Source organism: Gammaproteobacteria bacterium, assembly GCA_016200485.1.
In the GTDB taxonomy this organism is placed as follows: Bacteria; Pseudomonadota; Gammaproteobacteria; order Tenderiales; family Tenderiaceae; genus JACQEP01.
The window spans coordinates 115,344-173,014 of sequence record JACQEP010000010.1 but is presented as its reverse complement, the minus strand read 5'-3'; the positions used below and the strand labels follow the sequence as shown (position 1 = coordinate 173,014).

Annotated in this window: 45 protein-coding genes and 1 riboswitch (2 of these 46 cut by a window edge); of the genes, 22 read left to right on the top strand and 23 right to left on the bottom strand. The window is 52.4% G+C overall.

The window, feature by feature from the left end; genetic code table 11:
• The 4 genes from HY272_06095 to HY272_06080 form a co-directional block, all read left to right on the top strand.
• Positions 1-31, top strand: the 3' portion of a protein-coding gene (locus HY272_06095) for an AAA family ATPase (GenBank protein ID MBI3772252.1). The gene continues 2,240 nt to the left of window position 1, outside the view; the window shows 31 of its 2,271 coding nt (coding positions 2,241-2,271); the start codon falls outside the window, past its left edge; its stop codon occupies positions 29-31.
• A 138-nt stretch (positions 32-169) separates the two neighbouring features.
• Positions 170-781, top strand: coding sequence for a hypothetical protein (locus HY272_06090; GenBank protein ID MBI3772251.1), 612 nt, complete (start codon positions 170-172; stop codon positions 779-781).
• Positions 782-795: 14 nt separating this feature from the next.
• A complete protein-coding gene (locus HY272_06085) occupies positions 796-3,756 on the top strand; it encodes a hypothetical protein (GenBank protein ID MBI3772250.1) in 2,961 nt (986 codons plus the stop codon).
• A 342-nt stretch (positions 3,757-4,098) separates the two neighbouring features.
• Entirely contained in the window at positions 4,099-5,262 is a 1,164-nt protein-coding gene (locus HY272_06080) for a PilT/PilU family type 4a pilus ATPase (protein MBI3772249.1), read from the top strand.
• On the opposite strand, the gene HY272_06075 is transcribed toward HY272_06080, so the two are convergent.
• The 8 genes from HY272_06075 to HY272_06040 all read right to left on the bottom strand — a co-directional run bounded on the left by HY272_06075 (position 5,249) and on the right by HY272_06040 (position 11,757).
• Entirely contained in the window at positions 5,249-5,917 is a 669-nt protein-coding gene (locus tag HY272_06075; protein ID MBI3772248.1) for a hypothetical protein, read from the bottom strand. The genes HY272_06080 and HY272_06075 overlap by 14 nt on opposite strands.
• 96 nt (positions 5,918-6,013) lie before the next feature.
• Entirely contained in the window at positions 6,014-7,294 is a 1,281-nt protein-coding gene (locus HY272_06070) for a dihydroorotase (GenBank protein ID MBI3772247.1), read from the bottom strand.
• Positions 7,294-8,274, bottom strand: a complete 981-nt coding sequence (locus tag HY272_06065; protein MBI3772246.1) for an aspartate carbamoyltransferase catalytic subunit — start codon at positions 8,272-8,274, stop codon at positions 7,294-7,296. Before HY272_06065 ends, HY272_06070 begins: the two co-directional genes overlap by 1 nt.
• 27 nt (positions 8,275-8,301) lie before the next feature.
• Positions 8,302-8,811 carry a bifunctional pyr operon transcriptional regulator/uracil phosphoribosyltransferase PyrR gene (pyrR, locus tag HY272_06060; protein ID MBI3772245.1) on the bottom strand — a complete coding sequence of 170 codons (510 nt, stop codon included), beginning with the start codon at positions 8,809-8,811 and terminating at the stop codon, positions 8,302-8,304.
• An 80-nt stretch (positions 8,812-8,891) separates the two neighbouring features.
• Positions 8,892-9,317, bottom strand: coding sequence for a Holliday junction resolvase RuvX (gene ruvX, locus HY272_06055; protein ID MBI3772244.1), 426 nt, complete (start codon positions 9,315-9,317; stop codon positions 8,892-8,894).
• Positions 9,318-9,558: 241 nt separating this feature from the next.
• Positions 9,559-10,122: a YqgE/AlgH family protein gene (locus tag HY272_06050; protein MBI3772243.1), complete on the bottom strand. Its 564-nt coding sequence runs from the start codon at positions 10,120-10,122 to the stop codon at positions 9,559-9,561.
• A 217-nt stretch (positions 10,123-10,339) separates the two neighbouring features.
• Complete coding sequence (locus HY272_06045) at positions 10,340-11,230, bottom strand: energy transducer TonB (protein MBI3772242.1); 891 nt, start codon at positions 11,228-11,230, stop codon at positions 10,340-10,342.
• A complete protein-coding gene (locus tag HY272_06040; GenBank protein ID MBI3772241.1) occupies positions 11,227-11,757 on the bottom strand; it encodes a Gx transporter family protein in 531 nt (176 codons plus the stop codon). Before HY272_06040 ends, HY272_06045 begins: the two co-directional genes overlap by 4 nt.
• A 222-nt stretch (positions 11,758-11,979) precedes the next feature.
• Between HY272_06040 and HY272_06035 the strand changes: the two genes are divergently transcribed.
• Positions 11,980-12,936: a chemotaxis protein CheV gene (locus HY272_06035; GenBank protein ID MBI3772240.1), complete on the top strand. Its 957-nt coding sequence runs from the start codon at positions 11,980-11,982 to the stop codon at positions 12,934-12,936.
• 38 nt (positions 12,937-12,974) lie between these two features.
• Here HY272_06035 and HY272_06030 read toward each other — a convergent pair whose 3' ends face one another.
• The 9 genes from HY272_06030 to HY272_05990 form a co-directional block, all read right to left on the bottom strand.
• Entirely contained in the window at positions 12,975-13,334 is a 360-nt protein-coding gene (locus tag HY272_06030; GenBank protein ID MBI3772239.1) for a NusG domain II-containing protein, read from the bottom strand.
• Positions 13,331-14,386: an FAD:protein FMN transferase gene (locus HY272_06025; protein MBI3772238.1), complete on the bottom strand. Its 1,056-nt coding sequence runs from the start codon at positions 14,384-14,386 to the stop codon at positions 13,331-13,333. The genes HY272_06030 and HY272_06025 overlap by 4 nt, the downstream gene beginning before the upstream one ends.
• Positions 14,387-14,400: 14 nt before the next feature.
• Positions 14,401-15,360, bottom strand: coding sequence for a glutathione synthase (gshB, locus tag HY272_06020; protein ID MBI3772237.1), 960 nt, complete (start codon positions 15,358-15,360; stop codon positions 14,401-14,403).
• Positions 15,361-15,537: 177 nt separating this feature from the next.
• Positions 15,538-16,842 carry a glutamate--cysteine ligase gene (gene gshA / locus HY272_06015; GenBank protein MBI3772236.1) on the bottom strand — a complete coding sequence of 435 codons (1,305 nt, stop codon included), beginning with the start codon at positions 16,840-16,842 and terminating at the stop codon, positions 15,538-15,540.
• A gap of 75 nt (positions 16,843-16,917) precedes the next feature.
• On the bottom strand, positions 16,918-17,652 hold the full coding sequence (locus tag HY272_06010) for a 16S rRNA (uracil(1498)-N(3))-methyltransferase (protein ID MBI3772235.1): 735 nt from the start codon (positions 17,650-17,652) through the stop codon (positions 16,918-16,920).
• Positions 17,653-17,655: 3 nt separating this feature from the next.
• The gene (locus HY272_06005; protein ID MBI3772234.1) at positions 17,656-19,005 is read right to left on the bottom strand and encodes an adenosylmethionine--8-amino-7-oxononanoate transaminase; all 1,350 of its coding nucleotides are present in this window, start codon (positions 19,003-19,005) and stop codon (positions 17,656-17,658) included.
• A gap of 69 nt (positions 19,006-19,074) precedes the next feature.
• A complete protein-coding gene (metF, locus tag HY272_06000; GenBank protein MBI3772233.1) occupies positions 19,075-19,920 on the bottom strand; it encodes a methylenetetrahydrofolate reductase [NAD(P)H] in 846 nt (281 codons plus the stop codon).
• Between the two features lie 99 nt (positions 19,921-20,019).
• Positions 20,020-21,438 (bottom strand): adenosylhomocysteinase, encoded by a 1,419-nt coding sequence (locus tag HY272_05995; GenBank protein ID MBI3772232.1) that lies wholly within the window; start codon positions 21,436-21,438, stop codon positions 20,020-20,022.
• Positions 21,439-21,452: 14 nt separating this feature from the next.
• Positions 21,453-21,539, bottom strand: a riboswitch (S-adenosyl-L-homocysteine riboswitch).
• A gap of 212 nt (positions 21,540-21,751) precedes the next feature.
• Positions 21,752-22,912, bottom strand: a complete 1,161-nt coding sequence (locus HY272_05990) for a methionine adenosyltransferase (protein MBI3772231.1) — start codon at positions 22,910-22,912, stop codon at positions 21,752-21,754.
• 400 nt (positions 22,913-23,312) lie between these two features.
• On the opposite strand from HY272_05990, the gene tkt reads away from it, so the two are divergent.
• The 5 genes from tkt (at position 23,313) to HY272_05965 (ending at position 30,384) form a co-directional block, all read left to right on the top strand.
• A complete protein-coding gene (gene tkt, locus HY272_05985) occupies positions 23,313-25,310 on the top strand; it encodes a transketolase (protein ID MBI3772230.1) in 1,998 nt (665 codons plus the stop codon).
• Between the two features lie 86 nt (positions 25,311-25,396).
• A complete protein-coding gene (gene gap / locus HY272_05980; protein ID MBI3772229.1) occupies positions 25,397-26,398 on the top strand; it encodes a type I glyceraldehyde-3-phosphate dehydrogenase in 1,002 nt (333 codons plus the stop codon).
• A 118-nt stretch (positions 26,399-26,516) separates the two neighbouring features.
• Positions 26,517-27,692: a phosphoglycerate kinase gene (locus tag HY272_05975; GenBank protein MBI3772228.1), complete on the top strand. Its 1,176-nt coding sequence runs from the start codon at positions 26,517-26,519 to the stop codon at positions 27,690-27,692.
• Between the two features lie 83 nt (positions 27,693-27,775).
• On the top strand, positions 27,776-29,230 hold the full coding sequence (gene pyk / locus HY272_05970) for a pyruvate kinase (GenBank protein ID MBI3772227.1): 1,455 nt from the start codon (positions 27,776-27,778) through the stop codon (positions 29,228-29,230).
• Positions 29,231-29,319: 89 nt separating this feature from the next.
• Entirely contained in the window at positions 29,320-30,384 is a 1,065-nt protein-coding gene (locus HY272_05965) for a fructose-bisphosphate aldolase class II (protein MBI3772226.1), read from the top strand.
• 208 nt (positions 30,385-30,592) lie between these two features.
• Here HY272_05965 and HY272_05960 read toward each other — a convergent pair whose 3' ends face one another.
• The 3 genes from HY272_05960 to HY272_05950 form a co-directional block, all read right to left on the bottom strand.
• Positions 30,593-31,600 (bottom strand): NAD-dependent epimerase, encoded by a 1,008-nt coding sequence (locus HY272_05960; GenBank protein ID MBI3772225.1) that lies wholly within the window; start codon positions 31,598-31,600, stop codon positions 30,593-30,595.
• A gap of 173 nt (positions 31,601-31,773) precedes the next feature.
• On the bottom strand, positions 31,774-33,057 hold the full coding sequence (gene tviB / locus HY272_05955; protein MBI3772224.1) for a Vi polysaccharide biosynthesis UDP-N-acetylglucosamine C-6 dehydrogenase TviB: 1,284 nt from the start codon (positions 33,055-33,057) through the stop codon (positions 31,774-31,776).
• A gap of 35 nt (positions 33,058-33,092) precedes the next feature.
• Entirely contained in the window at positions 33,093-34,424 is a 1,332-nt protein-coding gene (locus HY272_05950; GenBank protein MBI3772223.1) for a UDP-glucose/GDP-mannose dehydrogenase family protein, read from the bottom strand.
• 142 nt (positions 34,425-34,566) lie between these two features.
• Between HY272_05950 and HY272_05945 the strand changes: the two genes are divergently transcribed.
• From HY272_05945 to HY272_05900, 10 genes are all read left to right on the top strand, one after another.
• Positions 34,567-35,061, top strand: a complete 495-nt coding sequence (locus HY272_05945) for a cyclic nucleotide-binding domain-containing protein (GenBank protein MBI3772222.1) — start codon at positions 34,567-34,569, stop codon at positions 35,059-35,061.
• 157 nt (positions 35,062-35,218) lie between these two features.
• Positions 35,219-36,613, top strand: a complete 1,395-nt coding sequence (locus HY272_05940) for a TIGR03013 family PEP-CTERM/XrtA system glycosyltransferase (protein MBI3772221.1) — start codon at positions 35,219-35,221, stop codon at positions 36,611-36,613.
• Positions 36,614-36,677: 64 nt separating this feature from the next.
• Positions 36,678-38,777 (top strand): PEP-CTERM system histidine kinase PrsK, encoded by a 2,100-nt coding sequence (prsK, locus tag HY272_05935; GenBank protein MBI3772220.1) that lies wholly within the window; start codon positions 36,678-36,680, stop codon positions 38,775-38,777.
• Positions 38,774-40,141, top strand: coding sequence for a PEP-CTERM-box response regulator transcription factor (gene prsR, locus HY272_05930; protein MBI3772219.1), 1,368 nt, complete (start codon positions 38,774-38,776; stop codon positions 40,139-40,141). Before prsK ends, prsR begins: the two co-directional genes overlap by 4 nt.
• A 55-nt stretch (positions 40,142-40,196) precedes the next feature.
• Positions 40,197-42,977 carry a PEP-CTERM system TPR-repeat protein PrsT gene (gene prsT, locus HY272_05925; GenBank protein MBI3772218.1) on the top strand — a complete coding sequence of 927 codons (2,781 nt, stop codon included), beginning with the start codon at positions 40,197-40,199 and terminating at the stop codon, positions 42,975-42,977.
• 15 nt (positions 42,978-42,992) lie between these two features.
• Positions 42,993-45,800 (top strand): PEP-CTERM system TPR-repeat protein PrsT, encoded by a 2,808-nt coding sequence (gene prsT / locus HY272_05920; GenBank protein ID MBI3772217.1) that lies wholly within the window; start codon positions 42,993-42,995, stop codon positions 45,798-45,800.
• Positions 45,801-46,142: 342 nt separating this feature from the next.
• A complete protein-coding gene (locus tag HY272_05915; GenBank protein MBI3772216.1) occupies positions 46,143-47,093 on the top strand; it encodes a PEP-CTERM sorting domain-containing protein in 951 nt (316 codons plus the stop codon).
• 299 nt (positions 47,094-47,392) lie between these two features.
• On the top strand, positions 47,393-48,541 hold the full coding sequence (locus HY272_05910; GenBank protein ID MBI3772215.1) for a hypothetical protein: 1,149 nt from the start codon (positions 47,393-47,395) through the stop codon (positions 48,539-48,541).
• A 7-nt stretch (positions 48,542-48,548) separates the two neighbouring features.
• On the top strand, positions 48,549-50,252 hold the full coding sequence (locus HY272_05905) for an AMP-binding protein (GenBank protein MBI3772214.1): 1,704 nt from the start codon (positions 48,549-48,551) through the stop codon (positions 50,250-50,252).
• Positions 50,249-51,373 (top strand): SDR family oxidoreductase, encoded by a 1,125-nt coding sequence (locus HY272_05900; GenBank protein ID MBI3772213.1) that lies wholly within the window; start codon positions 50,249-50,251, stop codon positions 51,371-51,373. The genes HY272_05905 and HY272_05900 overlap by 4 nt, the downstream gene beginning before the upstream one ends.
• A gap of 258 nt (positions 51,374-51,631) precedes the next feature.
• Here the strand turns inward: HY272_05900 and HY272_05895 are convergent, their stop codons facing one another.
• The 3 genes from HY272_05895 to HY272_05885 form a co-directional block, all read right to left on the bottom strand.
• Entirely contained in the window at positions 51,632-52,450 is an 819-nt protein-coding gene (locus tag HY272_05895) for a hypothetical protein (protein MBI3772212.1), read from the bottom strand.
• Positions 52,451-52,924: 474 nt separating this feature from the next.
• Positions 52,925-53,779, bottom strand: coding sequence for a hypothetical protein (locus tag HY272_05890; GenBank protein MBI3772211.1), 855 nt, complete (start codon positions 53,777-53,779; stop codon positions 52,925-52,927).
• Positions 53,780-54,247: 468 nt separating this feature from the next.
• Complete coding sequence (locus tag HY272_05885) at positions 54,248-56,560, bottom strand: MMPL family transporter (protein MBI3772210.1); 2,313 nt, start codon at positions 56,558-56,560, stop codon at positions 54,248-54,250.
• Between the two features lie 394 nt (positions 56,561-56,954).
• Here HY272_05885 and HY272_05880 point away from each other — a divergent pair, with 394 nt between their 5' ends.
• Positions 56,955-57,578 carry a polysaccharide biosynthesis/export family protein gene (locus tag HY272_05880; protein ID MBI3772209.1) on the top strand — a complete coding sequence of 208 codons (624 nt, stop codon included), beginning with the start codon at positions 56,955-56,957 and terminating at the stop codon, positions 57,576-57,578.
• Positions 57,579-57,606: 28 nt separating this feature from the next.
• A protein-coding gene (locus HY272_05875; GenBank protein MBI3772208.1) for a chain length-determining protein crosses the window boundary here: on the top strand, positions 57,607-57,671 show its 5' portion. It continues 1,480 nt past the right edge of the window; the window shows 65 of its 1,545 coding nt (coding positions 1-65); the start codon lies at positions 57,607-57,609; its stop codon lies beyond the right edge, outside the window.

The following is a 57,671-nucleotide window of genomic DNA, read 5'->3' as shown; positions in this document are numbered from 1 at the left end:
CATTAAGCGTTTAGTGCATCAAGTACATTAAAAAATACTATTACTAACTTGGCAGTTAAATACATCTGAACATTAGTTCCCTCCCCCTGCAAGAGGGAGGGAGTTTGAGCGCGATGTATTTAGTCGCCGGGTTAATAGTATAACTACAAAACAATAATGGGGTGGCGTTATGCGAACAGGGTGGTTCGTGGGGATGGTTATTGGAAGTTTTGTCGCGATGGTCGAACCTGTCCATGCCGTGGCGATCGGCATGCCGGTGCAAACGGGCCGTGTCGGGATGACCTTTGGCAGTGCCTATTTTTCGGTAATTGATCCTAATGGTTCTAGTTATGGCGATTGGGCGGCTCGGCCGTTCAACTTAGTGTATTCCCAGCGCATGGGGTCGGGGTGGCGCCATTGGGAAGAGTTGTTCTATCAAAAGGGGTCATTGCAGGCGACCACGGACTTGATCGGGCAAACGATCAAACAAACGGGTTTGCGCATGTCACTACAACACAGTATTAATCTGGGCCCCGTCTGGACACCATGGTTCGGAGGCGGGCTGCAATTCTCGCGTGATCAATTCCATGAACGTTACACCATTGATGCTCAAGGCTATCTCAATCAGGTGTTGCCAGATCGCAATGAAAGCGAGACTGCGGTCATTATCAATGCGTCGAGTGAATGGCGTCTGGATTGGGATTGGGATATCGGGGTAAAGCTCGAGCATGCCATGCCATTGGATAACAAGGAGGGAGTGAAAACTTCTTCCATTTCGCTATTGTTTCTGTATCGATTCTAACGTTGGTGAATGCCATGAAGATAAAAAATTATTTGGGGTGGGTTGCTGCTGCGGCAGTGTTAGCGGCGTGTAATGGCGTCACTGAGCCGGAATTGCCGGCCGAGCGTCCCTTTGGCAGTGTCAGCGGTTATGTGGTTGATGATCCCGTCAGTGGCGCCACGGTTAGCGTCTATGCGTTTGATGATGGTCGTCAGGGAGAATTGTTAGCGACTTCGAGTGTATCGGCTGCCGATGGCGCCTACGCGTTGCGATTGCAGAGCAAAGATCGCCCGGTCTTAATCGAAGCACGGGGCGGTGCATTCACCGATCTGGTCAGTGGCGCGCACATTGATGTCGACTCCGATCAGGTGTTGCGTGCGGTCACGTTGTACCGTTCCGGAGAGCCGCTGTCATTGATGGTGACGCCGTTGACGCATATCGCGGCTGGGTTGGCAGAGTATAAGGCCGCACACGGTGTGGCGGTCGGGGATGCAGTAACCAAATCCAATGCAGAGATTTCGAAGCTGTTTCAGGTGGACATTATCAACACCCATCCGTTTAGCATTAGCGATACATCGGCAGTCGATCGCGACGGACAGTATTACGGATTTTATCTGGCAGCGATGTCCAGTTGGGCGGATTGGGCAACGAAGCGTGGTAATGCCGCGCCAGGTGCAGTATTCAGCACCATGGAGCTGACGCAGATTATTTATAACGATATTCAGGCGGATGGTGTTCTTGATGGTGTTGGGCTAAATTCCGTTAATGGGCAACCAATGGCGCTGGAGTTCGCCGGGCAGCCGCTTAATCCCTCTGTGTACCGTCTCGATTTGGCGCAGCACATGGTCACTCTGGCGGCGGGTGATAAGAACGCCACGGGAATTGTCATGAATGACCTTCTGCCGCGAGCCAAGGCATTGTTAGAAAATAGTGATGGACTGGTGCCGAGTGGGGTACCTGCCATTGATGGCAAGGTAACGCTGACCAGTTTTGTGCGTGAAAATTGGTATTACAACGGGGAGCTACCTTTTAGCGTCATGCCGAGTGAAACGATTGTGCTTAAACAAGTTCGTTTCGACGTGGATGGAACAGTGATCGGGGATGCCGCTGATCCAAATCAACCGGCAATCAAGATTGTCACAACTAGTTTTGTCGATGGCGATCACAAAGTAAGAGCCGTGGCCACCGATATGCTTGGTAATAAAATTGAGAAGACGTTCCTGTTGAAATTTGATAACGAAGGGCCGAATCTAAACCCAGATCCGGTCGCGGTGACCAATTTGAGTTCGATTACGCTCACGGGAGGGTATATCGAGAATGGCGCAGCGTTGTCCAGTATCAAGATTGGCAATCAGTTCGTGACGCCCGATATCACAAAGAAGACTTGGCGAGTCGACAACATACCTCTCACTAAGGGAAAAAATTCGATCACTACGGTAGTGACCGATGTTATCGGTAATCAGGTTACCTCTAAAATCGATGTGCTTGTAGATCAGGCGGTGCCAGAGATTTTGGCAACAGTTCTTGGGCATGGTGAAGCGCGATTTTTGGATGGTAATGGTGTAGTAACATCGAAGTTGCTTACCGATGCCAGTGTTGAGTCGGTATATTTTGAAACCGATAAAGTCGGGCTTCGCGGAACGCTCATCGCGCGCGCTAATTTGAAGGCTAGTCTTATTCCTTATTTCGCCTTTAAGGTGAATGATCCGGCGTCCTTTGACGTTGCTGGTTCTGTGCCAGATAAAATCTCAGTTTCCCTGCAGATAGAAAAAGATGGGGTGGTAATGAGTCCATGGGTTCCATTGGCCATGGTCAATGGAGAATATTTGCTTCCTCTGGCAACGGAAAAACTTTACGCCAATTGGTTGAAGTTAACGCCCAATGACGTGATCAGTTTGCGAGTGCGGGCATTCGATGAGGCAGGCAATCCAAGCAAAGAGAAGCTGTTCACCTTTAAGCCAAATTTTGTGGTGCCAGCCTTTGCCCAAGGGGCGGTGATGTCAAGCGATAAGGGCTCTGCGTTATTTCTCGGGACAGCCTTTACTAATCGTGGCGGGTTGCATGGTGTGACTTTCAAGGATGCGGAGTACAGCTTCACGAATATGACAGGGCGACCTTATTACATTAGGGTTCAGGATGTCGGGCAGCACATGGCTGAGCGCTTCATAGAACAAAGAATTCGCGAGCATGAAGTGATCAGAACCACGAGCACTGAATGGCGTGGCACATTTGCGGATTTGGCTACGCTGACGGTAGATGGTTGTCCGCAAGTTGGAAACGCACAATCCATTGCCTCAGTGTACAACTATACGGTGACTGGCTGGCAGTTGGAACATCCACCGACGTTACCTGTGGTTAGCGGTTCGTATCGAGTGTATCAAGATGTGCCTTCGGCAGCGGGTAGTTGGACATCGTTGCCGGATTTTGATAGTAGTTTCTATCCCATGCCTAATGGCGCTTGGGTTGATTACTCGTTGAATGATCCGGTTCAAGCTGATCCTGCTCAGGTGGCGATGGTCAGTAATTGGGGTGGTGTCTGTGCCAATGTTTCGTCACTGGAGCAGCGCGAGACTTATAGTTATGTATCAACCTTAGGTCCGGTGAATACATTGACGCCTTCTTTCTTGAAAGAGAGTAAAGGGTTTTTTCCGGGAACATTTAAGGTTTTTAATAAAACCACCAACTCTGAGATTACTCCCGTGAATGACCGGTATCTTGTTCCTGCAGGAGCTCAAGTCACTGTTGAGCGATGGTTGGTCACTCCGTCATTAGGGATTGATGATGACACTGATGTCGCCGATCCTACCGCGTTTGCAAGTTATGCGATGCATAGTTTTGATCAGAAAATTGACTGGGCGGTGCAGAATAAGATTCTTATTGAGGCTGTTCATGATACAGGAGATACAGCGAATATTGATTTGATGACTGTGCGTAAAAACAATCTTTTGACAGCGGACAAGTTGTATCAGGTTTCTCGTCCAGCACAAGCAAATTAGTATGGCGCCGTACGTTTTGGGGCTATATGATTATCAAGACATTTGTGTTAGTAGGGGCGGGTTTAAAACCCGCCCCTACCTACCGGCTTATTTCCGGCCATTGTTATCGGCAAAGAAGTTTTCTGTGGGTTTTTTACGCCCCCTTATTTAGACGGTGTCTAAATTAATACCCCCTTAAATTGCTCTCTAATCCCTTGTTTAATAGCCACTTTCCGATTCATGCCGAAACGGCTAAATTATGGTGAGCAATCGGCCGATCTATATTAGTCTTCCATTATCGTGGCATATATATAAGGTGGGTCTGTGACTCCAAAAAAACTCTATTGTTTTGAGCCGGCCAATATCTGGTCCTTGCTCAAGATCGTTGCCGAAGAAGATGCTTCAGATTTGTTTATCACCGTGGGTGTGCCGCCGAGCATGAAGCTGGATGGCAAGATGCGGTCTTTATCCAAAACGCCATTGACGCAGGAACAGGTCGGGGCGCTGGTATATGGGGTGATGACACCGGCCCAGGCGAGTGATTTCGATGAGATGCTGGAACTGAATTTTGCCATTGGCCATCCAGAGATCGGTCGCTTCCGCGTCAACGTGTTTCAGCAGCAAAATGAAGTGGGGATGGTATTACGTCGGATCAAGACCGAGATCCCCACAATTGAATCTTTAGGACTGCCCTCATTTTTGAATGACCTGGTGATGGCCAAGCGTGGCATGATCATTATGGTCGGGGCGACGAGTTCGGGGAAATCGACTTCGCTGGCGGCAATGATCGGTTATCGCAACAAGCATAGTCATGGCCATATCGTCAGTATTGAAGATCCTGTTGAATATGTGCATGCGCACCAGAATTGCATTGTGACGCAACGCGAAGTCGGGATTGATACTCATTCTTTTGATAATGCGCTGAAGAACACTCTGCGCCAGTCGCCCGACGTGATTATGATCGGCGAGGTTCGCACTCGTGAGACCATGGAGCACGCGATTTCATTTGCCGAAACCGGACACTTGGTAATAACGACATTGCACGCGACGAATGCCCAGCAGGCCCTGGATCGCATCGTCCATTTCTTCCCGGAGGATCGGCGGCAACAGCTGATGATGGATTTATCGCTGAATTTGAAGGCGATCGTAGCTCAGCGTTTGGTGCCGATGGCGAGTGGCGTGGGGCGAAGAGTAGCGACGGAGATACTGGTGAATACGCCGCTGGTCTCGGACTTGATTTTGCGTGGTGAAGTGCATTTGTTGCATGATGTGATGAAGAAGTCGACGCAGCAAGGAATGCGCACCTTTGACTATGCGTTGTATGAGTTGTACAAAGCGGGCGAGATTAGTTATGACGATGCCGTGTTGTATGCCGATTCACCGAATGAAGTGCGTTTGATGATCAAGTTGGGTTCCGAATCAGGGGTGGATCAACTGAGTTCGGCAATGGATGGGATTACGCTGGAAGGGAGCGAAGAGAAAGAGAAGGGGACGCTTTATCCTTTGCGCACGCCTAAACGTCGTTAGCGCTCTGGATAACAAGGCGATACTCGGTCGCAAGTTGCGCGGCTGACTGACAGGTGATGGCGTCACCGCTGACGTAAATTGCCACCTGTTTTATTTCTGCGGTGTTCAAATTCGAGAGCCAATTTGCGGCGAGTTCGACTGCCGTGCCTTCATGGCATCCTGGCTGTTCTGTAGTTGTCGCCAAGCGGCTGGCAACTTTCCAATTTTCCAATAATGGTGCGGCAGCAACGGCTAATCCTGATACCAGGATCTGACTCGGTTGTGGGCGGAAAGGAAATCCTCGGTGACTGCCCAATAATACTAAGGGGCGGAGATCGGTTTGGCGTCTGATCGTGGCGCTGAAGAAGATCATGGATGCGATCCCCTGATTCTGTCCGATCAGTAATGGATATTTAAATCGCGGATCAAGCTGTAGTGGTTGACCACCAAGGCCGTTGATTTTAATGGGGCCGGTGGTGAGCTTTGGTTGATCGGGGGATAGCAGACAGTCGATGTTGCCGCGATTGTCGCTTTGCATAATTGCTAACTGCTGATCGGCAAATATCAAATGTTGTCCGGGTTGTGGCGACGTGGCCAGATTTGGAATCTGGATACGTATGCGTTGCCAGCCGTGATTGCAATCGGTCTGTTCGATTACTGTTGCGTTGATAGGCATATTGTAGATTCTATATCTCAAAACCCAACGCGGACGAGTGCATCCATGCACTCGTCCGCGTTGGGTTTTCGAGTTTTATTCCAATTTCGCCAGCGGTCAAGCATTCAGTTCGTGAACCAATCTGCCTTCGAACAAGGTATGTGTGACGCGGCCTTTGAGGTCCCAGCCGGTGAACGGTGTGTTCTGGCCACGACTCAGCCACGAGTCGCGGTTAATGGTCCAATAGTGGTTGGGATCGACTACAATCACATCGGCAATCGCGCCAATACCCAAGGTGCCGACATCCAGGCCGAGGATGCGTGCCGGTTCGATGGTCAGCCGCGAGAGGATGTCGAGCAGGCTGAGATTAGTTTCATCAGCGAGTCTTAAGCTCAATGGCAACAATGTTTCCAGGGCCGAGATGCCGCTGCCCGTCTCGCGGAATGGTGCCAGCTTGGCATCGTTTTCATGCGGCTGATGATCGGAACAGATGGCGCTGATGACACCGGAGATTAATCCTTCGCGTAGCCCGATCATGTCGCGTTGATTGCGTAGTGGCGGCCGGACATGGCACTGGCTGTTGAAATCGGCAACGTCCATCTCGGTGAGATAAAGGTGATGGGCGCTGACGTCGGCGCTGACGCGCAGGCCGTCATATTGGGCGCGGGCGATCATTTGTACTGCCTTGCTCGACGAGAGGCGGCAGAAGTGGGCACGGACACCGGTGTCGGCGATCAGGGCCAGATCGCGGGCGACAGCGACAGTCTCGGCGGCCTCAGGGATGCCGGGCAGGCCCAGGCGGGTGCTGACGGCGCCTTCATGCATGCAGCCACTGTTGCGCAGGCTGGGGTCTTCCGCAAACAGGAAGACGGTGATATCGAAGGTCGCGGCGTATTCCATGATCCGGCGCATCACCAGCGGATTGGCGATCGGAATGAGCGAATTGCTGATCCCGGCGCAACCGGCTTGTTTCAGGGCGGCCATTTCACTGATACGTTCACCCTTGAGTCCTTGCGTGGCAGCGCCCAGGCAAACCACGCGCGCCTTACCCGCTTCTTCGGCGCGGTGGCGGATCAATTTGATCACCGCAGGCGTGTCGATGACCGGTTGCGTGTCCGGCGGGCAGGCCAAGGTGGTGATGCCGGCGGCTGCAGCAGCGCGCGTTTCGGTGGCAATCGTGGCCTTGTGTTCATAGCCGGGTTCACGCAGCCGCGCGGAGAGGTCGACGAGCCCTGGGCAAACCAGACGTTCACGGGCGTCTATCGTTTGATCGGGCGTGAATCCGGCAGGCGCAGCGCCGATTGCAACAATGCGGCCACTGGCGATGTGCAGATCGCTGCGTTGATCAAATTTATTGGCGGGGTCGAGGATGCGGCCATTGGCAATTGTAATACGCATCAGGCGGTGCTCCCTTCCGCTTTGATGTGACTGCCCATGCACATCGACATCACGGCCATGCGCACTGCAGTGCCATGCGTCACTTGTTGCAGGATGACTGAGCGCGGGCCATCAGCCACCTGCGAGTCGATTTCCACGCCGCGATTAATGGGGCCAGGATGCATAACAATGGCATCGGGTTTGGCATAAGCAAGTGTGTCTTCGGTCAGACCGTAGAGCTGGAAGTATTCATGTTCGCTTGGTAGCAATTGGCCTTGCATGCGTTCATTTTGCAGCCGCAGCATGATGATGACATCGACATCGCGCAGGCCTTGTTTGAGATCGTGATAGACATGTACGCCGAGCGTTTCAACATCTTTTGGCAACAGTGTTTTCGGGGCGATGACGCGTACTTCATTGACGCCGAGGGTGGTCAAGGCATGAATTTGCGAGCGCGCGACGCGTGAGTGCAGGATGTCGCCAACAATCGCGACATTCAGCGGATAAAAATCACCCTTGCAGCGGCGGATAGTGAAGGCATCGAGCATCGCCTGCGTCGGATGCGCATGGCGGCCGTCACCGGCGTTGATAACGCTGATGTGAGGCGCGACATGGCGGGCAATAAAATGTGCAGCGCCGCTCTCGGCATGGCGCACGACAAACATGTCGCAGTGCATGGCTTGTAGATTGTGCAAGGTATCGAGCAAGGTCTCGCCCTTGGTGGTAGCGGAGACGGCGACATTGATGTTGAGTACGTCGGCCGACAACCGTTTGGCAGCTAACTCGAAGGTAGTGCGGGTGCGAGTACTGGATTCGAAAAACAGGTTGACGACGGTTTTGCCACGCAGCAGAGGGACTTTTTTAACCGCTTGATCGACGACGCCGGAAAAAGATTCGGCCGTGTCGAGGATATCGACCAGCATTTGACGTTTCAGGCCCTCAATGGTGAGGAAGTGGCGCAAGCGGCCCTGATCGTCGAGTTGAAAGTTTTTTACGCTCATCAGTTACCTTGGGTCGTTATTGTCTGCTTATTTGTCTTTTTCTGCAATATGAAGGCTGAGCGGTGTCGGACCCTTGAGTTTGATGTTCTGGTCGGATTGGAGTTCTATGCGCATGCCCACGACATTGGCTTCAATCGGCAGCTCGCGGCCGCCCCGGTCGATCAATGCTGCCAAGAGCACGGCCGCCGGTCGGCCATAATCGAAAATTTCATTGAGCGCAGCGCGTATGGTGCGGCCGGTGTGGAGCACATCATCGACCAGGATGATGTGTCGATCATCGACATTGAACGGCAAATGCGAAGGTTTGACCTGCGGGTTCATGCCGATGCGGGTAAAGTCGTCGCGGTAAAAAGAAATATCGAGATGGCCGAGCGGATCGCGCAGGCCAAGACGTTTGTGTAATTGTTCAGCCACCCATACGCCGCCGGAATGGATACCGATCATGACGGGTGTGCCGGTGGTGATGTGAGCGGTCTGGGCCTTGAGTTTGGCCGCCATGTCATCAAAGACTTGATCGAAATTGATTTGTTGCATCATGGTGCGATTCCTTTGCGCGGCAACAACGGGTTTGATTCGCCATTGTACCTGTTCCAATGGAATTTGGATCGTGGTCCCGGTTAACCCCCCATCCAGGTCTTCAGGATTAATTCCGCCGCTATCTGATCGACAGTGTGTTTGGCAACGCGGCGGCGAATGTGCCCCGTACGCCGTTGTTCGGCGAGGATGTCTTCGGCCTCCAGCGAGGTCAGTCGTTCATCCACCAATTCCACGGGTAATTGATAGCGGCCTGCCAGTTGCCGGGAGAAACGCCGCGCGCGTTCGCTGATTTCGTGCTCAGTCCCGTCCATGTTCATCGGCAGGCCGACGATCAGGATGTCCGGGTGCCAGTCGCCGATCAGGCGGCTGATGTGATCCCAGTCCGGCTGATCGTTGCTGACATTGACGGTGGCCAGTGGCTGGGTGGTGGCGGTCAGCTCCTGGCCGGTGGCGACCCCGATCCGTTTACGGCCGTAGTCGAATCCCAGGGCGGTGCGGGTGGACATTTAACCTAAAACCGGTGGTTGGATGGGGTGGAGTGCGCGGTTTTTAGGGTGCAGGGCAAGGCGCAACGACGAGGAATGGTGATTCCATTCCAAGGAGTTGCAACGCCGCCATGTGCCGTAAAAACCGTGTAATCCGCCCCATAGCGGACTTAGCTGAGGGGTGAATCTATAATTCACGACAACACAAATTGGAGTCATGACACTAAACCTCTTTTGCAGCGGTCAACTACCGGTTTTAGGTTCATGCGTGGCCAATGTGATCAGAGAGTTGTTTGAGATCAACGCCCAGGAGGGTCGCGGCGGCGGCCCAGCGTTTGTCATGGGGCAGATCGAAAATGATCTCGGCAGTGGCCGGGACGCTGAGCCAGCTATTCTGACGGATTTCTGCTTCCAGTTGGCCGGGGCCCCAGCCGGCGTAGCCGAGTGCGACCAAGGCTTTCTTCGGGCCTTGGGCGTGGGCCATGTCGGTCAGGATGTCGCTGGAGGCGGTGACGGCGACATCGTCGCTGACAAACAGGGTGCCGTTCCAGTTCTTGCTGGGGGTGTGGAGTACGAAGCCGCGATCCTGATGCACCGGGCCGCCAAAATAGACGGGTTGCTGGCCGGTGGTTGGGTCACTGCCATCGATTTCCAGATGGCTGAAAATATCGCCCAGCGTCATTTCCGTTGGCCGGTTGATGATCAAGCCCATCGTGCCATCGGCGTTGTGCTCGCAGATGTATGTCACACTTTGAAAAAAATTCGGATCGGCCAATTGTGGCATGGCGATCAGGAAGTGATTGGTCAGGTCCATGATGTCGTTCATGCGACAAGTATCGACGGTTTGACGGCTAACGACAAGTCTATAAGTCTATTCACCACAGAGGCACAGAGAAATTCCGTTATTCAAAATCCATAAAACTCAAATCGCGCCAGCGCTCATCGCCATAAAATCTCCGTGTTCTCGGCAACTGCTCCTGCGTTGCCCTACCTCGTGCATCCATGCACTCCTCTGTGCCTCTGTGGTAAATATTATCTACAAATTATTGCGTGCTCAGACGGTTGCCGGATTCAAACAGCCAGGTGCGGATGACATGCAAAACATCGGTATCTTTGCGCATTTCAGGGGGTAGTGGGGAGTAAGGCGCGGCCATGCGTACGATGCGCACGGCGGCATCATCCAGCACTTTTTGTCCGGAGGAGCGGCGGATAGCGATGGTATCGATGGCGCCATCGGCGCGTATGGCGACGTCCAGTACCAGATTGCCTGACAGATCGCGGCGCTTGGCCTCTTCCGGGTAATTGAGGTTGCCGATGTATTCGATCTTGCGGCGCCAGTCATCCAGATAGGCAGCATCGCGGAAGGCCTTGGTGTTGGAAGATATGTAGCGGTGTTTGGGTTTTTTGGAATAAATCTCCATTGACTCGCTGATCTCGGCGCTCAGGTTTATGATTTCTTTGCTGCGGCGTACCATTTCAGCGACGCTGGGCTGTGTGGCGGGATCAGGCGCGGAATCGCTCTGGGTCGCGATCTTGGTCGGGCCGACATAGGCGGTCAGTACCTCGGGTGCCTTGGTGGTGGCGACATCGCTGGGAGATTGCCGGGGTTGAATGTTGGCCGAGTCGCCGTCTACCGGGACATCCAGTGGAGTTGCGCTTTCGATGGTGGTGGGGCGTGTCTTGCCCTGGGCATTGCCTGCGCCCGATTGATTGGATTGCGCCAGGAAATCCGCTTGGTCGGGCGTTTCAGAATTATTGTCCTGCACCAGAATGACATCAATCGTCGTCAGCGGGGCGTTATCTTCTTTTTTCTGGTCGACCAGGTCGAAGGTGACCCCCAAGATGATCACGGCATTGACGGCGATAGATAAAAAGAGGGTGAACGCAAACCGGTCGCGTGCCGAAACCCGGGCATTGGTATAGATGACGCTCATGTCTTTTCTTCCAAGCGATCAAGCACTTGTTTTGCAATCAGGCCACTCATCACCCCAAACACGATGGCCACTGTCATTAGTATCGGCAGCAAGTGGAATAAACCTTCGTGCGGGATAAAAAACATATAGGCAGTGAAAAACTGGGCGGCCATGTGGGTCATGGCCGCCAGCATACTATAACCGACCGGGCCAAGGTGAGCGCCTGCAATCTGCTTGGCGAAGCCCAGAACCAGGATGCTGGCGGCGGCGCCGGACAGGCTGAGAACGAACGTCGGCGTGAGAAAGCTTCCCAGCAATAAGGAACCGACCACGACCCGCAGCACGGCGACCCAGGCCGCAATCCGCCAGCCGTAGAGCAGCAGGCAGAGCAGGGTAACGACGTTAGCCAGGCCCGGTTTTACACCCGGCAAGGGACTGGGGAGCGCGGCCTCGGCGATGTGAATCGTGATCGCAAGCGCGGTGAGCCAGGCGATACGGTGATCGTCACGGGTAGTTGGGATGCTGAGTTTGATGGGCTGTTTGCTCATTTGCAAGAAATAGTAAAGTGTAGTTTCCAGTATGCGGTATTAATGCATACTGTCAATTCCCCGGGTTTAAAAATGAAATTCTGTCAGCATTTTCAATTGAGGGGTTAGGCTTGAGGCAATTGTAAAAGATCATTAAGTAAGGCTGGTAGCGCTTAGCTTTGATGTAGTGCTGCCGATTTAATAAAGAAGACAAAGCCAGGTTATCTTCAGGAAAATACGGTTATGACTAAATTAATGCAATCGGTAGATGAGCGTACTCGTCTTGCGGGGACTAATCGGCTAGAAATTTTATTGTTTAGTCTTGGTGTTAATCAAAAGAGTAAGCGTGAGGAAGTGTTCGGCATCAATGTCTTTAAGGTGCGTGAGGTTCTGCATGTGCCTGCGATTACCCGCGCACCGGACGTGCCACCCGGTGTTGAGGGGATGGTCAGTCTGCGAGGGACGATGATCCCCGTGATTAACCTGGCGCATTTTTGTCAGCTTGAGGTTGATGAGCCGCCGGGTATTTTAATTGTGAGTGAATATAACAAATACATGATTGGTTTTCTGGTGCACTCGGTTGAGCATATCCTGCGTATGGATTGGAATCAGATCAAGGTGCCGCCACCGATGATGGCGCATCGTATGGGCGGTTTGATTACTGCGGTTTCTGAGCTTGATGATGGCCGCATTGTCATGGTGCTGGATGTTGAAAAGATTCTGGCCGAAACCACAGAGTCCGAAGAAGACGAAAAGACGCTCTATCATGGAGTGAGTGCCGTTTCGGTCCCCAAAACTGTTCTGTTTGCCGATGATTCATCGATTGCCCGTAAACAGATCATCCGAACTTTGGAAAAGATGGGGCTCAATTATATCGCTGCCAACAATGGGTTGGAAGCATGGGATAAATTGCAGGAGCTTAAGCAGCAAGCCGCGGATCATGGCACGCAGTTGACTGATAGTGTGCAAGTGATTCTGACTGATGTAGAAATGCCAGAGATGGATGGCTATGTGTTAACCAAGAAAATAAAGGATGATTCTGTTTGTGCAAAACTGCCAGTGGTGATGCACTCATCTCTTTCAGCGGAGGCGAATGTCAAGTTGGGAAGAGCTGTGGGGGCCGACTATTATGTACCGAAATTCAGTCCTATCGATCTTGATAAAATCTTGCGTAAGGCACTTGGTGAAGTGGCGGAGTAATTCCAGAAAAATTAGTTTGGGAGCCTGCTAAGGGGCTGCTAAAAATTTATGGCGTCATAAGGTTTGTTTTGACCGGTTACTTGCACGCTAACGCCATTGGGCAGGCAGGCGGCTATTTCACCGCTTCGTCGTAGCCAGCCGCTATGAATACATTGTTTGTTAAGGCAGGGCGATTCAATAAACCGCACCTGACCATCATGAATCTCGATAATGCTAGGCCCTTTGGCCCCTTGAATCTCGATGCGGCGGTTTTGTTGCAGCGGATAGCTTTGAGGTTTATTGTTAAGGCTGCGGATAACGACCCGATCGCCATGGCCGCCAAGATTCCAGAAGTGAAAATAGAGCACAGGCAGCAGCGCCAGTGCCAGAAACAGAATCACATAATCACCGCGTTTCATGGTTGCACGATGATGGTCTTGGGTTTGGGTTCAATCTCAAAGTGGATGCGTTTTTCCATGGCGGGTGTTAAATACACTGTGCCTTCATTATCGACCAACATTGCTTGGCTGATGTTTAATTGCGAAGCCATTTTGGCAAAACCATTTGTACCGACGATGAAGAGTGCCTTATCGGCAGCCTCTGCGATCGCAGCATCGGTGTGAATCACAGTGACTGATGTCACGCCCTGTACCGGCATGCCGCTGCGCGGGTCGATGATGTGGTGATAACGGTGTCCTTGATAGTCGAAATAGCGCTCGTAATCGCCGGAGGTGTAAACGCTTTCATCGCCCTGAGTTTCGATCGAGGCGATTACGCCACTGACGCGCGGATGGCGGATGCCGATACGCCACGGCTGTTTACCCTTGTGGCCAATCACGCGCAGATCGCCACCGGCATTGACGATGGCATTGTCGATGCCAAGACGTTTAAGCTCAGCGATGGCCAGGTCAATGGCAACGCCTTTGGCGAAACCTCCGAAATCAATTTGTACGGCGGGATTACGGCTGCGCAGAATATTATTTTCAAGCGTCAGATCGGCCATGCTTGGGTGTTGCTGTAACAGCACCTGAATCTCTGTGCGGGAGGGCGGCGGTGTGATGGGGCGCTCGTCACTGTGAAAGCCCCACAGCGTCACCATTTTGCCAATGGCGGGATCAAATAAATAATCGCTGCGTTTGGAGACATCGATGGCCTGTTGAAAAATCCTGCTCTCGTCCGGTGACAGTGTTACTGCTTCTCCAGCCTGGAGTTTTGCGTTGATTTCGGTGAGGCGGCTCGGTTGCCAGGCGTGCCAGTGGTGTTGGATGGCCTCCAGTTGTCCGGTGATGGCGTCGACGGCGGCATGCGCTTTTTTGTCATCAATGCCATAAATGCTGATGTCGACCAGTGTGCCTAGTGCGAGTACTTGTTGCTGATAAACCTCGGGCACGCGTTCGCAGGCGGCTAGCAGGCTGAGTAGTGTGATGCCAAAACCGATGATTACAAATCTAAGATGAGAATAAGCGCGCATGACTTTGTAGGGCATTACTTCTGCTTTGAATTCAATTTGGTCTGAATGCAATCCATCAATTGGCCTGCGATATCCAAATTGTAAAGGGCATCAAGTTCGCGGATGCAGGTGGGACTGGTGACGTTGATCTCGGTGAGATAATCGCCAATGACATCGATCCCAACAAATAACAAACCCTTGTTGCGCAGCGCGGGGCCGATCTGGGCGCAGATCCACCGATCGCGCTCAGTTAATGCAACCCCTTCGCCGCGACCACCGGCGGCCAGATTGCCGCGCGTCTCGCCCGGCGCTGGGATGCGCGCCAAGGCGTAAGGAACTGGCTCCCCATCAATCAACAGGATGCGTTTATCGCCAGCGGAGATTTCCGGGATATAACGCTGCGCCATGACATAACGCGTCCCCAGCCCGGTTATCGTTTCCAGTACCACACTGATGTTCGGGTCGTGTCGCTGCAAGCGAAATATGGACATGCCACCCATGCCTTCCAGTGGTTTGACAATGATGTCATGTTGCTCGCGCAAAAATTCACGTAGGTGCGCCATGTCACGGCTCACCAACGTCGGCGGGCAGCATTGTGAAAACCAGGCGGTATAGAGCTTCTCATTGGCATCGCGCAGGCTTTGCGGTTTGTTGATCACCATTACACCCGCCGCTTCGGCAATTTCCAGCATGTAGGTGGCATGTATATATTGCATGTCCAGTGGTGGATCTTTGCGCATCAGAATCACATCCAGGGTGTGCAATGGGACAGTGGATGTCTTTCCCAGTGTAAACCAGTGTTTGAGATCGTCGTGTACGGTAAGGTTTCGGGTTTGACCAAAGGCCTGTCCGTCGCGCAAAAACAAATCGTGCTGTTCCAGATAACGTAGCTCCCATCCGCGTTTTTGAGCGGCGTGCAGCATGGCGAGCGTGGAATCTTTTTTGGGATTGATCGAATCAATCGGGTCCATCACTACGCCAAGTTTAATCCGCATTTTTCACCTGCCCGCGTAGCGAGGGTGCCGAGATGGCGGTAGATTTCGGGTGCACGGAGCTTTTGGTGGCGAAGGCATAGTTGACGCTATGTTGAGACGCCAAAAGCGAGTACGCCCGAAAGATGCCGCTAGATCGGCGGCCGCAGTAGTGGGTGGGTGAGAAATGCGGGTTTGCGCTCATGCGCTGGCCTCAGCCGGTGAAACGGCGGCGATTTCTCTGGCGGCAGCCAGCAGCGCAAGTCGCGCGATGACACCATAGGCATAAAAGCGATTAGGTCCAGCATCCGGAGACTGCTTTTGATCCGGCGTGTTGCAGGGATTAGAAAATGCCAATGGCTCGAAATGCATGCCGGGTGCATTGAGATTCTCGGTGGGACCGCGTTCTTTGTGGACACGGTAAAAGCCGCCCACCACAAAGCGATCGATCATGTAAATCACAGGTTCTGCGACCGACTGCTGTGGGCCGAAAGTTTCAAACGTATAAACACCTTCTTGCAAAATGACCTGGGTTACGGACTGACCGCCCTTGGAGGCAGCCATTTTGGTGCGTTGTTTACGATTGAGTTCCAATACTTCTTCCTGTGATTGCACCATCATGATGCCCATGCCATAGGTACCGGAGTCAGCCTTTACACAGACAAAGGGTTTTTCTTTGAGGCCATATTCGTCGTATTTATCTTGAATGGCGCTTAGTAAAGCGCCGACATTGCGCGCGAGGCAGGCTTCACCTTCGCGCTTCATAAAATCTATTTTTCCGCAGTGGCGAAATAGCGGATTGATCAGCCACGGATCAATGTTAATTATTTCGGCGAACTCCTGGGCGACGCGCTGATAATGGGCGAAGTGATCGGATTTACGGCGGCTGGCCCAGCCAAGCTCCAAGGGTGGGATGATGGTTTGGGCTATGCCTTTAAGAATGTCGGGCACACCGCTCGACAAATCGTTGTTAAGCAGTATGGCACAGGGGATGAAGCCATTGACCTGCAAGACGTCTTCATCCCGCTGAATCTGTTCAATGATAAGGGATCGCCCAGAGGCAAGACTAAATTCCTCGGGGCTGGTTAAATCCTCGCGTAATGATCCAAGGCGTACTTCCAGTCCGGCGGAGGTCAAAATGCTTTGTAGTGTGGCGAGGCTCTCAAAATAAAACGGATTTCGGGTGTGGCTTTCCGGGATGAGTAATAATTTGCGCGCAGTCGGACAGACGCGTTCGATCGCGGTCTGGGCTGACTGGATACAGAGCGGCATAAATGCCGAATTAAGATTATTAAAACCGGCCGGAAATAAATTGGTATCTACGGGGGCTAGTTTAAAACCAGAGTTGCGTAAATCCACCGAAGTATAAAAGGGGGCCGGGGTTTCCAGCCATCGTTGACGTAGCCAAGCCTCGATCAAGGGTTGGCGATCGAGGAGTGCTGCCTCCAGGACGAGCAATGGGCCTGACAAGCTGGTGGCGAGATGGGGGACGTCTTCTATAATCATAGTCCAGTGCTAGCGTTGTTAATTGCCAAAGACGATACTATCGTAAATCAGGTGGCGTCGGCTATGCAGGAAGAATCAGGCGCCTAAATCGCCCCAAAGAGTTTGAATGGCGCTCAACGTGGCGACGGCCGCGGTTTCGGTGCGTAGAACGCGTGGCCCAAGACGGATGCCACTAAAGCCAGATTTGATAGCGGTGTCGATTTCAGCGTTCGTCAGGCCGCCTTCAGGGCCCAATAACAGTGACAATGGTGCATTGGGCGTTGCCAAGTCATGTAGTGTTGCCGTTGCCGTAGGGCTAAGTACCAGGCGCAATCCTGGCGGGCATGTGGCTAACCAGTCAGTGAGTGCTTGTGGTGGATGAACCATGGGGACGCGGTTACGGCCGGATTGTTCACAAGCACCCACCACAATCGACTGCCAATGTTCGAGCTTGCGTTCCATACGTTCAGTGTCAAGACGTACACCACAACGTTCGCTGAACAAGGGTGTGATAGCAGTTACACCCAGCTCTACAGCTTTTTGGATGGTGTAATCCATTTTTTCGCCACGTGAAATGCATTGTCCTAAACTAATGTTCAGTGGTGACTCGACTTCGCGATTACTAAAACTTTGAACTTCAGCGACCGCCAGTTTGCGATTTGCTTCAATGAGTACAGCAGTATATTCGCCACCCTGACCATTAAACAGCGTTAATGCATCACCAGCATCTAGGCGTAAAACACGCACCGCATGGCTAAAGGCGTTCTCGTCCAGTGTAATTTTGTCGCCAGCGTGCAACGGTTGTGGAGTGTAAATTCTTGGGATGCGCATGGATCAATCTCGGGTAGCGATATCGATGGCATGGGTGGCGATTCCTGCCAACCAACGGATCTGTTCTTCGGAGATCACATACGGTGGCATGAAATAGATCACATTGCCGAGAGGGCGTAACAGCGCACCTTGGCTGAGCGCGTATTGATAGGCGCGTAATCCACGTCGTTCCTGCCAAGGATAAGCTTGTTTCGTGCGTTTGTCTTTGACGATCTCAATCGCCAGGACCATGCCGGTTTGTCTGACTTCGGCAACGTGTGGATGATTGTGAAGATGTGATGTCGCATCCAACATTGCTTTTGCCAGTCGGCGATTATTCTCCAATACCGGCTCGCGTTCGAAAATCTCCAGCGTTGCCAGTGCCGCTGCGCAACCGAGTGGATTACCGGTGTAGCTGTGAGAATGCAGGAACGCCTTTTGCGTTGGGTAATCATCGTAAAAGGCCTGATATATTTCATTGGTGGCCAAGGTGACTGCCAGTGGCAGATAACCACCCGTGAGTCCCTTTGATAAACACATGAAGTCCGGCGTAATGGCGGCCTGTTCGCAGGCAAACATGGTTCCGGTGCGGCCGAAGCCGACCGCGATTTCATCGGCGATTAAATGCACGCCGTAACGATCACAGGCCTGGCGTAATAAGTTGAGATAAATCGGGTGATACATGCGCATCGAACCGGCGCATTGCACCAGCGGTTCGATAATGACGGCGCTAACCTCCTCGTGGCGTTCGGCCAACAAGCGTTCCATAGATTCAAACATGCGGCGGCTATGTTCTTCCCAGGAGCCGCCTGTCTCGCGCTGAAAGCAATCGGGAGAGGGTGCGATGATCGTTTCCATCAGCAGCGGTGCGTAGGTTTCTTTGTAAAGTGCAACATCGCCCACCGCCAGTGCGCCCAGTGTTTCACCATGATAACTATTGCTCAGGCTGACGAATTTGGTTTTACCAAGGACGCCGCGATTGCGCCAATAGTGAAAACTCATTTTGAGCGCAACTTCGACGGCGGAGGAACCATTGTCACTAAAAAAACAGCGGTTCAAGCCTGGAGGTGTTATTTCAACCAGCTTTTCGGAAAGTTTAACGACCGGTTCATGACTGAATCCGGCCAGAATCACATGTTCCAGTGTATCAATCTGCCGTTTCAGTGCGGCATTGATATGGGGATGACCGTGGCCAAAGAGGTTGACCCACCATGAGCTGATGGCATCCAGATAGCGCTTGCCTTCGAAATCTTCCAGCCACACACCCTCACCGCGCTTGATGGGGATCAGCGGCAGGAATTCGTGATCCTTCATCTGGGTGCAGGGGTGCCACAACACGTTCAGGTCGCGTTGGATCAGCTCTTGATTGGTCATGTCAGTCGATTGGCCTGGTGATCAAAACACCATGATAACGCCAAATCAGGCGCTTACGCCAAGATGTAGTTACAGGCCCAAATTGCGCCAAATCGCCATGCTGGGACTGCTTTGATTCATGGAATAGAAGTGTAGGCCAGGCGCGCCATTGTCTAACAATTTGCGACACATATTGGTGATCACTTCTTCACCAAAGGCGACAATGCTTGCCTTGTCATCGCCAAAGCCTTCCATGCGTTTGCGTATCCATCGCGGAATTTCCGCGCCGCACATTTCGGAGAAGCGTGCCAATTGTGTGTAATTGGTGATCGGCATGATGCCCGGCACGATCGGGATGTTGACGCCAAGTTTGGCGCAATCATCGACGAAGCGAAGATAGGCGTCGATGTTGTAAAAATATTGGGTAATGGCACTGTTGGCGCCCGCCTCAACCTTGCGTTTGAAATTGAGCAGGTCTTGCTGCGCAGAGGGTGCCTGCGGATGAAACTCAGGATAGGCGGCAACTTCGATATGAAAGCGATTGCCGGTTTCTTTGCGGATAAATTCTACCAATTCGTTCGCATAGCGAAATTCGCCAGCCTCACGCGTGCCGGAAGGCATGTCACCGCGCAGGGCAACAATGCGCGTAACGCCGATGTCGAGATAACTGTTCAGAATCTTGCGAATGCTGTCGCGGGTGGAGCCGATGCAGGAAAGATGCGGCGCAGCAGAGTGGCCGGAGGCCTGAATTTTGCGCACCGTGTCGTAAGTGCCTTCCTGCGTGCTGCCACCGGCACCAAAGGTAACTGAAAAATATTTGGGTTTCAGTGTCGCCAATTCAGCGACTACGGCGTGTAATTTTTCCGCGCCTTCGGCGGTCTTGGGCGGAAAGAATTCGAAACTATACGTGCGCGAAGGATTTTTTTGTGAGTTCATGGGGTCGCATCATTAAATGTAGGGCGGGTTAGGCCCACGTGTGCACCTAACCCGCCAGACATGGGTTTGCGTGATTAGCGCAAATCCATTCACATCACATCAATACCGGTAATGATTCGGTTTGTACGGACCTTCTACCGGCACGCTGATGTACTCAGCCTGCTCTTTGGTGAGTGTAGTCAGGTTGACGCCGATCTTCTTCAGATGGGCGCGCGCGACTTTTTCGTCCAGAATCTTCGGCAGTACATACACCTTCTTTTCGTACTTCGCTGCGTGCTGGAACAGTTCCATCTGGGCGATGGTCTGGTTCGAGAACGAGGCTGACATGACGAAGCTCGGATGACCCGTGGCGCAACCAAGATTTACCAGGCGGCCCTTGGCCAGTACGATGATCTTCTTGCCATCGGGGAAGATGACGTGATCGACTTGTGGCTTGATCTCTTCCCACTTGTATTTCTCAAGCGAGGCGATATCGATCTCAGAATCGAAGTGACCGATGTTGCAGACGATCGCCTCATCTTTCATTGCCTGCATGTGATCGTGAGTGATGACATTCACATTGCCGGTCGTAGTGACGAAGATATGGCCTTGCGAGGCAACGTCATCCATCGTCACAACGCGATAACCTTCCATCGCCGCCTGCAAGGCGCAGATCGGGTCGATTTCGGTGACCCACACCGTTGCGCCCATGCCACGGAACGCTTGCGCGCACCCCTTGCCCACGTCGCCGTAGCCGAGTACGACGCAAATCTTGCCCGCGATCATCACGTCAGTCGCGCGCTTGATGCCGTCGATCAAAGATTCGCGGCAGCCGTAGAGGTTGTCGAACTTGGACTTGGTGACTGAGTCGTTGACGTTCATTGCCGGCCACAGCAGTTCGCCGCGTTCCTGCATCTGATACAAGCGATGGACGCCAGTGGTGGTTTCTTCGGTTACGCCGCGCACGCCCTTGCCGATCTCGGTCCATTTTTTCGGATGGGCAGCCAGACTCTTCTTGCACAGGTTGAGGAATACTTTCCACTCTTCGTTGGCACCGGGCTGTGCTTCTGGAACTTTACCGGCTTTTTCGAATTCGGTGCCCTTGTGCACCAGCATGGTGGCATCACCGCCGTCGTCGAGGATCATGTTCGGACCCTTGCCATCCGGCCAGGTGAGGACTTGCTCGGTGCACCACCAGTAGTCTTCCAGCGACTCGCCCTTCCAGGCATACACAGGAATCCCGGCGGCGGCGATCGCAGCAGCAGCGTGATCCTGGGTGGAGTAGATGTTGCAGGAGGCCCAACGCACTTCGGCACCGAGTTCGACCAGCGTTTCAATCAGCACGGCGGTCTGAATGGTCATGTGCAGGCTGCCCGTGACGCGGGCACCCTTGAGCGGTTTTTTGGCGCCGAATTCTTCACGCAGGGCCATCAGGCCCGGCATTTCAGTCTCGGCGATGGCGATTTCCTTACGGCCCCAGCTCGCGAGACTAATATCAGCAACTTTGTAATCAGTAAAATTTGCAGCGACAGCTTTCATGGCATTGCCTCCAAGTAAACTGAGCGCCGTTGTCTTTAACATCAAAGACCCGGCGGTTCGAGCCTGGCAGGATGATACCTGTTGCAACGCTCCTCGAACCACCGGTGCCCGTGTGGGCATCACAGATTAGAAAAATCTAAAAGCCAACGCAGAGACGCAAAGGCGCGGAGATGTTCAAAACAGATAATTTTGGCTGACGGTTTAATACATCGTGCCAAGACTCCTTCTCCCTATAAGGGGGAGGGAAGATGTATTTTCTTGCCAGATTTAATTACCTTTGCGTCTCCGTGTCTCCGCGTTGGGTTTTGTGTACTTAAATCCCAGCCGCCGCTTTCAAAGCGTCGGCCTTGTCAGTCTTCTCCCAGCTAAAGCCCGGCTCTTCGCGGCCAAAGTGACCGTAGGCGGCCGTCGCTTTGTAGATCGGACGTTTCAAATCCAGCATCGCGATCAGGCCTCTCGGGCGCAGGTCGAAGTACTCGCGCACCAGTGTTGTAATGCGCTCGTCGGCAATCTTGCCGGTGCCGAAGGTATCGACAGTGATCGAGGTCGGCTCAGCGACGCCGATGGCGTAGGAAATCTGGATCTCGCACTTATCAGCCAGGCCTGCGGCAACCACGTTCTTGGCGACATAGCGGCCCGCATAGGCGGCCGAACGGTCAACCTTGGATGGATCCTTGCCGGAGAAGGCGCCGCCACCGTGACGGGCCATGCCGCCGTAGGAGTCGACGATGATCTTACGGCCGGTCAGGCCGCAATCGCCCATCGGGCCACCGATCACGAAACGGCCGGTCGGGTTGATATAATAGCGAGTCTTCTTGGTCAGCCATTCAGCAGGCAGCACGTGCTTGATGATCTCGTCCATTACCGCTTCCTGCAGCACCTTGTTGGTGACATCAGGACTGTGTTGGGTCGACAGAACCACGGCATCAATCGCGACGGGTTTGCCGTTTTCGTAGACGAAGGTCACCTGGCTTTTGGCATCCGGCCGCAACCAGGGCAGGGTACCGTTCTTGCGCACCTCGGCCTGGCGTTTGACCAGACGGTGAGCATATGTGATGGGGGCGGGCATCAGGACGTCGGTTTCGTTACAGGCATAACCAAACATCAGGCCTTGGTCGCCGGCACCTTGTTCGTGGGAAACGGTTTCATCCACGCCGACGGCGATGTCGGGCGACTGCTTGCCGATCGCGTTCAGGACAGCGCAGGATTCCCAGTCGAACCCCATGTCGGAGCTGTTGTAGCCAATTTCTTTCACCGTCTGGCGGGCGATGGATTCCATGTCGACCCAGGCCGAGGTGGTAATCTCGCCGGCGACGATGACCATGCCGGTCTTGACCAGGGTTTCGCAGGCGACGCGAGCAGACTTGTCCTGTTCGAGGATGGCGTCGAGAACGGCGTCAGAAATTTGGTCAGCGATTTTGTCCGGATGCCCTTCTGACACCGACTCGGACGTGAATAAGTAGCTATTTGCCATTTGTAATATGCTCCGAAAAAGCCTGTTAAGTCACCCCAAAACCTAAGGAACGGCCTGTTGTAGCGCCAAGGGCCGGAGGATATAACGTTGCGCCCGTTTTGCCAACTCTTTTAGGCCTGGTTTTATCCTAGTGATTTCGAAGGTTGCCGTTCAGCGGTGAGTGGGGCAGAATCCACATAGTGAGTCGATATTTTTTGCATAAATACACGCAGTAACATTATAAGAAATATGAAGTTTCGGTGCCGGATTCGCGAGGGGAGCAGTAATTCCAGCAACGTGTTGATTGAGACCGAATTATGGTAATATGGCGCGCTTTCCCGGTCATGTCGACGGGCAGGTGTTCTATACTTTTTTGTTAACTATCTGATTTTAAACAAATCCAAGAATTCAGGAGCGTTACATGCCCTCTCGTAAAGAGTTAGCCAATGCCATCCGTGCGCTGAGTATGGATGCGGTGCAAAAAGCGAATTCCGGACATCCGGGTGCCCCGATGGGGATGGCCGATATTGCCGAAGTGCTGTGGAATGGTTTCCTCAAGCACAACCCCACCAACCCGAAATGGGTCGACCGCGACCGTTTCATCCTGTCGAACGGCCATGGTTCGATGCTGGTTTATTCGTTGTTGCACCTTGCGGGCTACGATTTGCCGATCGACGAGCTGAAGCGTTTCCGCCAGTTGCATTCCAAAACCCCGGGCCACCCTGAGTATGGTTATACCCCTGGTGTCGAAACGACCACCGGTCCGCTGGGTCAGGGCATCACCAATGGCGTTGGTATGGCAATTGCCGAGAAAATGCTAGCCGGCCAGTTCAATCGCGATGGTCACCACATCGTCGACCACTACACCTATGTGTTCATGGGTGACGGTTGCATGATGGAAGGTATCTCGCATGAGGCCTGCTCGCTGGCCGGTACCTTGGGCCTGGGCAAACTGATCGCCTTCTGGGACGACAATGGCATCTCCATCGACGGTCACGTCGAAGGCTGGTTCACTGACGATACCGCCAAGCGTTTTGAAGCCTATGGCTGGCATGTCGTCCGTGCCGTCGATGGCCATGACGCCGATGCGATCCGCAAGGCGATACAGGAAGCGCGTTCGGTCAATGACAAGCCGTCATTGATTTGCTGCAAGACCGTCATCGGTTACGGCGCGCCAAATCTGTGCGGCAGTCACGATTGTCACGGTGCACCGCTAGGTAACGACGAAATCAAAGCCACTCGTGAAAACCTGGGCTGGAAACACGAGCCGTTTGTGATTCCGGATGAGATTTATGCCGGTTGGAGCGCCAAGGAAAAAGGTTCCAAGCTGGAGTCCGAGTGGAACAAGAAATTTGCTGCGTATAAAGCAGCACATCCGGCATTGGCTGTAGAGTTCGAGCGTCGCGTGATCAAGGGTGAACTGCCAGCGAACTGGACTGAGCAAGCAGCCGCCTTTGTTAAGAGCGTAGTTGAAAAGGGTGAAACGATTGCGACCCGTAAGGCCTCGCAAAACTCCATTAACGGTTATGCCAAGTTGCTGCCGGAAATCCTCGGTGGTTCCGCCGATTTGGCGCCTTCCAACTTGACCACATGGTCAGGTTCCAAGGCGATCAGCAGCACCGTCAGCGATGGCAACTACATTCATTACGGCGTGCGTGAGTTTGGTATGTCGCACATCATGAACGGTATCGCGTTGCACGGTGGTTTCGTACCGTTCGGCGGCACCTTCCTGATGTTCTCCGAATATGCGCGCAACGCATTGCGCATGTCGGCGTTGATGCATCAGCGCGTGATCTATGTCTACACACATGACTCGATCGGTCTGGGCGAAGATGGTCCGACCCATCAGCCGGTGGAACAGACGGCAACCCTGCGCATGATTCCGAACATGAGTGTGTGGCGTCCGTGTGATGCGGTGGAAACCGCAGTTGCGTGGAAGTCTGCCATCGAGAAGAAGAGTGGGCCGACTGCATTGATCCTATCGCGTCAAAACCTGAATCATCAGCAACGCAGTAACCAGCAGTTGGCGGATATCACCCGTGGCGGCTATGTGTTGAGCGACTGTGCAGGTACGCCGGATGTCATCATCATTGCGACCGGTTCCGAAGTTGCACTGGCGATTGGCGCGCAGAAAGAACTGGCGGGTAAAGGTAAGAAAGTGCGTGTTGTGTCGATGCCTGCGGTCGATGTCTTCGATGCGCAAGATGCCTCTTATCGCGAATCCGTGCTGCCTTCCAAGGTGACGGCGCGCGTAGCGGTGGAAGCGGGCGTTACCGCTTCCTGGTACAAGTACGTCGGTTTGAATGGCAAGGTCGTGGGCCTGGATCGCTTCGGCGAATCGGCACCGGCCGGTGAACTGTTCAAGCACTTCGGCTTCACGGTTGAGAATGTCGTGAAGGCTGTCGAGGGCGTACTGTAAAAAAACGCACAGCCAGGGTGCATGACATTGCTGTTTCGCGCCCTGGCGATTAAAAAGATTTTTATTCCATCACTGGAGAAATAATCATGGCAATTAAAATCGGTATTAACGGTTTCGGCCGTATCGGTCGTATGGTGTTCCGTTCCGTAGTGCAGGATTTCCAAGAGTTCGAAATCGTCGCCATCAACGATCTGCTGGATGCGGACTACCTGGCATACATGCTGAAGTACGACTCCGTTCACGGCCGTTTCAAGGGTGACGTATCCGTCGATAACGGCGCGCTGATCGTTAACGGCAAAAAGATTCGTCTGACCGCTGAGCGCGATCCCGCCAACCTGAAATGGGGTGAAGTCGGCGCTGACATCGTTGTTGAATGTACCGGTTTCTTTCTGACTGAAGAGAGCTGCCAGGCACACATCAAGGCAGGCGCCAGGAAGGTCGTGCAAAGCGCGCCTTCGAAAGATGCAACGCCCATGTTCGTCTACGGCGTCAACCACAACAGCTACAAGGGTCAAGCCATCGTTTCTGCCGCCTCTTGCACCACCAACTGCCTGGCACCGATCGCCAAGGTGCTGAACGACAAGTGGGGCATCAAGCGCGGTCTGATGACTACCGTACATGCGGCGACTGCTACCCAGAAGACCGTGGATGGTCCGTCCAGCAAAGACTGGCGCGGCGGTCGCGGTATCCTGGAAAATATCATTCCTTCTTCCACCGGCGCTGCGAAGGCAGTGGGTGTGGTGTTGCCTGAATTGAAGGGCAAGCTGACCGGTATGGCGTTCCGTGTGCCAACTTCAGACGTGTCTGTGGTTGACCTGACTGCCGAACTGAACACGGCCGCCACTTATGACGAGATCTGCGCCGCCATGAAGGCAGCTTCTGTGGGCGAAATGAAGGGTACGCTGGGTTACACCGAGGAGAAGGTTGTTTCTACTGACTTCCGTGGTAATAGCTGCTCCTCCATTTTCGATGCCGAAGCCGGCATCGCGCTGGACGGTACCTTTGTCAAAGTGGTCGCCTGGTACGACAACGAGTATGGCTACACCTGCAACATGATGCGTTTTGTTCGCCACGTAGCAGCCAAGTAATTCGTTTCAGGTAATGTATTGAAAGGCATGGGAGTGATCTCCCATGCCTTCTCTAGAGAGAAATTTGCTGAGAGAACACTTTCACCAAATTTCTATCAAAACCTCAGGAGATGTATTCATGTCTGTAATCAAAATGACTGACCTTGATCTCGCAGGTAAGCGGGTATTGATTCGAGCCGACCTGAATGTGCCAGTCAAAGACGGCAAGGTGACCAGCGATGCGCGTATCCGCGCCACGCTACCGACGATTGAGCGCGCTGTAAAAGCTGGCGCCAAGGTGATGGTCATGTCGCATCTCGGCCGTCCGGAAGAAGGCGTCTACAGCGAAGAAAATTCCACCCAGCCGGTGGCGGATCACATGAGCAAGCTGCTGGGCAAGCCTGTGCGTCTGGCCAAGGAATATCTGAATGGTATCGATATTGCTGCGGGTGAAGTTGTGTTGTTTGAAAACGTCCGTTTCAACAAGGGCGAGAAAAAGAACAACGACGATTTGGCTAAGAAATATGCCGCCCTGTGTGACGTGTTCGTGATGGATGCATTTGGTACCGCGCACCGCGCGGAGGCCTCGACCCATGGCGTCGCCAAATTCGCCAAGATTGCCTGCGCCGGCCCATTGCTGGCGGCCGAGCTGGATGCCTTGGGTAAAGCACTGCAAAGCCCAAAACGCCCGCTGGCAGCGATTGTTGCGGGTTCCAAAGTGTCCACCAAATTGACCATCCTGGCTTCGATGGCAGATAAAGTGGACAGCCTGATCGTGGGCGGCGGTATTGCTAATACGTTCATGCTGGCGGCTGGTCTGAAGATTGGAAAATCGCTGGCAGAAGCGGATTTGGTCGCTGAAGCGAAAAAGATCATGGACAAGATGGCCAAGCGCGGCGCTGAAGTGCCAATTCCGGTGGATGTCGTGTGCGGCAAGGAATTTTCGCCGACCGCAGTGGCGACCATCAAAGATGTCAAAGACGTTACCGATGACGACATGATTTTTGATGTGGGTCCGAAGACAGCAAAGATGCTGGCTGACAAGCTGAAGACTGCGGGCACGATTGTCTGGAACGGTCCGGTCGGTGTATTTGAATTTGATCAGTTTGGCGAAGGTACGAAGACGTTGGCGCTGGCGATCGCCAATAGTCCGGCGTTTTCGATTGCAGGTGGTGGTGATACGCTGGCGGCCGTCGACAAATATGGCATCGCCGATAAGGTCTCCTATATTTCGACAGGCGGTGGCGCCTTCCTGGAGTTTCTGGAAGGTAAAATATTGCCTGCGGTGGCGATCCTGGAAGAACGCGCCAAGTAATAATCAACGAGCGGATAACGGCCCTCTGATAAGGGGGCGTTGTTTTGGTTTATTGAAAACTAGATAGGTAACTTATTCAAAGTATGTTTAGACGCACGAAAATCGTTGCGACAATGGGGCCCGCGACTGACGATCCCAAGGTGCTGGATGATTTGATCCAGGCAGGGGTGGATGTGGTGAGGGCTAATTTTTCTCATGGCTCGCCCGAAGAGCATAAAAAACGCGTGGAACTGCTGCGCAATCGCGCGCAGGCACATGGTCGCCAAGTGGGTGTATTAGCCGATCTGCAAGGTCCAAAGATTCGTACCGAACGCTTTAAGGAAGGCAAGGTGTTGCTGACTGAAGGCGGTCGTTTTGTGCTGGATGCCGCCTGTGGTAAAAATGACGGTGACGTCGAGCGGGTGGGTATCGCCTACAAAGACTTGGTCAATGATGTCAATCGTGGCGATACCTTGCTGCTGGATGACGGCAGGATTGTATTGTGGGTGGAAGAAGTTGCGGGTCAGGAAATCATTTGTAAAGTCCAGGTTGGCGGCATCTTGTCCAACAACAAAGGCATCAATCGGATGGGTGGCGGCTTGTCCGCGGCAGCATTGACCGACAAAGATCGTGAAGACATCAAGATTGCGGCCGAGATCCAGGCTGACTATGTCGCCATCTCATTTCCACGCAGTGCGGCAGATGTGAATCTGGCTCGAGAGTTGCTGCGCAAGGCGGGCGGCCATGGCGGCATCGTCGCCAAGATTGAGCGTGCAGAAGCGGTAGAAGATATTGAAGAAATCATTGCCGCCTCCGATGCGATCATGGTTGCGCGCGGCGACCTGGGTGTCGAGATCGGCGATGCTGAGTTGCCCGCGGTGCAAAAGCGCATTATCAAGCTGGCACGCGCCATGAACCGGGTGGTGATTACAGCGACACAAATGATGGAGTCGATGATCGAAAACCCGATTCCAACGCGCGCTGAAGTATTTGATATCGCCAATGCGGTCTTGGATGGCACCGATGCTGTCATGCTGTCGGCTGAAACGGCGTCGGGTAAGTATCCGGCCAAGGCGGTGGCAGCGATGGCGCGCATTTGTATCAGCGCCGAGAAGCAAGAAATTGCGACAATGTCCGACCATCGTATCAACACTCGTTTTAGCCGCATTGATGAGGCGATTGCCATGTCAGCGATGTACGCCGCGAATCATCTGGGCGTGAAGGCCATTGCCGCGTTGACCGAGTCAGGCGCCACGCCGTTATGGATGTCCCGTATCAGTTCGGCGATTCCGATCTATGCGTTGACGCCGCATGTCGAGACCCGGCGTAAGGTGACACTATATCGCGGGGTGTGCCCGGTTAGCTTCAGCGTCACGTCGACGGATCATGCGCTGGTCAACAAGGAAGCCATTGACGAATTGATGCGCCGTGGCGCGGTACGTAATGGCGATTTGGTGATTATTACCAAGGGCGACTTGATGGGTGTGCTGGGGGGTACCAATGCCATGAAGATTGTGCGTGTGGGCGATATGCACGAACCTTCTTCGACCGAGATTTAACAAAGAAAACACCCATGTTAACAGTGGGTTGTCTTTTTGCAGGTTCAGTTTAAAGTTTTGTAATCAACAGTAAGTTTAAGGAGAGTACTATGGCACTTATTTCTCTGCGTCAATTGCTGGACTATGCGGCCGAAAATAACTTCGGTTTACCAGCCTTCAATGTTAACAACATGGAACAGATTCACGCCATTATGCAAGCGGCTGATGAAGTTAATAGCCCGGTTATTCTGCAGGGTTCTGCCGGTGCCCGTTCCTATGCGGGCGAGCCTTTCCTGCGTCATTTGGTGGCGGCTGCGGTAGAAATGTATCCGCACATTCCAATCGTAATGCATCAGGATCACGGTTCAGAGCCCGCGGTTTGCTTCCGTTCCATCCAGTCCGGATTCAGCTCGGTAATGATGGATGGTTCGTTGATGGCCGATGCCAAGACGCCTTCCAGCTACGAATACAACGTCGATGTTACGCGCAAGGTTGTTGAACTGGCGCATGCCTGCGGTGTTTCCGTCGAAGGTGAGCTGGGTTGCCTGGGTTCGCTGGAAACCGGCAAGATGGGCGAAGAAGATGGCCACGGCGCCGAAGGCGAGCTGGATCACTCCATGCTGTTGACCGATCCGGAAGAAGCCGCTGATTTCGTCAAGAAGACCGGCGTTGACGCGCTGGCCATTGCCATCGGTACCAGCCACGGTGCATACAAGTTCAGCAAGAAGCCTACCGGTAAAGTGCTGCGTATCGACCGCGTCAAGGAAATCCACGCGCGTATCCCCTCGGTGCATCTGGTGATGCACGGTTCTTCTTCGGTGCCAGAAGATTGGCTTGCGATCATCAACAACTACGGCGGCGACATGGGGCAGACCTATGGTGTGCCCGTTGCAGAAATTGTCGAAGGTATCAAGAACGGTGTGCGCAAGGTCAATATCGATACCGATTTGCGTATGGCCTCCACCGGTGCAATCCGTAAACATCTGGCCGAAAACAAGTCCAACTTCGATCCGCGTAAGTTCTTCAAAGAATCGACCAAGGCGATGAAGGGCATCTGTCAGGCTCGTTTCGAATCTTTTGGTTGCGCCGGGCATGCCTCCAAGATCAAGCCGTTGAACCTGGAGCAGATGCAGAAGCGCTACGATAAAGGCGAATTGACGCCGAAGGTCAAGTAAGTCACTTGATAGCAGTAATGAGAAAGGGCGGGTTTACCCCGCCCTTTTTTATTTTAGGTTATCCGCGAATGAACGCTAATAAACGCAAATGAGATCGAATGGATAAATAGAAAGACCATGTTCACCTGGTAGGTGAAGAAACGTTCTCTATAATTTATTGTTCATATTTGCGTTTATTTGCGTCCATTGGCGGACCAATATTCGCGGGCTATTTTTTATAATACTCCCGATACCACTTCACGAAGTTACTGATACCTGCTTCAATCGGCGTCGCCGGTTTGAAACCAACATCACGAATCAAGTCGTCAACATTGGCGTAGGTTGCGGGTACATCACCTGGCTGTAATGGCATCAGATTCTTCTGGGCCTTCATGCCTAAACATTCTTCGATGATTTCAATGAAGCGTAGTAGCTCAACCGGCTGGTTATTGCCGATGTTGTAGATGCGGTAGGGTGCGAGGCTGGTGCTGGGATCAGGATGGTCGCCATTCCAGTCTGGATTGGGTTCTGGGATTTTATCCAGAGTGCGCACTACCCCTTCGACGATATCATCGATATAAGTAAAGTCACGTTGGCACTTGCCGTAGTTGAAAACATCGATCGGTTTGCCTTCCAGGATCGCCTTGGTGAACAGGAACAGCGCCATGTCCGGCCGGCCCCAGGGACCATACACAGTAAAGAAACGCAGGCCAGTGGTTGGCAGCCGATAGAGATGGCTGTAGGTGTGCGCCATCAATTCATTTGCTTTCTTGGTCGCGGCATAGAGGCTGACCGGGTGATCGATGTTGTCATGCACCGAGAACGGCATCTGGGTATTGGCGCCGTAGACCGAGCTGCTGGAGGCGTAGACCAGATGCTCGACACTATTGTGACGGCAGCCTTCAAGAATATTCATGGTGCCGATGATATTGCTGTCGATGTAGGCATGCGGATTTTGCAGTGAATAACGTACACCCGCTTGCGCGGCCAGATGCACAACGCGCTGTGGTTTGTATTTGGCAAATAAACCGGCAACGCCCTGACGGTCTTCAAGATCAAGACGGATGTCGGTAAAGCCCTGGCGCGAGGTCAATCGCGCCAGCCGCGTTTTTTTCAGATTTACATCATAATAATCATTGAGATTATCAAGTCCAATGACTTCGTCACCACGATTGAGGAGGTAATGAGAAAGCGTGGAACCGATAAAACCGGCGGTGCCGGTAATAAGAACTTTCATTGATATGCCTTTATCTTGTATGTGATCCGCAAATGAACGCTAATAAACGCAAATTGGGTCAATAAAGTTATTAATTCGGTACATAAATGTATAACGTCCTGGCGACGAACATAACAATTCACCTTTATTTTATTTGCGTACATTCGCGTTCATTGGCGGACTGTCATTTGTTTTTACAAGCGGCCATCAACTTGGTCTGGACGGAACAGATATTTGACATCGAACAGCACGCTGTTCGGTTTACCCAGGGCGCGAATCTTGTCGACGCCCATTTCCTTGAATTGGTGATGTCCCACGGCAAGGATCACAGCATCATAGGTGCCGGGTTTGATCTCGGCGATGGGCGTGATGCCATATTCATGTTGTGCTTCTTCGGCGCTGATCCACGGATCGTACACGTCAACCTTGGCATGGTAGTCGCTGAATTCCTTGATGATATCTACGACGCGAGTGTTGCGTAGGTCCGGGCAGTTTTCCTTGAAGGTGAGACCTAATACCAGAACTTTGGAATCGACGATCGTAATACGTTTTTTGGTCATCAATTTGACTACACGCTCAGCGACATGGGCGCCCATATTGTCGTTGAGGCGACGACCAGCCAGGATCATCTCCGGATGGTAACCGATTTCTTGCGCTTTATGGGTCAGATAATATGGATCGACACCGATGCAGTGACCGCCGACCAGCCCAGGGCGGAAGGGCAGGAAGTTCCATTTGGTGCCGGCAGCGATCAGAACTTCTTCGGTGTCGATGCCCAGACGGTGGAAAATCAGCGCCAATTCATTGATCAACGCGATGTTGACGTCGCGCTGTGTGTTTTCAATAACCTTGGCGGCTTCGGCAACACGGATGCTGCTGGCCTTATGTGTGCCGGCGATAATCACTTTTTTGTAAACGGCATCGACATAATCCGCCACTTCCGGCGTCGAACCGGAGGTGACTTTAAGGATGTTGATGACGCGATGTTCCTTGTCACCGGGATTGATGCGCTCGGGGCTGTAGCCAGCGAAAAAGTCTTGGTTATATTTCAGGCCGGACTCACGCTCAATAATCGGGATGCAGACTTCTTCGGTGGCGCCCGGATAGACCGTGGATTCAAAAACTACCACATCGCCTTTTTTGACGATTTTACCTAGCGTATTGCTGGCGCTGACCAGCGGCGAAAGATCCGGGCGCTTGAACTCGTCAATGGGTGTGGGCACGGTGACGATATAAAAATTGCAGCTGGCGAAGTCCTTGTCCAGCGCGTCACTGGTATAGCTTAGCTTTGTCGCCTTAACGAGTTCTTCGGGTTCCACCTCAAGTGAACTGTCCTTACCCGCCTTGAGTTCGGCAATGCGTTTTTTGCTGATGTCGAGGCCGACCACCGGAAGTTTCTTGCCAAATTCAACGGCCAGCGGCAGGCCGACATAACCCAGGCCGATCATGCCGATTTTGACTTTGTTCAGATCGAACATATTGTGTGCTCCACTGAAAATGTGACTCAATGCGTTTACGGTTGTTCACCACGGCCAATGCCGAAATAGCGCAGCCCCAGCGATTTGAGCAGGATTGGGTCATAGATATTGCGACCATCAAAAATCACCGGCGTTTTTAATTTGCGCTTAATGGTGTCGAAATCCGGACTGCGGAACACTTTCCATTCGGTGCAGATGACCAGCACATCGGCATTTTCAAGTACCGCTTCCGGATGATCACACAATGTGAGATCTGGGCGTTCACCATAAATGCGTTTCGTCTCGTGCATACCTTCTGGATCAAATGCTTGTACCTTGGCACCTTTGGCCCATAACGCTTCCATTAATGTCCGGCTGGGCGCATCACGCATGTCATCGGTATTGGGTTTAAAGGCGAGTCCCCAGAGGGCAATGGTCTTACCTTGCAGATTGCCACCGAAGAATTTGTCGATCTTGCGGAACAACAGTGTCTTTTGCCGGTTATTGACTTGCTCCAGGGATTTGAGCAGCGGTGCTTCATAGTTGATTTCGCGGGCGGTGTATTCCAGCGCTTTAACATCCTTGGGGAAGCAAGAGCCGCCATAGCCGCAGCCAGGATAAATAAATTGATAACCAATCCGCGGATCGGAGCCGATCCCCAATCGCACCATCTCAATGTCAGCGCCGAGTTTTTCCGCCAAATTGGCGAGCTCGTTCATGAAACTGATTTTCGTCGCCAACATGGCGTTGGCGGCATATTTGGTCAGTTCCGCTGAGCGGATGTCCATCACCACGAGTCGCTCGTGATTGCGATTAAAGGGGGCATAGAGTATACGTAGCAATTCAGTGGTGCGTGGATTGTCGGTGCCGATCACGACGCGGTCTGGTTTCATGAAGTCGTTGATGGCGGAGCCTTCTTTCAGGAATTCCGGATTCGACACAACATCGAATTCAACCTGTTTGCCGCGTTTCTTGAGGACTTCATGAATCTTGGCCCTGACCTTGTCGGCGGTACCCACCGGGACAGTCGATTTGTCGACCACGATGCGATAATCCTCGAGATGTTCGCCGATGCTCTGGGCGACTGCCAGCACATATTGCAGGTCGGCCGAGCCGTCTTCATCAGGGGGGGTGCCGACGGCAATGAACTGGAACAGGCCATGGGCGACGCCAGCAGTGACATCGGTAGTGAATCTGAGCCTTCCTGCAGCCGCGTTGCGCTGGACAATGTCGGCGAGGCCAGGCTCGAAAATCGGGACTTCGCCCCGCTGCAGCATTTCGGTTTTGCGAGCATCGATGTCGACGCAGAGGACATCGTTGCCGACGTCGGCCAGACAAGCCCCGGTGACCAGACCGACATAGCCGGAACCATAAACAGTAAGTTTCATTACTTTTAGCCCTTGTTTTGAGTGGATGGATCTTGCTGTTCAGCTAACAAACGGATAACAATAGCAAAAATAGTACTTTCCGTCAGCTTTCTGAACTCTTTATTTTTTAACATATCGGTCGCTCGTGGGTATACTTTGAAAAATGGCCAAGGGGGTGAGGGGCGTGAGCGCATCGATGTTCAAACTGTTGGAACACCCTGATTTCCTCGAGGGCCGGTCATGGCGCCGCCGGACGGTCCAAGCCAATGAAATAATATTTGATGCCGGGGAGACGAGTCAGGATGTCTATCTGATTCTGAAAGGGCGGGTCCGTATCCTGGGAAACGTTGATCTCGATGATCAGCGGCGGATTCATCCGGGGTTTAGCGAGCTGGGCGAGGGGGAGATGTTTGGCGAGCTGCCGTTATTTGATGGCCAGCCGCGCTCGGCCTCGGTCATGGCACTGGAAGAGACTGAGCTGGCGGTGCTGGACGGGGAGTGCCTGATGGCCTTTCTGGATAGTCACCCTGAGCTGGGGTATCCCATTTTTAAGGAATTGATTCACACCCTGGTGGCACGCTTGCGTAAGGCCAATCAGCGTATTTTTTCTCTTTTTGCCTGGGGGCTGAAGACACGCGGGATCGATAAACACTTATAGTATAATAACAATTAGCTAAAATATCAGTATATTAGATTATTTTAATATATGATTTTAATAAAAATGTAGGGGACGGTCGACAGCAAGGGTGAGCATTTCCCTGCAATCAAACCGTTTTCAATCCCCATGAGTTAATCTGGGAAGAGTATTGCCAAGAATGATGAGAATTTTCCGCCACTACATCCCGAGTTCATTTTTGATGCTGGGGTTGCTCGAGTTTTTCGCTCTGGCAGCGGCCATGGGTCTTGGAGTGGAGCTGCGTTTTCTGGGGGCAGATAGCGGCGCGATTGCCGAGGTCATGCCGATCGCCCCGAAGGCACTGACCTTTGCCCTGGTGATGTTGGCGGCAATGGCCACCACCGGCCTCTACAAAAACAACATCCGTGATGGCCGCCTGGGGATGGTGTTGCGCTTCAGTATCGCTTTCCTGTTGGGTCTGGTCGGCATGATTGTTTTGTTTTACAGCTTTCCCCCGTTGTTTCTGGGGCGCGGCGCCTTTGCCCTTGGGTTCGGGATCGGCGTCGCCAGTATCATTATCATCCGCACCATCTTTTATCGCATAGTAGGGCAGGAGCAATTGAAGCGCCGCGTGATTGTGCTGGGGGCCGGTAAGCGGGCTGTCCAATTTAACCAGTTACGGCGCAAGATTGATCAAATGGGATTTACCATCCTCGGCTTTGTGCATGTGGCCAGCGAGCAGGATCAGATGCCGCAGGAAAAAGTGATTCATCTTGAGGCGCCGCTGCTCGAATTTGCGCAAAAGCATAATGTCAGCGAGATTGTGGTGGCGGTTGAAGACCGGCGCAAGGATTTTGCGGTGGATGACTTGCTCGATTGCAAAATGAGCGGAATCGACGTGGTGGATATTCAAACCTTTTTCGAGCGCCAGACCGGAAAAATCCGGCTTGATATCCTGCACCCGAGCTGGCTGATATTCTCCGATGGTTTTCAGCAGGGGCCGCTGCAACTGCTGTTCAAGCGTTGTTTTGATATTGCGGCCAGTAGTTTCCTGTTGTTTTTGGCCTGGCCATTCATGTTGCTGGCAGCATTGGCGATCTGGATCGAGAGCGGATTCTCCGGCCCGATCCTTTATCGCCAGGTGCGCGTCGGTCAGAATTGGCGTTTGTTTCAGGTATTGAAGTTCCGCAGTATGCGGATCGATGCCGAGATAAACGGGGCGCAGTGGGCGAAAAAGAACGACGACCGGATTACGCGCGTCGGAAAGTTTCTGCGCCGGAGCCGCATCGATGAGCTGCCGCAATTGCTCAATGTATTCAAGGGCGATATGAGTTTCGTCGGTCCACGGCCGGAGCGGCCGGAGTTCGTCGAACAATTGAGTGAGCAGATTCCCTATTACGCCGAGCGGCATCGTGTCAAACCGGGAATTACCGGCTGGGCGCAGATTCGTTATCCCTATGGTTCATCGGAGAACGATGCCATGGAAAAATTGCAATATGATCTTTATTACGTCAAAAACTATAGCATTTTCCTTGATCTGTTGATTTTGTTCCAAACGGCGGAAGTGGTGTTGTGGGGACAGGGGGCGCGTTGAGTTGCTGCCTTGGTCTGACTCATCGCTGCAATATTTTTTGGGTTAGACCATGGCGGAAATCAATATTGAAGTCGGAGTTATAACCTACGGCCTGTCAGCGCTGGCATATGTAGTGCTCAGCGTATTGTTATTGACCAGCTGGCGCGGGCGGTTGCAGGGCGCGCTGTTGCTGGTGGCGTGTGCAGTGGCAGCGGTGTGGTCGCTGATGATGACGTACCATGCAGCGCTGGGCTACCCACAGTCGGATCTGGTCTTTGTCGCAGAATTATTGCGCGACATGGCCTGGATTGTCTTCCTGGTGCGCCTGCTCAGCCCCAAGGCCAATGATACCTTCGAGTGGCAACTCTCTTCCGGGGTGCGGGCGCCGTTTTATACGGTGCTCAGTCTTGCAAACTTGTTGATGGTGGTGCATCTGGTGGCCTGGATGCATGGTGGCTCACTGGATTCAGTCCTCAGTTTTGATCCGCGCTTTATTGGCCATGTGCTGGTGGTGATCATCGCCCTGGCGCTGGTGGAACAGATTTTTCGTAACACTCGCCCCGAACAACGTTGGGCAATCAAATATCTGTGTCTGGGGATCGGCGGCATGTTTGCCTACGATTTCTTTATGTATTCGGATGCCTTATTGCTGCGACATCTCGATGGCCGTTTGTGGGAGGCGCGGGGCTTGATCCAAGTCTTTGCCGTGCCGCTGATTGCAGTGGCGGCAGTGCGTAATCCGCAGTGGTCGCTGGATGTGTTTGTCTCGCGGCGGGTGGTGTTCCATACCGCTGCATTGATGGCCACGGGTGGGTATTTAATTGCCATGGCGGCGGGCGGATACCTGATCCGTTATTACGGCGGCAGTTGGGGTGGCATTGGGCAAGTCATTTTTCTGTTTGGTGCCGGCTTTGTACTGCTCATCTTATTGTTTTCCGGTCACATCCGGGCACGCTTTAAAGTATTTCTGAGCAAACACTTTTTCAGTTACAAATATGACTACCGGGATGAATGGCTCAACTTGATTGCGGCGCTTACGACTGAAGATGTCGGTAGTGGCAGTTTACGGCAACGGATAGTACAAGTGCTGGCCACGATGGTGGACAGTACCGGCGGTTGTCTGTGGTTGAAGGACGAACATGGCCGCTATGAACAGACAGGTCTTTGGAATGTGCCGGATCGGCATACGGTAGTGATGGCGGATGATCCGGTCGCGCGCTTCATGATCGAGCGCGACTGGTTGATCAATCTTGCGGAGTATCAAACCAACCCTGAGCTATACGGTGAACTGCAATTACCCGCCTGGTTGGAAGATGTGCCTCGTGCCTGGCTAATTATCCCCTTGCTGCAACGCAGTGAGCTGTTGGGATTTGTCCTGCTTACGGAGTCGCGTGCAGCACGCCCCATCAACTGGGAAGATCGCGACTTGCTCAAGACGGCGGCACGGCAGGCGGCGAGCTATTTGGCCTTGGCCGAGGCGAGTACGGCGTTGGCCAGCGCCCGGCAATTTGAGGCCTTTAATCGTTTGTCGGCCTATCTGGTGCATGATCTCAAGAATGTTGTCGGTCAATTGTCTTTGGTGACCACGAATGCCAAAAAATTCAGCCATAATCCGGAGTTCGTGGCCGATGCCATGGCGACGGTCGAAAACTCCGTGACCAAGATGCAGAAGATGCTGGCGCAATTACGGCAGGGGCGGCCTGCGGCGCTGGCGGCCACCGCCATTAAGCTGGCCCCGGTGCTGGAGGAAGTGGTGCGGCATCGTGCCGGGAGCCGGCCTATTCCCCGCCTGGAGGTCGAGAGACAAGGGTTGAGTGTGGTTGCCGATCGTGACCGGCTGGCGGCGGTGGTTGAACATATCATCCAGAATGCCCAAGAGGCTACGCCTGCCGAGGGGTGGGTGCGGGTGGGGCTGATGAAGTCCAACAAGAACGAGGCGCTGATCGAAATTGAAGACAATGGTTGCGGCATGGATGCCGAATTCGTACGCGAAAGGCTATTTCGGCCCTTTGATACCACCAAGGGCAACGCTGGGATGGGGATCGGGGCTTATGAGTGTCGCGAATTTATTTTGGGGCTAGGGGGGCGGGTTGAGGTGAAGAGTCAGCCCGGAAGGGGTACTTTGTTTCAAATCTCGATACCGTTATCCTCTGGTAACGTGGCAACTGATGAGGTGAGCCCTTGAGTCGCTCCAAGCAGGAACAGAAGAAGCTCCTGATCATCGAAGATGATCCTGGTTTGCAGAGCCAGTTGCGGTGGTGTTTTGAAGGCTATCAGGTAGTGATCGCGGGTGATCGCGAGGAGGGACTGACGGCCTTGCGGCGCCATGAGCCGCCGGTGGTATTGCTGGATCTCGGGTTGCCGCCGGATGCTGAAAATGCCAGCGAAGGACTGGCGGCGCTGGATGAGATTTTGCGTATCGCCCCCACGACCAAGATTATCGTGGTCACAGGGAATGATGAGCGGGAGAATGCCGTCAAGGCCATCGCCAAAGGTGCCTATGATTATTACCAGAAGCCGGTGGATGCCGAAGTGCTGGGAATGATTGTCGAGCGCGCCTATCAGCTCTTCGAGCTGGAAGCGGAAAACCGGTTGCTGAATCAGCAATTCGGCAGTTCGTCCGTCAAGGGGGTCCTTGCCAGCAGTCCGCAGATGATGAAAATTTGCCGCACAGTTGAAAAAGTGGCGCCCACGAATGTGACAACCCTGCTCCTGGGAGAAAGTGGCACCGGCAAGGAGGTCATCGCCCGCGCCCTGCATGATTTGAGTCAGCGCAAGAGCAAACCCTTTATCGCCATTAACTGTGGTGCCATTCCCGAGACACTGCTTGAGAGCGAATTGTTCGGGTACGAGAAGGGCGCCTTTACGGGGGCAGTTAAACAAACCAAAGGCAAAATTGAATACGCGGATAGCGGTACGCTGTTTCTCGATGAAATTGGCGATATCCCCGGGCAGTTGCAAGTAAAGTTATTACGTTTCTTGCAAGAGCGGGTGATCGAACGCTTGGGAGGGCGGGGCGAAATTCCGGTTGATGTACGAGTGGTCTGCGCCACCAATCAGAACTTGACGGAGTTGGTGCAGGCGGGGCGATTCCGCGAAGATCTTTATTATCGCATCAGTGAAATTACGATCAATATTCCGCCCTTGCGCGAACGCGAGGGTGATGCTGTGTTATTGGCGCGTGTGTTTCTCGACCGTTTTGCACAGGAGCATCACCGTAATCTTCGTGGCTTTACCGATGATGCAATTGCCGCAATCGAAGCGCACCCCTGGCCGGGCAATGTCCGTGAATTGGAAAACAAACTCAAGCGCGCAGTCATCATGGCGGAGGGTAATCGGGTGACAGCGGAAGAATTGGAGCTGGCCACAGGCGCGATAGGTGCGTCTCTCAATCTGCGGGAAGTCAGGGAAAGTGCCGAGCGTGCCGCCATTATGCGCGCAATGGCAATGTTCCCCGATAATGTCGCACAGACGGCAGAAAGCTTGGGCGTGAGCCGGCCTACGCTTTATGATTTATTGGCGAAATACGGATTAAAGCAACTATCCTGATCTCTATTGGCAACGGACGCGATATCAAACCTGCCTCACGGCAGTAGGAGGGAATATGAAAATCTCAATAAAGAATTTCACGCTCGGATGCAGTTTTTCTGTTTTGTTATTGACTGCGCCGTTTACGTTTAGCGCCGCCAATGTAGATCAGTTGTTGAACGATGCGCGCGGTTTTGCCGCCAAAGGTCAATATTCTTCCGCCGTGATTCAGCTCAAGAATGCAATTCAGCAAGCGCCGGATCATCGCGATGCGCGTATGCTGCTGGGCGAAATTTATGTGGAGAGCGGTGACGGCCCGGGGGCAGAAAAGGAATTGTCCCATGCGCTGAAATTAGGCGCCAAGCCGGAAGAGGTGATGCCTTTGCTGGGCAAGGCCTATCTGATTCAGGGCAAGACCAAGGAGATTCTAAGCGAAATCAAACTGGGCGCTGAAGCACCCGCCGCCAAGCGCGCTGATGTGTTGGTACTGCAAGGAGATGCACAACTTCAGCGCCGGGCTGCCGAGGAAGCGGCCAAGGCCTATGATGCCGCGTTGGCGCTGGATGCCAATAATGCGAGTGCTATGTTGGGTAAGGCACGATTGGCCTTTTTGGGGCAGGATACTGCCACGGCAAAGAACTACGTCGATAAAGTAATCAGCGTGCATCCAAAAGAAGCCGACGCGTGGATATTGCGCGGTGAATTGTTGCGGCGTGATAAAGACATGGCAGGCGCAGCTACTGCCTTCGATAAAGCCGTGGCACTCAAGCCGCGTAGTATTCAGGCATTGCTGGGCAGGGCAACGGTGAAAGCGGCGACCGGGAAATTGGATGTTGCGCTTACCGATATCGAACAGGTAAGAAAACTGTCGCCGCAACACCCGTTGGCCAATTATTTGCGTGCCTCCATCCTGTTTCAACGCAAGGACCTGGCGGGTGCGAAGGACGCCGCCAATGAAGTGTTGAAGGTGATTCCCACTCATGCCCCATCCCAGTTGCTGCTGGGGGCTACGCATTTTGGGCAAGGCGATTTTGAACAGGCTGAATATCGTTTGGGGCAATTTGTGGCCGCAGTTCCCAATCACGTGCCTGCCCGCAAGTTACTGGCAGCGACTTATATGCGATTGAAACAACCGGCCAAGGCGATCGAAACACTGGATGTCGTTGCCGCGCAAGAGAAGGATGATGCCCAGTTGCAGGCATTGTTGGGCAGCGCTTACCTGCAGGCTGGGCAGCAGGAAAAAGGCACACAGTATCTCGAGCGCGCCGCCGAGCTGGCGCCAGATTTAGCCTCGATTCGCACGCAGCTGGCGCTCGGTCATATGGCTTCGGGACAAATGTCGGAGGCGACGGATGATTTGAAAACAGCGGTTGGCCTGGATCAATCTGTAGTTCAAGCCGACATCTTGCTGGTCTACACCCAGTTGCGCCAAGGTAAATATGAAGATGCGATTAAATCCGCCAAGGCACTGATCACCAAACAGCCCAAGAGCGCGCTGGCACAGAATCTGTTGGGTAGCAGTCTGATGGCCGCAGGCAAGGCGGATGACGCCCGCAAAGCCTTCGAGCAGGCGCTCAAGCTTGACCCTGGTTTTGCCCCGGCACACATGAATCTGGCGCAGATGGCCTTGGCGAAAGGTGCCAACGATCAAGCCAAGGCGCATTATCAGGATATCCTGAAGCAAGATGCCAAACACATCGGTGCTATGCTGGCGCTGGGCCGGTTGGCGGCCATGAGCAAAGATGAAAAAGGCGCTCTGGAATGGTTCGAGAAGGCGCGCGCTGCCGATCCCAAGGCCGTCGAGCCAGTGGCCATGCTGGTCGATTATCAATTGGCCCTTGGTGAGCCACTCAAGGCGATCAATGCTGCCCGTGCCCTGGCAGATCAGAATCCCGATAATCCTGCGACCCTGCAATTGCTGGGCAAGGCGCAACTGGCCAACAAGGACTATAGCAGTGCCATCTCCAGCTTCAAGAAGCTGGCCGACAAGATGCCGCAATCGCCGCAACCTTTGTTATTGGTTGCCGAGGCGCAGATGCAGGCTAAGTCTTACAAAGATGCGGCTGCAACCTTGGAACGAGCCCTCAAGCAAGACAATAAACTGTTGGTGATTTATCCGGCTCTGGTCAAAGTTCACATGCTGAATAAGGATACGAAGGCGGCACAGGATGTCGTGCAACGTTTGCGTAAGCAGCAGCCCGATCAATCAGCCCTGGCCGATGAATTAAGTGGTGATATCGCTAGCAGCGACAACAAACCTAAGGAGGCAGTTGCTGCCTATGAAAAAGTTTTTGCCAAGAATCCAAATCGACTTTTGGCATTGAAGCTATATGGCGCACGCAGCCAAGCCAAGCTTGATAAACCCTATGTCCCCTTACAACAGTGGCTGGCCAGAAATCCGCAAGATCTCGATGTACGTATGAACTTGGCCATGGCCCTGCAATCAGCCGGAGATCGTGGTGCCATTGAAGAGTATCGCAAGATCATCCAGGCCCAGCCGGAACATGTTGTCGCGCTGAATAATCTGGCCGTGGCCTTGCAGGAACAAAAAGACCCCAGCGCCGTACAATATGCGGAAAAAGCCTACAAAATTGGCCAGGGTAAACCAGAGATTGCCGATACCCTCGGCTGGATTTTGGTCGACCAGGGACAGATCGATAAGGGATTGCGCCTGCTGCAGGACGCCCGTACCAATGCGCCGCAAATGCCATCGCTGAGTTATCATTTGGCCGCAGCGTATGAAAAAGCCGGACGGCGTGACGAAGCAAAAAAAGAGGTTGAGCGCCTGTTGCGCGATCAAAATGAATTCCCGGAAAAGCCGCAGGCACAAGCCTTGTTGCAGCGATTGACAAAATAATGCAGGAAAATTCCAATGCGATTTAAATATGGATTCAAGCGCCGGTTAGTGTTAGGTGCAATGGTGAGTGCGGCATTAGTGCTTGGCGCTGTGGGGTGTAGCAGTGATGCCAATCTGACTGATGCCGAATATGTAGAGCGGGCGAAAGAGTATCAGGATAAAGGTGAATTGCAGGCCAGTGTGATTGATCTGAAAAATGCGCTCCAGAAAAATCCCAATAATGCTGAAGCCCGCTGGCTACTGGGGAAAATCTATCTAGCGCTGGACAATGCCACGGCAGCGGAAAAAGAGTTGTTGCGGGCTCGCGATCTAGGCATTGCCTCCATTGCCATAGCGGTTCCGCTTGGCAAGGCGCTGCTGGCACAAGGCGAGGCAAAGCGAGTGCTCGACGAAATCGCAGTGCCGAGCGGTGTGTCGGCGGAGGTGCGCACCGGTGTGCTGACCGTGCGCGGGGAGGCCTACCTGAAACTGGGGCAGCGCGATATGGCTCAGGCCGAACTCTCTGAGGCGCTGGAAGCATGTGCTAACTCCAAGTGTAGTGATACGTGGCTTGCGCTTTCCAATCTGGAAATGGATAAGGGTAATTCTATCGCTGCTAAGGAATGGATTACAAAGGCGACGATACAGGATCCAAAGAACGTTACAGCATGGCTTTACCTAGGTGAGTTCGAAGACGCGCTGAGTCATCCTAAAGAGACCCTTGAGGCTTATAACAAGGCAGTCCAGGTCGCTCCAGGTGACTTCCGTGCGCTTTATGCACGAGCTGTGGCATTGCTCGACAGTGGGCAAGTAGATCAAGCCAAGGTTGATCTTGAAGCCATGCGCAAGCGGATGCCTAAGAGCCCCGCCTTAAGTTATATTGAAGGTCGTTTTGCGATTCACAATAAAGACTATGCTAAAGCGCAGTCCCATCTGGAAAATTTTCTCAAGACAAGTCCCCGTCATCCCGTGGCTAATTACTATTTGGCTGTTGCCCATGTGGCTCAGGGACATTTGCAGCAGGCCGAGACGCGGTTAACGCAGCTGCTGGCGGCTTATCCGAACGCGATGCTGACCCGCAGATTGCTGGCAACAGTTCAGGCGGCCAGTGGCAATAGCGACAATGCGATTAATACCCTTGAGCCGTTCATCCGGAAGAATACTGATGATCCCGGAGTGCTCAGCTTGATCGGGAGGATTTATTTGCAAAAAGGTGATCCGCGGTCGGGTGCCACATACTTGCAGCGTGCCGTTGAAATAGAACCAAAATCAGCACAAACACGCATGCTTCTGGGGCAGGCGTTTAATGCGCAAGGTAAGAGTGAACTGGCACTTGAACAGTTTGATGCAGTATTAAAACTCGATCCCAAATCAACGGAGGCGGCTGTGATGCGTATCATGACGCATATCCGCAATAAGAATTACGATGCCGCACTGCAAGCCATCGATTCCCTTAAGGGTAGTGTTCCGAAAAGTCCGTTACCAGACAGTCTTGCCGCATCGGTTTACCTAGTTAAGCGCGATTACTCGCAGGCGCGGCAGTCTTTGGAGCACGCCTTATCGCTGGACCCCAAGTTCATCGAGGCACGGGTTAAATTGGCCCAGCTTGCCCAGTCGCAGAGGGATGTGGCGGCGGCGCGTGTTCAGTACCAGAAAGTGTTGGAACTAGATCCGAATCATCTTGATAGTCTTATCGCCCTGGCCGGCTTTGATGTGGGGGATCGCAAGATCGCGGTTGCCGTGCAAAAGCTGGAGCGTGCCATCAAGGCCCACCCTGAGTCTGATCGCCCTTATGTTGAGTTGGCGCGTTTATACCTCGATAGCGGCGATGCGCTCAAGGCACTAGCCGTAAGCAGTGACGGCGTACGTCGTGTCACGCAGCCTTCGCCGGTACTGTTGGAGGTCTTGGGGATAGCACAGCTTGCCACTGAGTCCGCCAGTGCCGTCACCACCTTCAAGCAACTCGTGGAACTCGCGCCCAGCGCAGCCAGTGCGCAGTTGCATCTGGCCACGGCCTGGGCCAAGTTGGGTGATGTTAAAGAAACGCGTAAGGCACTTAATGAATCACTGCGTTTACGCCCCCGGCAGATCGAGGCTAAGGCCGCATTGGCGCGCCTTGAACTTCAGCAGGGTCAGCCCAGCCAAACACTACGGTTGGCCGGAGAGATACGCAAGGATTTCCCAGCTAGCCCAGAGGCCGATGTTCTCGAAGCCGAGGCTTATCTGCAGCAACGGCGTTTGACGCAAGCTTGGCAAGCTTACGATCAAGCGATGCATAAGGGCGCTCCGGCGATCGTATTGCGCGATTATGCGCTGGCTCGCGACTTGACCGGGGATGGGCCAGCGGCAGAACGGTTGTTACTGGATTGGCTAGTGAAACAGCCTAATGATGCCGTGACCCGCAGCGCTGTGGGCGAGTTGTACTTGCGCCACGGTGAGCTGGATAAAGCGCGTCAGGCGCTGGAAACTGCCGTTAAACAGCTCCCGAATCACCCTGGTACGCTCAATAACTTGGCGTGGATCTACGGCCAGTCAGGCAAAGACAAGCGTGCTTTGCAATATGCCGAAAAGGCCTACCAACTTCAGCCAAATGACCCCTTGATCGCTGATACCCTCGGCTGGCTGGTGCTTGATGCTGGCGATATGCAGCGAGCGGTCGATCTGCTCGCTGATGCCTATAAGCGGGCGCCGCGCCATGGGGGCATCGCTTATCATTACGCTTCCGCATTGGTCCGCCAAGGCAAATCCCAGCAAGCCAAAAGCGTCCTCGAGCAGGTTCTTGCCAGCGGTGTCCCTTTTGATGATAGGAACCAAGCCAACACCTTGTTATTGAAAATAAAATGAGGGATTGTCGAAAAATTTTACAGTGTTTTTTGTATGTTTTTGATCACTTGGCCGCGGGGAAAGGCGCGAGAATACTTAAAAATATATTATCTTATTGATAAATAAATATTTTATTGATTTTTGGGTGATGCGGCGATGTGTCGGAAAATTTTACACTTTCGGTTAGATTATCGAACAATATTGATAATGGAATCTCGTAATATAATGTTTTTTAATGATTATTTAATTTTGGCACGGATAGTGCATTGTAATGATCGGGAAGTTTTTACAAGTTAGAAATTTTGAGTTGAGAAACTTTAAAACTTTAAATGGCCACCTTAAAATTTTTTTAGGAGAACAACGGTGAAATCCTTATTTAAAATGAACAAACTGCAGGCGGGGGTAACGGCGGCCATACTCAGTGGCGCGTTATTGGCAGCTGGCGCAGCACAAGCGGCTCCCAGTTTGGCGGCTGATTCAATCAAGCTCAAGTACCAGAACTGGGAAACAGCCCAGGACCAGTTAACCACCAATGGTCTTGCCACGGGTGATCTCAGCATTCCTCTTAGTGCAGTGGGTAATGGCACGTCGGATTTGCACGCCATTTTCCAGATCAGCTCGATCTATCAGCCAATTAGCAATGTCACGGCCAGTTGGACCGACGGCACGGGTGGTGAGCATTTGTGGGGCGTGTATTATGGTCTGGATATTCTTTCGACCAACGCTACCGGTACCCAGGTCAAGATGCAGGGCGGTATGATGGACATTTATGTCCTGCCTGCTAACATTAATCCTTATGCCTTAGGTTCGAGTGGCTGGGTTAGCGAGTCAGTCTATACGGGGATCAACGACGCGGGCCAGTATCATTGGCTGTCGTTGCTGTTCGATACTGGGATTGACGCTACGTTAAGCACGTTGGCTAGCACCATCGACGCAACCACCGCGCCGGCCCAGGGTTCTAGCTCGACCTACATGTCCGTAGGTACGACCAGCAACGGAACTGGTGCAGCGAATAACAGTTTCGATCAGAATACCATCGTCGATGCGTTCGGCAATCTTCACGATGCCTTTGCCCAGAGTAACTTCCGTACCGCGAAGGACAACAACCTTAACGGCCAGGATGATCTGACGGGCATCAACTGTGAAGGCGCAGGCTGCGGTAAGTTCCGCGGTGCTGCCCCAGCGGGTTTTGGCTGGCATCTGGTGAGCGAAGATCCGGTACTGAGTGCTGTGCCTGAGCCGGGCAGCCTGTTGCTGTTGGGTGCAGGGTTGACCGGGCTGGGCGCAGTTGCCCGTCGCCGCAAGGCATCTTAATATTCTTAATAGTATTTAAAAAAAGATAGAAATAATAATCATGGGCCCGGGAGCCAAGCTTCCGGGCTTTTTTATTGTTCGGCAGACAGTGTGCACTCTTCGCAGGCGAAAATTTTAGGCTGAGGATTCTTGCTGTAGTGTTTTCTGGCCCCTGTAAGCCTGGATTAGATGGTTCCCTTTAAGGAGACCACCGACATTTTTCGTTTGATATATAAACGGAACGCTCTCACAGCAAGGATGATGAGATACAATGAGCTATGAAAGGTGACACGGGACGATAAATTCGACAGCGGGTGTCCATGGACGTGGATAACAAGACGACTTTCGCTCGGGAAGTGCGGACTGTAGAGTTTACTGCCCGTTATCTGTGGCGCTTTATCCAGCCGTTGTTAGGGCAACACCTGTCACGGCGCTGTCGCAACTGTATTTTGCCTGAAATGGCAAGTACCCTGGATGACACCGGTTTATGCCAGGAATGTCGTAATTACCAGGCAGCTCCTCCTGCCACAACGTCCGAAGCCGTGCACTACGGCGAGGATCCCATCAATGATATTCTCAAGACCTACCAAGGACAGGCCAAGGGTTCATACGATGCCATTCTGCTGTTCAGCGGTGGCAAGGACAGTGCCTATCTTTTGCATCGCCTCGTTACCGATTACCCGGGCCTGCGAATCCTAACGATGCTGGTAGACAATGGTTTCCTAAGCCCATACGCAGTGGAGAACGCAAATCGTATTCTCAGGCGATTCGACGTAGACCACATCACGGTGCGGCCCCAACCGTCGTTTGTAAAAAAAGCCTTTCGCTACGCATTAACCAACCTGGACAAGCAAACTGGCTATAGCATCGTCGACCAGTTCGACGGGCACATCACTTTTGATACCGCCAAGAATTTTGCCGCCCGTATGGATATTCCGCTCGTGATATGCGGTCTCTCCCGCGTGCAAATCGAGAATGTCTTCGGGCCCATTGGTTTCGAGTTTCCTCCCGAACAGGAGCAGGCGAAGCTGACGACCCATGCGGGTATTCTGTTACGCGAGGTGTTTACCGAGGAAGAAATGCAGCACTGGTTCGACGGCTCACTTTTCCCTAAAGAACGGATACCGCGTTTTATCTTCCCCTATTATGTATGGGATCTCGACGAGGCGTTCATACTCCGCGAAGTATCCAGGCTCGGGTTGATCGATAGTAAACGTAGCAGCCCGCTGCTCACCAATAACGCAGTCATTCCCGTAATCGGCATGGCTGAAGTAGCACGATTTGGCTACAGTAGCTTCGAGGTGGAGTTCGCACGCATGGTTCGCGAGGGTAAATCCGAGCGGGGTTACTGGCTGAATCTCTTCGAGATGTTGGAATACTCGACCAAAACCGGCCGCTTCATCAATAAAACGGTAATAGATACCCTCGCGCAACTCGGATTGACAAAAAAAGATATCGGCGTCGGTTAAGGACAAAATGGCCAACTCTCACCCGCTGACGCTGATTGAATCCATCGAACGCAAGGTTGATGAAAAACCGGATGCCATCGCCTTCTTTTTAGAAACCCCGAATGGCTGGATATCGCGAACACATCATGAGTATTACAGAGATATCCTCGGTGTTGCCACAGCCCTGAGCGAGCAAGGCATCGAAAAAGGCAGCTGTATCGCAATATTGGCCCGGCCTTGTTACCAATGGGAGGTCGCAGACAAGGCAATAATGTACGTCGGCGACATCACGGTCGGTCTTGACCCCAAAAGTACTGGCCACGATCTGGATTACATCATCGAAAACGCCGACGTCTGCGGTCTCTTTGTCGAGAATCATGAGTTGTTGGAGATGCTTTCACCGCAATCGCGAGATCGGTTCGTGTTTGTCTGTTTGTTCGATAATAGTGTCACTACAGACAATTGTTCGCACAATTTCGATAGCCTGATGAGAACCGCCCCGGCCCCTGCTCTTTCATGCCGGGCACATCCCGAAGGCTTGGCCGCCATCATATTCACCTCTGGCACTACCGGCAGACCCAAAGGTATTCCACTGTGTCACTGCCAGCTCACCATGGGATTCCCCGTCATGGGGGAGGCATTTGCAACAGAATTTCGAAGGGGGCATCATAAGACTTTGATATGGGTGCCGCTCAGCAATGGTACTGGCAGGCTGATTTCCTCTCTCAACTACCAACTCGATGTCGCTCAGTATTTCGTCAAGGATCCGCTTACCCTATTCGGCAAGATCAAGGAAGTCAATCCAACTTTTTTGGTAGTTGTCCCCAGGCTTCTCGAAAAGGTTTATGCGGAAATCTGCAAAAAACTGCGAGAGAAGCCGTTCGCAGCCTTCGTGGTGAACAGTCTTCTTGCCCTCCGAGCTCGATTTCCGCTTCCAATTTTATTGACGATCACCGATCATTTGTTGCTAGGTAAACTACGGCGTGCCGTATGGGGCGCAGAGATGCGTTTCCTGATTTCCGGCTCCGCCCCTGTCGATCCCAGGATACTCCGGTTCTTTGATGCCCTTGGGGTGCCCACCTATGAAGTGTATGGGGCGAGCGAAGCCGCAATGCTGATGACAATGAACCGCCCCGGCGCGGTCCGTTATGGGTCGGTGGGTCAGCCTACGTCTATTATGAACCTGCGCCTGGCCGCAGATGGGGAGATACTGGTCAAGACGCCCGCCGCGCTGAAGAACTACTGGGGCGAAACCGACAGCGGTCTCTTCGATGAGGAGGGATACCTTAAAACTGGTGATCTGGGACGGATAGAAGACGGCTATGTCTATATCACGGGAAGGAAGAAGGAGATCATCAAGACTTCCACTGGCCAGCGGATTTCCCCGAGCGAGATCGAGAGCAACTTTAAAGACATCTTAGGCATCGAACAATTTGTGGTGATCGGCAACGGAAGGAAGTACCTGACTGCCCTCGTCGCCATGGACGAGTCCTTCACATCACAACTGCTCATCGCGAACCAGGATCCGACGGCTTACGTTCAGCACGAAATAGAGAAACGCAATGTCAACCTTCCTGGCAACCGGCAGGTGAAGAAATTCGCCTTCCTCCCCGGGCCACTATCCATCGAGGCAGGGGAATTGACAACGACACTCAAGGTTCGCCGGGCGGAGATCGAGAAACGTTACCAGCAGCTCATCAGCACTATGTACCCTGCGGAGGAGTATCTATGAAAGGTGTTTTCATCACGGGCGCAAGCGGCAATGTTGGTTCGAGACTCGCCAAGGAATACCTGACCTGCTCGAATTACAAGTTATTCCTTCTCGTCCGCGGCAAATCGCAGCAACATGCAACTGATCGCTTGAAAAAAGTCCTCGCATTTTGGGAAGTTCCTTTCGAGCAATACCGGGATCGAATTGAGGCTCTTTGCGGCGATATTACCCAGCCCGATTTGGGTCTCACAACAGACCAGATCGCGGCAATTAGCGACCAGGTGCACTTGTTTATACACGCTGCATCGAATATTCGCCTGGATCTGACAGTCGAGGATGCGCGCCGCATGATTTTGGGTGGTACTCAAAATGCCTATCGTCTCAGTCGTAACTTTCCACACCTCGAACGCTTCGGATTCATCAGCACTATGGAGGTGATAGGGCGCTATGAAGGACTGGTTAAAGAAGAATTCCTGACTAATTACAAGCTGGACTTCATCAACACTTATGAGATGGCCAAGTTCGAGGCCGAAGAATTTCTCAGGCAACAGATTGAATCCGGCGCGTCAATCAGCATTTACCGGCCCACTATGGTTGTGGGTGAGGCGGCCACCGGTAAAGCACTCGGATTCCAGTCCTTTTACATGATGGTCGAGAAAATGCTGCTGGATCCCGACTACCCGATCCTGCCCATAGGCCCGCCGGTGGATACGATTCCCGTTGATATTCTCGCTCAGGGAATCGTCAAGTTGATGGAATATCCCGACGCGCGCAACCAGGTTTACCATTTCGCACAAGGCCTTGATGACCCAATTACATTCCCTGAATTTATCGCTGAATTACAATCCATACTTGAAGCCCAGCTACACCGAAAAATTCGGCGCCCGCTCTATGTCACTCCAATATTTCACCGGTTATTGCTTGGCGTCCTCAGCAAGGTCACATGGGGGCGCTTGAGGCGCTTTTTCCGTGTGCAGCTTATTTTTATCAAGTTCGCGGGGTTATCCTGGAGTGTCGATAACCAGAAGACCCGAAACACCCTCAGAACTCTGGGAGTCAATTGGCCACGTATCAGCCAATATCTCCCGACACTGATCGGCTATTATCTGAAACATCGAGACGAGAACAAATTGCCGTTTTGAACTATGTTTCTGTTTGTCTTACCTGTTATGTCAAGCGGTACATTGTGCGGAGTTTGATATCGGTTGTTATTCGCCTACGGGAATCAGATCGCAAGAGCAACGCGAGTATTCCCATGAAGACGTGCAACCCCTATGGTATCGGCGCAGTGTGATGCCCATGGCTGAAGAAGTATCATCAGCGCTACCATGTTGCAACCAAACAAGGCTTTATCCACTAGAGCAGCTAATGGTGCGCCGGCGTCTCGTCTCAATAGGTATTCATGTCGCTTTGTTCGTGTAGACCTGACGGTAGGCCGACTCGACTTTTTTTCGCACATCAGTGTCCAGTTCTGGCCACTCGACATAGTCCTCAGCGAATCTGTGCCGCGCGGCGAGGTGCTCAGGGGCAGGTAGGGCGAGGTTGGGTTTCAGGGATTGCGCTTTATACAGGAAGAAACGTCCGACCATGCGGCTGATATTATGGGCAAGGTTGAATTTTTCCCGCGCGCGTGTCAGATCCAGTTTCATTGCGATTGCAGGAATGTCGTTACAGGAGCTGTATGGTGTTGGGTCACTGATCGCTTCGAAGCGCAATACTTTGCGGTAAAAAGGTTGATGTTCAGTGGTCACGGCAACGCAGAGATCAGTCATCCCGAGTTGAACAAAACTGAATTCGTAAATCGCGTACATAAGCTGCAGAATCACCGGCAGGTCCCTACCGCGCCGCGTGGCCAGGCAGGAGATTTCCGCCATCCGCCGTTCTTGTACCCGCAGGGCAGTGACAGCTTCGGGATATTCCTTTTCCATGGGTAATCCGAGCAAACCGTCGCTCACAATGGTAAGGGTTCCGACAATGTTGCCATTAATTTCGGCAATCAACGTATAACTTGTTGGTAGGCCAAAGTGGGGTAGAAAGCGCACACCTTTTGAACTGGGTTTTTGATAGCCCTGCTTGAGATATTGGGTATAGACAAGGGCATAGGCGCTTTTTAATTCATCGTAGTTCTGGGCAAGGCGTATCGAAATAGGCAGTGACTTGGCGCGTCGTTCTTTGTTGTTTTGTGTGCCTGGTGGAACAACGGCGTTTGCCTTTGCCACGTTGTCACCAGGAACATTAGACGGATGAGAAGGGGGATTCGACATAACTTCGGCTCCGTATTATTTCGTCGTATGACGGTTAGCGGCTTCTGACTGAGGAATTATTAGAACCTATCTCAAAATTGTGACGCTGATCAAAAAACAATTGGGATACAGGTTCGATAGTAGCTGTTACCCCTCCCCTCTCCGCCAATGCGGGAGCGACGGGGAGAGGGGGAATTTCACCCTCTTAGGAGCTCTCCCTCTCACGAGGGGGGAGGCTGTCGGAGTTCATGCCATGGTGTATCAATAAAGCCAACTAAGTCCTAATTAGAATACTTTAGAATAAAATAGGTTCTTTGTGATATGCGAATATAATAAAAACGAGTTTCTAGTCAGTTGGTCAATTTACCCATAAAAGTGGCAGAGTTGACTTTGACGTATTGTGGCTGATGCCTCCACACGACGATAAATATGGCTCGAATCTGTCCGCTTCTAGTGAAAGACCGAGTGATGGGCCAAGGCTATTTCGATCCTTTTCCGTTCTATCTCATTGAGCTGGGCCCAATCGATATGTTCTACGGCGAATTGGCGTCGTACCATGACGTTTGCTTCCTGAGGGAGAATCAGGCCGGTATCTTCGAGAGGGGCCTTTTCAAGGAAGAAGCGCCCGACCATGCGATTAATGTTATGGGCGCCGTGGAATCTGTCCCAGGCCTGTTGGAGATTCAGTTGCATGGCCACGGCGGCAACATTGTTACATGAGCTATATTGGGTTGTTTCGCCAATGCTCTCAAACTGTAGGATTTTGCGATAAAACGACTGATGCCCGGTCGTCACGGCGACACACAGATCCGTTACTCCCAACTGGCGAAGGCACAGATCGTAGCTTGCATACATTAGCTGCAACAGGACAGGAAGCTCTAACGGGCCTCCACCGCGCGTAGCCAAGCAGCAAATTTCAGCGAGATGCCCTTTTCGCGACCGTAACGCCTTGATCGCCGCCGGATATTCCTTTTCCAAGGGGAGGCCAAGCAGCCCATCGGTAACAATAGTCAGGGTTCCGACTATCTTACCGCCGATTTCAGCAACAACAGTATGGCTAGTCGGAAGTCCGAAGTGGGGTAGAAAGCGTACCCCACTTGGGCTAGGTGCCTGATATCCCTGTTTGACGTATTTGTCATGGACTAGTGTATAGGCGGCTTGCAGATACTCAAAAGTATCCGCGAGTCGGATCGTGATGGAGGACGACGTTGAACGTTGTTTACCCTCTTGGGTTACGAGTACAGAAAGACGACTCTCCCTCTCGTACAGGTTATTCAATTCTGAAACAGGTTTGGAGTTTGGCACGGGCAATCACCTCTACCCAAAAAATCCCCTCTGACCTCGCCCCCGTGGTCTCAATGTATATATTCAACAACCATCTCGTTTGACCTGTGTGTGGGTCGAAACTCTGTACCTCGGGGGCCGTCCCTGGTAGGTCTGGGTTCGAGAATCAGCCTATAACGTCAGGGGTTAAAAATCAAATCAACCAATTTGGCCAACCGATGTCTGTATATCTTCTCAGATTTTTGATCACCGAAGAAAAAATACAAATATAAACATAATGTTGCGTTGTTTTTTGCGTGTGAGTGGGTCGCCTGATATCAGAAAACAGCACCAATTTTGCGTGTCGTTGAAAGGCGACATTGTTCGTGCAATGGTATCGTTCTCATACTAACGGCCCCATAAGCCTCATCGTTGTGATCCAATTTAGGGCAGTGGCGGCGCATCGTTCGATGGGCTGGTTAATACCACTTCAGCCCTGTACCAAGAGGGTTATTTGGGATTGCCGGGGCGGATCACAAGGAGCGCTGGCATGAGCAACACTTCTGTGACCAATGCCAAGAGGATGGTTAGGCTCGTCAACATTCCCATCCATGCTGTGGCCTTATAGTTGGAAAACAAAAGCACGCCAAAGCCACAGGCAAGGATGACCGTTGTGATTAATAGAGCGTTGCCGACGGTGCTCATAGTAGTGCGTACGGCATCGTGTGGGGCAAGTCCAAGGCCATAGCGCGCCTGGCGGTAAGCACTGAGGAAGTGGACAGTGTCATCTATGATGATGCCGAGTGTCATACCTGTGACGACGGAAACGGCCAGATTCACCTGTCCGACCAGTAATCCCCAGATGCCGAATGCACAGGCGGCCGGTATCAGGTTGGGAATCACCGATAGTAGCCCTAAGCTCAGAGAGCGTAACGCCAGAATCAGGATTGTTGTAATCGCAATAATTTCCCAGATCGTTCCTTCCAACATATCGCGCATATTACGATCGCCGATGTGTGCGAACATAATGTCGGGGCCGGTGGCGGGGGTGTTGGCCGCCGGCAAATCATGGCTGTCCAGCCATTGCGCTGCGCGTTGTTCAAACGCGAACAATTGGCGAGTTGAAAGACCTTTGAGCGAAACAGTAATGCGGGTTGCAGATTTGGTGACATTAATGATGTTATTTAAATCCAGGCCGTTCGGCAGCGACATCTCGTAAAGTAGTAAATATTGAGCAGTCAAATCCCTTTGTTCAGGTAGCTTATAATAGCTTGGGTCATCCTGATGCATATTCTTATTAAGTTGCTTCAATATATCGGTCAATGAAAATACATGTACGATCTCTGGTTGGTCTCGTAGCCAGTCTGCAAAGCCACCGATCCTATGTAAGAAACCTGGATCGTTAAGGCCATCAGCAACCTTGGAGTCCAGCGAGTATTCGACGCTAGTTACTCCCGTGAGCCTTGCGGCGGTGAATTCAGTAGCTTGGCGAAAGGGTGCATCTTCAGCGAAATACTTTAAATACTCATCGTTAATTTCATTACGGGATATAAAAGAAATGAGTATCGTGGTAATAATGCCTATTAGGGGTAATAGAATATGCTTGCGTTGCATCGAGAATTCTGTGATTTGATAAATAGCGTTCGATCCCCAGAGTGATTCTTTATGGGCTTTCATGGGGAGAAGGGTGAGTAGAATCGGTAAAACAGCGATTGTGGCTATAAATGTGATATTGACACCGATTGCTACGATATTGCCCAAATCTTGAAAGGGTGGGGAATCGCTGAAGTTCATCGTCAAGAAGCTAATGCAGGTAGTAAGATTGGTCAGTGCGATGGGGGAGAGATTGTTACGTAAGCTCTCATCAATTGCTTCCGATCGGGTTTTACCATGGCCTAGCGTATGAAGAGTGTGGGTGAGTAAATGTATGCTGTTGGCTACGGCAATAGTTAGAATGATAGGTGGGGCCGCTGCTGAAGCTCCGGTGATTTCAATTCCAAACCAACTTATGACGCCCATGGTAGCGATAATTGCAATGGCAATAATCGCTGTAGTTGCGATCGTTGCTGTTAATGAGCCGGACATGATCCATAGCAATATAATCACTACGACTAGCATGATCGGCATCAGTATTGCCAAGTCACGTTCCGAGGCTTCAGTGAAGGCATAGTCGAGGATGAGGGAGCCTGTAAGGTGGATCTGTATCTCCGGATGTGAGGTTTCCATTTGCAAACTTAGGCGGCGTACGGCATTTACAGCTTCACCAATTTGCTCGGGATGATTCTTTTCAATTTTGAATGCAACATTAACTGCGGTGGTGAGGCTATCAGCGGAGATCAGGCGGTTGCGTAGCAGGGTTTCTCCCAGCGCGATTTTTCTTGTTTGCGCTAATTGTTCATCCGTGATGGGGATGTTCATCGGAAGCAAGTCTTCAATAATTAGATTATCTCCATCGGCCCGACTGTGTTGAAAGTTGGTGATTGAATCAACGCGGGTTGCAAAGGGCAGTTTCCAGGCTTTTGATGTAATTTCTGAGATGGTTGCGAGTACTTCCCGAGTAAATACAGTGCCGCTTCGAGGCTCAACAACAATCAATGCGTTCTGGGTATCAGCATAGACGTTTTGAAGAGTTTCGTAGGCGAGCAGTTGTGGATCGTTAGCCGAGAAATAAGCCTTGAAGTCGCTGGTGAAAGTTAGGTATCGGAGCCCGCTGCTGGCGATGCCTACCAGTAACAATGAGACGATGAGGATTGACCACTTCCACTGTTTTAGCAGGTTTAGATATTGATCTATCATTTTTTTGTATATTAGATTTGTCTGCATGTCGGGGTATGATAGGCCAAGTTTTTTAGAAATCAGTAATTACTTTCGCGCGTTATCTCACTGTAGTGTTTGATCGGATGGCGGGGCCTTTGCTGTAGAGGCGGGCGGATGATTTCAAAAATAATCATATTCGGTAAATATTAGTATTATCTAATATCGCCTTGGGGGTAAGGTTTGCCGAAAATGGTGAAGCTGTTTGGCATAAGGATTACCTAATATTCGTGCTAAATTATGAATCTCATGGCATGAGATCATGGACATATAAAGTGGGAATTTTTTGTTATAATCCGCAGCTTACAGAGATAAACCCGAATAATGGTTAAGAAAATAACTCGGTCAGACGATAACAGCAATGAACCGCAGGATGGGAGCGACGACGATGAAGGCATGTCAAATGGCGTATAGAGGGATCTTCCGGGGGGCATTGCCTGTACTACTCATGCTTTCACTGGGGGGGTGCGCCTCATTTTCCGAGCGCGAACTGGATGAAGAAACGCTAAGAAATACACCGGATTATAATTATGTGATTGGTCCGGGCGACAACGTTAACATTTTTGTCTGGCGTAATCCCGATGTCTCGAATTCGGTCCCCGTAAGGCCGGACGGCAAGATCACGACGGCCCTGGTTGAAGACTTACAGGCTAGCGGTAAGCAGCCTTCGCAACTGGCGCGGGACCTTGAAAAATCGCTTTCCAAATACATTAAAGAACCCCTGGTCACAGTGATCGTGACCGGCTTTGTCGGCCCCTATGATCAGCAGATTCGCGTGATCGGTCAGGCGGCCAAACCGCAAGCCTTGCCCTATCGGGAAAAGATGACCCTGCTTGATGTCATGATTGCGGTCGGCGGGATTACCGAATTCGCCAACGGCAATGCTACGACCTTGGTGCGTCGTGCGAATGGTGAAGAGATGGAATATCGAGTCCGTATCGACGATTTGATCAAGGACGGTGACATCAGCGCCAATGTCCATATGCTACCAGGGGATATTCTGATTATTCCTGAATCCTGGTTCTAAGATCAGGGTTTGCTTCTAGGCGATAACGATGCAAGAAATTCTAAATCAACTCTATGGCTATCTGCGGGGTATTTGGCGCCGGCGCTGGCCGAT

Coding starts and splice junctions, on each gene's coding strand:
- ruvX (MBI3772244.1), bottom strand. CDS start 9,317: ATGTCCACCCGCACCGCCCTGGGATTCGACTACGGCCGTAAACGGATC.
- HY272_06070 (MBI3772247.1), bottom strand. CDS start 7,294: ATGCGTATTACAATTGCCAATGGCCGCATCCTCGACCCCGCCAATAAA.
- HY272_05900 (MBI3772213.1), top strand. CDS start 50,249: ATGAAAGGTGTTTTCATCACGGGCGCAAGCGGCAATGTTGGTTCGAGA.
- gshA (MBI3772236.1), bottom strand. CDS start 16,842: ATGATTATAGAAGACGTCCCCCATCTCGCCACCAGCTTGTCAGGCCCA.
- pyk (MBI3772227.1), top strand. CDS start 27,776: ATGTTTAGACGCACGAAAATCGTTGCGACAATGGGGCCCGCGACTGAC.
- prsT (MBI3772218.1), top strand. CDS start 40,197: ATGAAAATCTCAATAAAGAATTTCACGCTCGGATGCAGTTTTTCTGTT.
- HY272_06090 (MBI3772251.1), top strand. CDS start 170: ATGCGAACAGGGTGGTTCGTGGGGATGGTTATTGGAAGTTTTGTCGCG.
- HY272_06005 (MBI3772234.1), bottom strand. CDS start 19,005: ATGACCAATCAAGAGCTGATCCAACGCGACCTGAACGTGTTGTGGCAC.
- HY272_05950 (MBI3772223.1), bottom strand. CDS start 34,424: ATGAAACTTACTGTTTATGGTTCCGGCTATGTCGGTCTGGTCACCGGG.
- tviB (MBI3772224.1), bottom strand. CDS start 33,057: ATGTTCGATCTGAACAAAGTCAAAATCGGCATGATCGGCCTGGGTTAT.
- HY272_06030 (MBI3772239.1), bottom strand. CDS start 13,334: ATGAAACGCGGTGATTATGTGATTCTGTTTCTGGCACTGGCGCTGCTG.
- HY272_06010 (MBI3772235.1), bottom strand. CDS start 17,652: ATGCGCATCCCAAGAATTTACACTCCACAACCGTTGCACGCTGGCGAC.
- HY272_05975 (MBI3772228.1), top strand. CDS start 26,517: ATGTCTGTAATCAAAATGACTGACCTTGATCTCGCAGGTAAGCGGGTA.
- HY272_05965 (MBI3772226.1), top strand. CDS start 29,320: ATGGCACTTATTTCTCTGCGTCAATTGCTGGACTATGCGGCCGAAAAT.
- gap (MBI3772229.1), top strand. CDS start 25,397: ATGGCAATTAAAATCGGTATTAACGGTTTCGGCCGTATCGGTCGTATG.
- HY272_06025 (MBI3772238.1), bottom strand. CDS start 14,386: ATGCGCGCTTATTCTCATCTTAGATTTGTAATCATCGGTTTTGGCATC.
- HY272_05880 (MBI3772209.1), top strand. CDS start 56,955: ATGGCGTATAGAGGGATCTTCCGGGGGGCATTGCCTGTACTACTCATG.
- HY272_06045 (MBI3772242.1), bottom strand. CDS start 11,230: ATGAGCGTCATCTATACCAATGCCCGGGTTTCGGCACGCGACCGGTTT.
- HY272_05960 (MBI3772225.1), bottom strand. CDS start 31,600: ATGAAAGTTCTTATTACCGGCACCGCCGGTTTTATCGGTTCCACGCTT.
- tkt (MBI3772230.1), top strand. CDS start 23,313: ATGCCCTCTCGTAAAGAGTTAGCCAATGCCATCCGTGCGCTGAGTATG.
- HY272_06065 (MBI3772246.1), bottom strand. CDS start 8,274: ATGAGCGTAAAAAACTTTCAACTCGACGATCAGGGCCGCTTGCGCCAC.
- HY272_06085 (MBI3772250.1), top strand. CDS start 796: ATGAAGATAAAAAATTATTTGGGGTGGGTTGCTGCTGCGGCAGTGTTA.
- metF (MBI3772233.1), bottom strand. CDS start 19,920: ATGAACTCACAAAAAAATCCTTCGCGCACGTATAGTTTCGAATTCTTT.
- HY272_06075 (MBI3772248.1), bottom strand. CDS start 5,917: ATGCCTATCAACGCAACAGTAATCGAACAGACCGATTGCAATCACGGC.
- HY272_05940 (MBI3772221.1), top strand. CDS start 35,219: ATGATGAGAATTTTCCGCCACTACATCCCGAGTTCATTTTTGATGCTG.
- HY272_06035 (MBI3772240.1), top strand. CDS start 11,980: ATGACTAAATTAATGCAATCGGTAGATGAGCGTACTCGTCTTGCGGGG.
- HY272_06050 (MBI3772243.1), bottom strand. CDS start 10,122: ATGAACGACATCATGGACCTGACCAATCACTTCCTGATCGCCATGCCA.
- HY272_05910 (MBI3772215.1), top strand. CDS start 47,393: ATGGACGTGGATAACAAGACGACTTTCGCTCGGGAAGTGCGGACTGTA.
- HY272_05885 (MBI3772210.1), bottom strand. CDS start 56,560: ATGCAGACAAATCTAATATACAAAAAAATGATAGATCAATATCTAAAC.
- HY272_06040 (MBI3772241.1), bottom strand. CDS start 11,757: ATGAGCAAACAGCCCATCAAACTCAGCATCCCAACTACCCGTGACGAT.
- pyrR (MBI3772245.1), bottom strand. CDS start 8,811: ATGATGCAACAAATCAATTTCGATCAAGTCTTTGATGACATGGCGGCC.
- gshB (MBI3772237.1), bottom strand. CDS start 15,360: ATGCGGATTAAACTTGGCGTAGTGATGGACCCGATTGATTCGATCAAT.
- HY272_05905 (MBI3772214.1), top strand. CDS start 48,549: ATGGCCAACTCTCACCCGCTGACGCTGATTGAATCCATCGAACGCAAG.
- HY272_05945 (MBI3772222.1), top strand. CDS start 34,567: ATGGCCAAGGGGGTGAGGGGCGTGAGCGCATCGATGTTCAAACTGTTG.
- prsT (MBI3772217.1), top strand. CDS start 42,993: ATGCGATTTAAATATGGATTCAAGCGCCGGTTAGTGTTAGGTGCAATG.
- HY272_05990 (MBI3772231.1), bottom strand. CDS start 22,912: ATGGCAAATAGCTACTTATTCACGTCCGAGTCGGTGTCAGAAGGGCAT.
- HY272_05995 (MBI3772232.1), bottom strand. CDS start 21,438: ATGAAAGCTGTCGCTGCAAATTTTACTGATTACAAAGTTGCTGATATT.